The organism is Streptomyces corchorusii, assembly GCF_001514055.1.
Lineage (GTDB): Bacteria > Actinomycetota > Actinomycetes > Streptomycetales > Streptomycetaceae > Streptomyces > Streptomyces olivaceoviridis.
Genome location: NZ_KQ948361.1, coordinates 115,344 through 173,014, shown reverse-complemented (window position 1 = coordinate 173,014; position 57,671 = coordinate 115,344). Strand labels below are relative to the sequence as shown.

Here is a 57,671-nt window from a genome sequence, read left to right as displayed (position 1 = left end):
TGGTAGCTGTCCATCGGTCGCACCCGGCGCAGCACGTCGGCCCGGATCACCCCGTAGAAGTCGTCGCCGCCGGGTTCGAACAGCATGCTGCGGAAGCGCTCCGGCGCGTGCGGCGAGGCCGTGGCGAGCGTGTACTCGTAGGGGACCTTCACCCGGCCGTCGCCGTCGATGACCGCCTGGTCGGCGTGGGCGAGGATCACGTGCGGCCGCTCGTCCAGCGCCTCGACGCAGCGCCGCAGCAGGTCCCGGCCGTACAGGTCGTCGTGCGAGGCCCACTTGAACAGCTCGCCGCGGCACTCGGCGAACACGTGGTTGTGGTTCGGGGTGGCGCCGATGTTCCGGGGCAGGCGGATGTAGCGGATGCGGGAGTCCTTCGCGGCGTACGCGCGGCAGATGTCCTGGGTCCCGTCGGTCGAGGCGTTGTCGGAGACGACCAGCTCGAAGTCCTCGTAGGTCTGGCCGAGCAGGGCGTCCAGCGACTCGGCCAGGTACTCCTCGCCGTTGTACACGGGCAGGCCGATGCTCAGCCTGGGTCGGTCGGTCATGTGGTCCTCACTTCGGGAACGGAGTCGTGGTGCTGCTCGCGCAGGGCGGACCGCAGGTGCAGCCACCACACGGCCGAGCCGCTGACGGTCGCGGCGGCGACGCCCCAGGCCGAGCCGACCGTGCCCGCGACGGCCGCCCCGCCGAGCCCGCCGCCGACGTAGCAGGCGGAGGCGAACAGCTGGGAGCGCAGGCTGCGCCGGGCCGCGCCGAGCGCGCGCAGCCCGGCCGCGGCGCCGGTGCCGAGGCCGGCGCCCGCGACGCTGAGGGTGATCGGCACGATGAGCTGCGAGGCGGAGTGCCAGACGCCGCCCAGCACGAGGTCGCCGAGCCGGTCCGGCACCAGCAGCAGCGTCCCGCCCCAGAGCAGCGCGCCGGCGGCCTGCCCGCCGCCCAGCAGGAGGCAGAACGTGCCGAGGCGGTGCGGGGCCTGCCGCAGCACCCGCGCCGCCTCCGGGACGGTCACCAGGGACAGTCCCATCAGTACGGCGAGGAAGGGGCCCATCAGGAGCTCGGCCCCCCGCACCGCGCCCACCGCGCCGACGCCGACGATCGCGCCGAGCCCGTACGCCCGCAGCTGGCTCGCGCCGCTGAGGCTGACGTTCTCGACCAGGTACCGGGAGCCGAGGTCGCGGTGCTCGCGCAGCCACGCGCGTGCTCCGCCCACCTCGGGCCGGATCCCGGACTGGAGGCAGCCGTACGCCGCGGCCACCGCGGCGGAGGCTCCCCAGGCGAGCACGAACGCGGCCACGCTGCCGACGCGTGCCGCCAGGACCATGGCCGGGACGAGCGCGACGCACCACACGAGGTCGTTGACGAAGGCCTTGCGCCCGGTGCCGGCGGCGAAGAACGAGAACCGCCAGGCGTCCTGCACCAGTAGCCCCGGCAGCAGGACGCCGAGGCAGGCGAACGCGGGCCCCACCCGGCCGCCGAGACCGAGCCCGGCCGCCAGGCACACCGCGCCGATGGCGGCGCCCACGCCGAGCGCGGTACCCGACGACCGGGCCACGGCCGCGCGCCAGGACGCCTCCGGAACGCCGCTGAAGCGCACCACGAGAGGGTCGGTGGCAAGACCGCGCGAGACGTTGAGCACGACGCCGTAGGTCACCCAGGCGAGGCTGAACACGCCGAACGCGGTCACTCCCAGCGAGCGGGCCACGTAGATGCCCACCGCGAAGTTGCTGATGCTGGAGGCCGCCTGGTCGGCGAGCCCCCAGGACAGCCGGCCGGCGACGGCCCGCCGGGCGCTGCGCCGGGCGTGTGGGACCCTGGGCGGCGGTGGCGCCGTCGTCCGCGGATTCTCCCCCTCGGTGGTCATCGGCGTCATGCCTTGATCAGTCCGGCGCCGTGCAGGGCGTCGGCCGCGGCGGCGACGGTGTCGAACGGCAGCCCGGACCGCTCGGCGACGTCCAGCAGACCGTGCTCGCCGTCGGAGAGGCTGAGCACCCAGAGCATGGCCATCTGGGCCTGCTTGGTGTCGCTGCGCCCGCCGAGCGCGTCGTACAACCCCCGCCGGCCCAGCTGCGGTTCGCCGTGCGGGCTGAGGTTGACGTACCGCCGGTCGCGGTCGAGGACGGCGAACGCCTCGCGGCAGACGGCGAGCGTGTCGGCCATCGCCTCCGGGGAGACGAAGTCCAGGTCGTCCGCCGAGGTGTGATACTCGGGGTAGCCCGCGTACGGGGTCCGGGTGAGCGAGCCCACGCCGAGGTTGAACCCGGGCGAGCAGTACTGCCGCTCGTCGTAGCCGTACGGGGTGAACTCGGTGACGCGGTGCGGGCGTCCGGAGGCGGTCAGCACGTGCCGCATCACCCGGTCGATCTCCGCGTCGCCGCGCCGGCTCTGCTTGTACGTCAGCTGCCCGGGGTCGCCGGCGCAGGCCAGCACCAGGCCGTGCCTGACCCGGTCCACCCGCTCCGCGTTGCGGGCCAGCCACGTGATCGCCCCGACGGTGCCGGGCGCGAAGACGAACCGGTAGGTGTGGTACGGCGTCTGCCGGGCCAGCGCCCGGGCCAGGAACGTCGCCACCGCGATGCCGGCCAGGTTGTCGTTGGCCAGCGACGGGTGGCAGACGTGGCAGGAGACGAGCACCTCGTCGGGTACCTGTCCGGGGACCACGTGCTCGGCGTAGGTGAGGTGGCCGTCCGCGAGGGTGGAGTCGATGCGGACCTCGTAGTCGCCGTCCTCCATCGCGTCCAGGGTCTCCTGGGCCAGGCAGAACCCCCAGTCCGGCTTGTAGTAACTGGTGCGGTACGGCACCCAGGCCGGGTGCTCTGGCAGGGTGTGCAGGTGTCCGCGCAGTTCGGCCAGCGGCATGGTCGCCGACACCGGCACGCTGTAGCCGAGCACGTGCAGGCTGGACGCGGCGAAGTCGACGACCCGGTTCCCGGCGGCGTCGGCGATGTACGCGTCGCGGATGTTCCACTCCTGCGGCACGGTCCAGTCCAGCACCTGCGTGCCGGTCGGCACCTCGTGCCGCTGGAGCGGGATGTACTCCCCGACGATGTCCAAGGTGGCGCGCACACCGTCGCCGGTGATGCTCCGGCACAGCGGGTACATCCGCTCCACCAGCGCGTACATCTCCTCGCCGGCCCCGGTCACGGGCGCCACCGCAGGGTGTCGTCGACGGCGCCGGACCCGGACGCCGCGCGCAGCACGGCCAGGCGGGTGAAGCGCTGCTCGAAGTCCTCCCGGGTCAGGCCGAACGTCCGGTACGCGTCGGCGAGTTCGAGCGCGCCCCGCTTCACCGTCCACTCGCAGTCGAAGCCGGGCACCGCGGCGCGGAACCGGGAGAAGTCCACCCGGTACGACCTCGGATCGGCCCCCGTCTCCCCGGTGATCACCACCTTCGCGCCGGACACCGCCTCGGCGACCTGCGCGGCGATCTCGGCGACGGTGACGTTGTTGGTCTCGCTGCCGATGTTGAACGCCCGGTCGTGCACCGCTTCCCGGGGCGCCTCCAGCGCGGCCGTGAAGGCCCGTGCGATGTCGGCGGCGTGCACCAGCGGACGCCAGGGGGTGCCGTCGGAGAGCACCAGGACCTCACCGGACAGCAGCGCGTGCCCCACCAGGTTGTTGAGCACGATGTCGGCGCGCAGCCGGGGCGAGTAGCCGAAGGCGGTGGCGTTGCGCATGTACACCGGGGTGAAGTCGCCGTCGGCCAGGGAGTGCAGGTCGTCCTCCACCCGCACCTTGGACTCCGCGTACGGCGTCACCGGGCGCAGCGGGGCGTCCTCGGCCACCAGCTCGTCGCCGCCGGCGGCACCGTAGACGGAGCAGGTCGACGCGTACAGGAAGCGCGCCACCCCGGCGTCGCGGGCCAGCCGGGCCAGCCGTACGGACGCGTGGTGGTTGATGTCGTAGGTGAGCTCCGGCGCCAGCGAGCCCAGCGGGTCGTTGGAGAGCGCGGCCAGGTGGATCACGGCGTCCACCCCGGCCAGGTGGTCGGCCGTGACGTCGCGCAGGTCCACCCGGTGCCCCGGCGGGTCGGCGGGCGCGGGGCCCAGGACGCAGTCGGCGAACAGGCCGGCGTCGAGGCCGACGACCTCGTGTCCGGCGGCCGTGAGGACCGGGGCCATGACGGTGCCCAGGTAGCCCTGGTGCCCGGTGAGCAGTACGCGCAAGGTTCATTCCCCCAGGTCGAGCGTGAGTTTGGTGACGGTGAACGCCTCGGCGTAGCGCTCGTGGCATTCGATGCCGCGGATCCGGGCGAGGCCGAGGAAGGCCTCCCGGTCGTACCAGGGCCGGTGCCGCTGCGAGGGGTAGTGCTCCTGGAGCAGCCGCACCTTCCGTTCGGCGGTCTCCGGCGACAGCGGCTGGTAGGCGGACGGCCGGCCGAGATCGCCGTCCCACTTGACGATCTCGTAGCCGAGGACCAGGTGGTCGCGGAACGCGGTCGGCATCAGCCGCGCCAGGCCGCGGTGGTCCTGGTGCGCGTCGTCGGTGCGCGGGGCCAGGACCAGGTCCGGGTCGGTCCGCCCGCGCAGTTCCTCGACGGCGGACTTGGCCTCGTCCCAGTGCACGGGCATCCGGCCGTCCGGCAGCTTGTGCACGGTCAGCCGCAGGTCGGCGCCCGGACAGAAGGCGGCGAGCGCGGCCCGCTCCTCCTGCTCCCGCTCGCCGCCGCCACCGGAGAGCACCAGCGCGTCGACACGGACACCCGGCCGCGCGAGGCACAGCGTCAGCAGCGTGCCGCCGGCGCCGATGGCGATGTCGTCGCAGTGCGCGCCCACCGCGACGATCCTCTCCAGGCTCCCCGCCCCGAGCCGGATCACGCGGTCACCCCCGCGCCGTCCCGTTCCCACACGGCCCACGGACGGTCGCCCCGGGCGTAGGCGGCGTCGAGCGCGGCCCGCTCCTTCACGGTGTCGGTCGGCTTCCAGAAGCCGCGGTGCTGGTGCGCCACCAGCCGTCCGCTCTTGGCCAGTTGGGCGCAGCCGTCGGCGACCAGGTCCCCGTCCTCGGGGATGTGGTCGAAGACCTCCTGGCGGAGCACGAAGTAGCCCCCGTTCTCCCACAGCGGCAGTTCGCTCACCGCCGTGATGCCCCCCACCAGGCCGTCCTCGCCCAGCTCCACGCAGTGGAACGACGACTGCGGCGGCACCACCATCATCGAGGCACCGGCGTCGCGCCGGGCGAAGTTCTCGATCATCTCGGGCAGCGGGGCGTCGGTGAGCACGTCGGCGTAGTTGGCGAGGAACATCTCGTCGCCGTCCAGGTGGTGCCGCACCCGGCGCAGCCGTTCCCCGATCGGCGACTCGATGCCGGTCTGCGCGAACGTGATCGTCCAGTCCGAGATGTCGGTGGACAGCAGCTCGGTCCGTCCGCCCCGCAGCACGAAGTCGTTGGACGTCGTCTCCTCGTAGGTGAGGAAGAAGTTCTTGATGTGGTGGGCCCCGTACCCGAGGCACAGGATGAACTCCGTGTGGCCGAAGTGCGCGTAGTAGCGCATGACGTGCCAGATCAGCGGCCTCGGGCCGACCATCGCCATCGGCTTGGGCACGTCGTCCGCGGCACCGCTGCGCATCCGCATCCCGTAACCGCCGCAGAACAGAACGACCTTCATGCTGTGACCTTTCGGGACGCGGCCTCGACAACGCTCAGTTCCGGGATGGGGAAGACCAGCCGGCCGCCCCAGTCGTGCACGTAGGACAGCTGCTCGACGAGCTCGGCCCGCAGGTTCCACGGGAGGACGAGCACGTAGTCCGGCTTGTCGGCGGCGATCCGCTCGGGCGGCAGGATCGGGATGCGGGTGCCCGGGGTGAACCTGCCGTGCTTGTAGGGGTTGCGGTCGACCGTGTACGCGAGCAGGTCGGGGCGGATGCCGCAGTGGTTGAGCAGGGTGTTGCCCTTGCCCGGGGCGCCGTAGCCGACGACCGTCTCGCCGCGCTCGGCCGCCCCGATCAGGAACGTGAGGAGGTCCCGGCGCACCTTGGCCACCCGGGCGGAGAACTCGGCGTACCCGGACAGCTCCTGGAGCCCGGCGGCCTTCTCCCGGTCCAGCACGTCGGCCACCCGCCGGGCCGGCTCGCCGGCCACCTCGGCAGGCCGGGCCCACAGCCGGATGGAGCCGCCGTGCGTGGGCAGCAACTCGACGTCCACGAGCGTGAGTCCGCCGCTCGCCAGGGCCCGGATCGCGGAGGCGACCGTGTAGTACTGGAAGTGCTCGTGGTAGATCGTGTCGTACTGGTTCTCCTCGATCAGGGTCAGCAGGTGCTGCACCTCGATGGAGACCCAGCCGTCGTCGGCGACCAGGGCGCGCAGCCCCCGGGTGAACCCGACGACGTCGGGGATGTGCGCGTACACGTTGTTGGCCACGACCAGGTCCGCCGGGCCGTGCGCGTCGCGCACGGCCGCGCCGGTGTCCGGGCTCAGGAACTCCGTGAGCGTGGGCACACCCGCCTCGCGTGCCGCGGCGCCGACGTTCTCCGACGGCTCGATGCCGAGGCAGCGGATCCCCCGGTCCACCACGTGCCTGAGCAGGTATCCGTCGTTGCTCGCGACCTCGGCCACGAAGGAGTCCGGGCCGAGCCCCACCCGCCGCACGGCGCCGGCGACGAACGTGCGCGCGTGCTGCACCCAGGACGTCGAGTACGAGGAGAAGTACGCGTACTCCTTGAACGTCTCCTCCGGCGTGATCAGCGGCGGGATCTGCGCGAGCCAGCAGTCGGTGCAGACCCGCAGGTGCAGCGGGTACGCGGGCTCCGGCAGGTCCAGTTGGTCCGCGGCGAGAAAGCTCTCGCACGGCGGCGTCGCCCCCAGGTCGACGACGCTCGCCAGTGCCGCCGAGCCGCAGAGTCGGCATCGTGTCATCTAGTGCCCCCCATTGATTCCGTCCCCCCTTGACTGCGCCCGCCCCGCGATCGCGGCGCGGTACTCCTCTTCCAGGCGCTGAAGCCCGACGGCCGGGCTGAAGCCCTTCTCGTAACGGCGCCGGGCCGCCTCGCCCATCTCCCGGCCCGGCTCCGGCCGGGCCGCGATCCGGCGTATGCACTCCGCGAGCGAGGCGGACTCGCCCGGCCGGTGCAGCAGCCCGGTCACCCCGTCCTCCACGAGTTCGACGAAGGCGCCGTGACCGGCGGCGACAGCGGGCACCCCCGCCGCCATCGCCTCCGCGACCACCAGGCCGAACGTCTCCATGGCCAGCGACGGAGCCACCACGGCGACCGACCGCGCGACGGCCCGCCGGACCTGGGCCGGGTCGAGCAGACCGGCGTAGCGCACGTCGTCCCGGCCCGCCGCCCACGCGGTCACCTCCCGCTCCAGCGGCCCGGAGCCTGCGAGCACGAGCGGCACGCCCACACCGCCGTCCGCCGCGATGTCGTCCCACGCGGCCATGAGCAGCCGCACCCCCTTGGCCTCCGCGAGCCGGCCGAGGAAGAGCAACTGCTCCCCGTCGCCCACCCGGCAGGCGCCGGGGTCGGGGACGAAGTTGTGCTTCACCGTCAGCAGCCCGGCCGGCATGCCCGCGCGCAGCAGGACGTCGCGCTGCGCCTCGGAGATGCAGAAGAACCGCTCCACGCCGGACCACCACCGCCGCCGGTTGACCGCCAGGCTCACCGCGAGCGGCACCGTCGCGAGGCGGGAGCCCCGGTAGCAGCCGTGCCGGACGGCGGGCAGCGGCGCCGCCGGGCCGACGCACTCGGTGCACAGCCGGCCGTCCCTCTGCAGCGTGCCGGGCGGGCAGATCTGGGTGTAGTTGTGCAGTGTGGCGACCACGGGCACGCCCGCGTCGGCGCAGGCGGCGAGGACCGCGGGGGACAGGAGCGGGAAGACGTTGTGGACGTGCACCACATCCGGCCGCTCGGCGCGGAGCCTGGCGGTGAGCTCCCTGCGGACCGCCGGGTTCCACGGCACGAGCAGCGGCACCGCGACCTTGCCGGGCAGGGACCGGCCGGCGATGTCGTCGCTGCGCCGCTCGAACACCTCGACCCGGTGGCCGGCCGAGCGCAGCAGTTCCACCTCCTCGTCGACGACCCGGTTCTCGCCGCTCGGCTGCGCCGAGGAGTAGCGGTTGTGCACCACGACGACGTGCATGGTCAGCTCACCTCCCGGTCCCGGGCCCAGCGCGGGACACCTGGTCGGGGGAGTGGGGGCGTGGGCAGCGGTGTGGCGGCGGGGGCCGCGAGCAGCGAGGCGGCCAGGGCCAGGTGCAGCAGGTACGGCGAGGCGTCGCCGAGGCCGGCCTCGGTGTACGACGAGATCGCGACGTAGCTGATCAGGAAGATCGCACAGGCCCTCGGCAGCGACGGTGGCCGCAGCAGCGCGACGCCGCCGAGCGCGAGGAGGACGGCCGCCACGAGGGAGACGCCGATCAGACCCTGCTCGTTGTAGACGGCCAGCCAGCTGTTGTCGATCGGCAGCCCGCCGAACGACTTGTCGCCGAGGCCCACGCCGAAGAACCGCTCCCCGGTCGTCCGGGGCGCCGCCAGCAGGGCGTCCCACACCTTGGCCCGGCCGGTGAGGCTGGAGAAGTTCTCCTTGCTCTGTCCGCGCAGGAACCACGCCTGGAGCGCGGAGGCGAACCCCACGGCGGCCACCGTGGCGCACAGCACCGCCCAGGTGAAGAAGCGGCGGGCGGCGGCGCTGGTCAGCAGGAGCGAGCCGATCGCCAGCGCCAGCCCGACGAGCAGGCCGACGGTGGCCGTGCGGGTGTGGGTGAGCGCGAGGAGGACGAGTGAGGGGACGATGACCACCGCCGCGCTGGTCCTGTCGACCTGGCGGCCCAGGAGCAGCAGCACGGTCAGCCCGGTGATCACCGCCGTGTACTGCCCGATCTGCGGCGGGGTGAGCGGCCACAGCGCGCCGACGAGGCGCCCGCCGTAGAGGTCGGGCATGGCGGCGCCCGGTGAGATGGCGAGGCCCGCGGCCACCGACACGAGCACCGCGAAGTACATCCGGATGTGGTGGCGGACGAACGTCACGCTGCCGTCCCACCAGCGGCTCACCAGCCACAGTGTGCCGATGAAGAGGGCCAGCCGGGTGCAGCGGAACAGCGCGCCGAACCCGGACTCCAGGTGGACGCTGGAGATCACGCTCGGCACCAGCAGCAGGGTGAGCAGGAACACGAAGGCGCTGGGTCTGATGCGCAGCCGCACATTGAGCGCGAGCGCCAGCGCGAAGGCGACGACGAGCGAGCCCATGGTGACGAGCTGGATGAGGGAGCGGGGCAGTTGGACGATGGTCTTCGCCCCGGCGGAGCCGAGCGTGTTGAGGCCGAGCAGCAGCCAGACGATCCCGACGGCCTTCGGTGGGGTGGCGGGGGTACGGTCCATCTCAACCACCGGCCCGTTTCGTCGCGAAGGTGCTGCCCGCGTCCTGCCGGTACGGCGGGCCCTGCCACTGCCACCGGTCGAGCACCTGGCTCGGGTCCCGGACGACGAACTGCCACGGACCGCGGTAGGCGTTGTCGTGCCAGCGGTTGTGCTGCTCGAAGGTGATCGCCTCGGCCACCCGCTTGCCCTTGTACGGCGACCAGTCCGGATAGGTGCCGTAGTTGGCGAGCACCGCCATGCGGTCGCACTTCTCCGTGCACTTGACGACGGACTTGTCCAGGACGAAGCGGTTGTCGTGGATGTCCACGCGCTGCGTCTTCCACCGGCAGTCGGCGTACAGCGGTGCCTTGTCGATCGCCGGTTTCACACAGCGGTCCTTGTCCTTCACCAGCAGCGTGCAGTCACCGGAGGAGGTGTTGGCCGGGCTGTTGCAGAACCGGTCGGCGTTCTCCCAGAGGGTGATCCCGTTCCAGTTGTTCTCCAGCAGGTTCCGGTAGATGTCGATCTTGTCCGTGCGGGCCGCGACCCGTGGTTCGCCGCCGGCTTCGGACAGGTAGACGGTCGCGAACGGGAAGTCGTCGCCGCGCGTGGCGGACGCGCGGCCCTCGACCCAGTTGTTCCGCCGGATCGTGTTGTTCCGGATGACCGCGTTGTAGCTGATCTCGTAGATCAGCGCGGCGCCGTCGTTCTCTTCGACGAGGTTGTCCTCGATGCGGAAGTCGTTGTTGTCGGTGTCCGCCCACAACCCGGCGCCGCGGTTGCCGTGCACCCAGTTGCCCCGGACCTCGGCGCCGTCGACGGCCCAGAACTTGATGCCTCCGGTGCAGCCGCAGCCGGGCTTGCGCCGCTCCCAGTCGCCGGTGTTGTTGCCGACGACCTCGTTGCCCTCGACCACCAGGTCGCGGATGGTGTTGCCGGTCTTGTAGGCGTTCATTCCGTACTGGCCGTTGTCGCGCAGGCAGTTGGCGCGGACCTGCTGGCGGGCGCCGGCCATCAGCCCGGCGCCGTCGTTGTCCTGGATCGTGGCGTGCTCGATCACCCACCCGTCGGCCATGTCGTGGTTGACCACGCCCTCGTCGGTCGGTGCGACGAAGCGCTGCACGGTCAGGTAGCGGATGGTGACATCGGGGGCGGTGCCGCTGAACGCGTACGCGTTCTTCTTCCCGCCGTCGAGCACCGCGCCCGGCGCGCCGAGGTAGCGGTCCCCCCTCTTGGGCATGACCTGGGCGTAGCGCTCCGGGTCGAGCCGGTGCGTGCCCGGTCGCAGCCAGAACGTGGTGCCCGGGGGGTTGTCCTTCGTCTTCTCGGCCAGGTCACCGACCACGTCGGGGTCGACCGTCACCGCGCCCGCCGGCGCTGTCGCGGGTCCGGCCGCGGGCGTGGCGCACACCCGGGCCACGGCGGACGCGGCCCCGGACCCGGACGGCGCGGCGGCCGGTTTCCCCGGTGCGTCCGGTGAGCTCGTACAGCCGGTCGCCGCCAGCAGGGTCAGCGCCAGCGGTGCCGCCGGCAACGCCCAACGCCGGCACGTGATCCCCACGGGTCCCCTCCCCCCTAGCCGCTGAACGTCAGTACGGTGGTGAACCCCCGCACGCCGTCGGCGACACCGGTGCCGACCAGCGTGGTGGTGGGTTCCTTGCGTCCGAACCCGGCGGAGTACCAGCCCAGCGGCGGCTCGGTCTCGCCGCGATGCGCGCGCCAGGACAGCTCCCCGGGCAGGACGAGCAGCGCGGAGCGGTCCTCGCCGTCCCGGCTCCAGGTGAGCTCCGCCCGGTTGCCCACCAGGTCCGCGCTGATCGCCGGGCCGAGGTGGAACGCCAGCCGCACGGCCCGGCGCGCACCGCGCACCTCGTCGACCACCCTCAACTCCCGCTTTGGAGCGGTCAGTTCCACTCGTCTGCGGTGCGTGGAGGGCCGGTAGCCGTCGTGCTCGGCACACCAGCGGGCCGTCCCTGCGAAGGAGGCGCCGGAGGCGTCCGCGGCCAGGACGCGGCTCCTGGCATGCCGGGTCCACAGGAACGGGCCGCCGGAGACGGACTGGTCGCCGCCGTCCAGCTGCACGGTGTTGTGGCCGAGCGTCGACCGGAAGTACCGCCGCCACTCGGGCTGCCCGTGGTAGCAGTACGTCCCCGGGTCGGCGAGCACGTCGACCCCGTCGTGCCGGACCTCCACGGACAGCGCGTCCGCGTGGGCGTGCGCGGCGATGGACAGGAAGCCGTGCGGACCGCCGTCGCAGCGGCACCAGATCTCCGCCGGACCGCGCAGGATCGTCATGCCCGCGTCGGCGAAGTGGGCCGGCCGGCTCGCCGGGCGGGACACGGACGGTCCGCCGGGTTCGAGGAGCGCGGCCAGCAGCGGGGTGCGCACATCGGTGCCGGTCACCGCAGGCCACCAGGCGAGCCGGCCGAACACGGCGTCCCCGGTGGCCAGCAGCGAGGCCCAGCGGTCGGTGCCCGCGCCGTCCACGACCAGACCGTGCCCGTCGTCCGCGTCCCCCTGGCGCGGCGGTCGCAGCCGGCTGTCCACGACGGCCGCGAGCGCGTCGGTCATCCGCAGCAGCACCAGCCGGACGGACGCGGGCACCGGCACACCCGCGGCGTCCGCCTCGGCCACCGCGGCCAGGCCGAGTTCCAGCACCAGGCCGTGGTACTCAGAGGCCAGCTCGCGGTTGAGTCCGGAGGGGAAGGTGTTGGCGCGCAGGTGCCGCTCCAGCGACCGCAGCGCGTCGGCCCGCCAGCGCGCCGAGGAGGGGAACCAGCCGAACGCGCAGGCCGCGGCGAACTGCCCGGCGGCCTCCGCGATGACATGGTTGTTCGCCGAGGACCCCCGGCTGGGGAAGGCCGCCAGCCAGCGCTGGTGGTGCCAGATCTGGTTCAGCGCCACCGGGTCGCCCTCGAACAGGCCGGCCGCGCCCGGCCAGCCGTCGAGCAGCCGGCGGATCCACACCCAGGACAGCAGCCGGATGCCCAGCTCGATGCCGCTGGTCCAGTGCACCCCGCGCAGCGGCGGGTTGGCCGCCCACCACGACCGCAGGTGCCCGGCCACGCGCTCGGCGTACCGCTCGTTCCCGGTGAGCGCGTAGGCGGCGGCGAGCACGGTGAGGTACTGGTGCCGGGACAGCTCCCAGATCTGCTTGATGTCCCCGACCGTCTCCTCGTCCCGGTAGGGCACGTCGAAGGCGTAACCTCCCGGAGCGCGGCGCCCGGTCTTCGGGTCGTACCACCAGTCCGGGTCGGCCAGGTCGTCGCGGACCACCCCGAAATACTCGGCGCGCCCGTCCATCAGCCGGTCCGCCTCGGCGACGAGCCGCTTGGCGGCGTCCGGTGGCACCGCGGCGATCGTCCCCGCGGGCAGTACCGCGGTGAACCGGGCGCCGGTCACGTCCGGGCAGTCCGGCGGCGCCGCGCGCCAGCGCCGTCTGCGCACCGCGTCGCCCGCCCGGCCCGCGACCTCCCGCGGTCCCATCCGGGACAGCCGCCGCAGGTACCAGCCCGCGCTCATGGTCATCGTGCCCGCTCCAACGCCACCGGCGCGCCGCCGGCCAGGCCGGTCCGGACGGCGAGGGTGGCCGCCGTGGTGGCGACCAGGGACTCCAGCGGCACCGGCATCGGCCCGCCGGTCCGCACGGCCCTGACGAACGCGGCCAGCTCGGCGTTCTGGCCCTTGTCGCGGGCCTTGGGCAGCCGCGAACTGACCCACCGCTTGCGGTCGTACACCGTGGCGCGGACGAAGTCGTCGAGCCGCAGCGCCTTGCCGTCCGCGACCAGGTCCAGCGTCTCCTTCGGGAAGCCGGCCGGGCCGCTGGTGACGTAGCTGATGGCGGCGGTGGACCCGTCCGGGTAGCGCAGCACGACCTGGAGGTCCTCGTCGCCGGGCGAGGCGACCGCGTACACCGATACCGGGTCGGCGTCGAGCAGCCAGCTCGCCGTGTCGATGAAGTGCCCGCCCTCGCCGGCGAACCGAGAGCCCTCGGTGCCCTGCTGGAGGTACCAGCTGGTGTGGTCGAGGCGGCCCGCGTTGACCAGGTACCGCAGGTGCGCCGGACCGGTCCGGGCGCCGAACCGCGTCCTGGCCTCCCGCAGCAGCGGCGCGAACCGGCGGTTGAAGCCCACCTGCAACCGGTCGTTGCCGGACTCCTCCACCGCCGCGAGCACCCCGGCCAGTTCCTCCTCCGTGAGCGCCAACGGCTTCTCGACGAACACGGCCTTGCCGGCCAGCAGCGCCCTGCGGGTCAGTTCGGCGTGCGAGCTGTGCCGGGTGACGACGAACACCGCGTCGATGGACGTGTCGCCGAGCACGGCGTCGAGATCGGTCGTCGCCTCGGCGAAGCCGAACTTCCGCTGCGCGTTGGCCGCGGACAGCGCCGTCGTGGTGACGACGGTCGACAACTCGACGCCGTCGCGCTGCGCCAGGTGCGGCAGCAGCATCGACGTCGCGTAGTTGCCCGCGCCGACGAACGCCAGCCGCACCGACGCGTTGGCCGCCCGGGCCGGACTCCGCCGCACCTTCACCGCGGGCACGGCCACCGCCGGGGCTTCCGCCTTCGCCGCTTCCCCTTCCGGCCGGGGGTACCGGAACAGCACGGCCACGGCCTTCAGGTCGCCGTCCTTCAGGCGCCGGTACGTCTCGACGGCGTCGTCGAAGTCGGCGACGTGGGAGATCAGGGGCTCGACGTCGACGCTGCCGCGGGCGAGGAGGTCGAGGAAGCACGCCAGGTTGCGGCGCTCGGTCCAGCGCACGTAGCCGATCGGGTAGTCCCGCCCCTGAAGCTCGTACTCCGGGTCGTAGCGCCCGGGTCCGTAACTGCGGGAGAACCGGACGTCCAGCTCCTTCTCGTAGTACGCGTTCCACGGCAGGTCCAGGCGGCACTTGCCGATGTCGACGACCCGGCCGCGGTCCCGGCAGAGCCGGGCGGCCAGCTCGACGGGCTGGTTGCTGCCGCCGCCCGCGGCCAGGTACACCTGGTCCACGCCCAGGCCGCCGGTGAGTTCGGCGACGGCGGCTTCCACGGCCGCGGACGCGGGGTCCCCGCAGGCCGCGGCGCCCAGACGCCCGGCCAGCTCGCAGCGCACCGGGTCCGGGTCGACCCCGACGACGCGCACGCCCGAGGCGGCCAGGAGCTGCACCACGAGCTGCCCGATCAGCCCGAGACCGATGACCAGGGCCACTTCGCCGAGCTGGGGCCCGCCCTGACGGACGCCCTGCATGGCGATCGACCCGACGGTGCCGAAGGCCGCGTGCCTGGGCGCGAGGCCGTCCGGCACCGGGACGTAGAGGTTCTTCGGCACCCAGTTCAGCTCGGCGTGCAGCGCGTGCTCGTTGCCCGCGCAGGCCACGAGGTCGCCGACCTTCACCTCGTCGATCCCGGCGCCGACCTGCTCGACCACCCCGCACAGCGAGTAGCCCAGCGGCGTGTAGGAGTCCAGCTTGCCCATCACCTTGCGGTAGGTGGCGGGCACCCCGTTGGTGGCCACGCTCTGCATGACCTTGGCCACCTGGTCCGGCCGGGATCGGGCCTTGCCCAGCATCGACATGCCGGCCTCGGACACCTTCATCAGCTCGGTCCCGGTGGAGATCAGCGAGTAGGCGCTGCGCACCAGCACACCGCCCGGCTTGCACCCCGGCACCGGCACGTCGAGCACCGCCAGCTCGCCGCTCTTGTAGTTCTGCACAACCTGTTTCACCCGAACTCCTCTGATTCCTAAGCCGTGTGCCGAGTGCTCTGGCCGGACCCAGAGGTCGCGTCGCGGTACCAGTACTCAAGCGTCAGTACGTGCCACAGATGCTTGGAGAAGTCCCGCTGCCCGGCGGCGTCCTCGGCGACCATCCGCGTCAGCGCGTCACGGCGCAGGAACCCGGACCGGACGAGCTCCCCGTCGTTGACCACCTCACGCACCAGCGGCGCCAGATCCCGGCTCATCCAGGCACGCAGCGGGGCGCTGAACAGGCCCTTGGGCCGGTACACGATCTCCCGGGGCAGGACCGAGGTGGCCGCCTCCTTGAGGACGGCCTTGCCCTGCCGTCCGACGATCTTGCGGTCGCCGGGCACGGCGAACGCCGCCTTGACCACCTCGACGTCGACGTACGGCACCCGCACCTCGGTCGACGCGGCCATGCTGGAGCGGTCCGTGTACGCGAGGTTCAGGCCCGGCAGGAACATCCGGGCGTCACCCAGGCACATGCGGTTGACGAAGTCGTCGAGCTCGTTGTCCCGGTAGGTGTCCGCGTGCTCGGTCAGCACGTCCCCGACCGCCCCGGCCAGGTCCGGATCGACCAGGGCGAGCAGTTCGTCCCGGTCGTACATCGTGTAGCTGCGCCGGAACGCGGTCTCCTCCGGCAGGTCGGCGAAGGAGAGGAACCGCTTCGCGAAGCGCACCGAGCGGTACCCCCGGCGGCTCGTCGCGACCGGCAGCCGGTCCACGGCCGCGGACACCCCGCGCCGCAGGGGCCGCGGGACGCGCTGGTAGCGCAGCGCGAGCAGGTTGGCCAGGTGCTTGCGGTACCCGGCGAACAGCTCGTCGGCGCCCATCCCCGACAGCAGCACCTTCACCCCGGCCTCCCGGGCGGCCGAGCAGATCAGGAACGTGTTGATCGCGGCGGGGTCGCCGATCGGCTCGTCCAGGTGGTACGTCATCCGCGGCAGCAGGTCGAGCACGTCCGGGGCGATCTCGATCTCCCGCAGGTCGACACCGAACCGCTCGGCCACCCGCCGGGCGTAGCGCAGGTCGTCCGGCATCGCCTCGAACCTGGCGTCCTCGGCGCGGAACCCGATCGTGTAAGCGGGGATCCCGGGCCGGTCGCGGGCCGCCAGCGCGGTCAGGTAGCTGGAGTCCAGCCCGCCGGAGAGGAAGGTCGCCACGGGAACGTCGGAGAGCAGGTGGCGCCGGGCCGACTCCTCGACGACGGCGGCGATGTCCGGCCGCTCACCGGCCCGGGCCCGCTCCCGGCCCTCGGCGGCGACGTCCTTCAGGTTCCAGAACCGGCCGCGCCGCACCGAGCCGTCGGCCCGGCACCGCAGCCAGCTCCCCGGCGGCAGCTTCTCCGCCTCGCGGAACGCGCACCGCGAGTCCGGCACCCAGTAGTACAGCAGGGAGGCCACCAGCGCCGCACGGTCCACCTCCAGCGGCCCGCCGGTCACGGCGGCGAGCGCCTTGAGCTCGGAGGCGAACACCAGCCCCTCGCCGCGCCGGAGCAGGAACAGCGGCTTGATGCCGAGCTGGTCCCGGGCGAGCACCAGGTCACCGGTGCGCTCGTCGAAGATCCCGAACGCGAACATGCCGCGCAGCCGGGGCAGGCAGTCGGTGCCCCAGCGCCGCCAGGCCTCCAGCAGCACCTCGGTGTCGGAGGTGCCGCTGAAGCGCACCCCGGCGGCTGCCAGTTCGGCGCGCAGCTCGGGCGCGTTGTACAGCTCGCCGTTGTACGTCAGGGCGAGGCCGCCCGAGACCATCGGCTGGGCGCCGGTTTCGGACAGGTCGATGACGGCCAGCCGGCGGTGCCCGAGGTGCACCTCGCCGTCACCGGCGGGGTGGCTGTACCGGCCCGCCCCGTCCGGACCGCGGTGGGCGAGGGTGTCGGTGAGCCGGTCGGTCACGATCTTGCCGTCCGGCCAGCGGTACGTACCTGCGATGCCGCACATGTGCTACCGCGCCTCCTGGTCGTTGTCCGCGCCCCGCGCGGCCCACATCGGCTGCCGCTCCGTGCGCCGCCGGCCCGGCTGCTGGGCCGGCCGCTCGCTGCGTCCGCGGAGCGCGGTGTGCAGCCCGTCCCACAACGTGCCGTCGGTGCGGTCCCGCGGATCGGGGTCGATCAGCACCACACCGATCACCGCGATGTGCTGGTCCGCGAGCTGCCGCGCCACGGTGTGCAGCCACGCGGCGCTGCCGTGGCCGGCCCGCACGACGAGCACGGTCTGCGTGCCGAGGTACCGCAGGTCGGTCCAGGCCGTGCCCGGCGCCACCGAGCCGACGCCGAGCCGGCGCTCCTGGGGCGGCACGGCCGCGGCACGCTCGGCGCCGACCACGGCCGGGTCCCCGGGCTTCGGGCGGCGGCCCGCGAGCTGCGGGCCGGGCAGACCGTCGATGACGGTCACCGCACCCTCCGCCGCCATCGCCCTGGCGAGGTCGAGGGCGATCACGCTCGTGCCGTGCGCGCAGCCGAGTTCCAGCAGCGACACCGGTTCCGTGGAGCCGCGCACGGTGCGGGCGAGGTGCGCGGTGAGCCGTTCGCGTGCCAACCGGGTCCGCCGGCGCTGCCGGCGCCTGCCCGGCCGGCGGGGCAGCTCCGCGATGACCGAGGCGCCGAGGTTCGCCGCGATGTCCCGGCGCAGCACGGGGCGGTCCGCGACCACGACACCGACCGCGGCGAGGGCGAGCCCGAGGACGAGGCCGAGGACGAGCCCGATCGCGGCGTCGGTGGCGGCGGCCTTGGGCAGGGAGTGCTTCACCGGGCGCGGGGCGTCCACGATCTGGGTGCCGGCGACGACCTGGGGCGTGCCGACACGCGCCTCCTCGGCGCGCTGGTTGAAGTCGGCGATCCGGGTGCTGAGTTCGGCCCGGCGGGCGAAGAGCGACTCGATGCCCGCCGACTCCTGCGGGTCGGTCTCCGTCTCCGGTGACCGGCCGCCGATGTCCTTGTTGACCTGGGCGAGCTCGTCCTTCATCCGGTCGCGCTGGTCGAGCAGAGCCTTGGCCTCGGCGTTGGCGGTCGCCCGCATCCTTTGCACGTGGTCCGCGATGAACGCGTCGGCCAGCGCTCGGGCCCGGGCCACCGCTTCCGCGTCGCTGCCACCCGCCACAGTGATCTTCAGCAGGTTGTTGGTGACGCCGGCGCCCCGGTAGTCCCGCAGGAAGTCTTCGGGGTCCTCGGAGGAGTTGAGGGACCGCAGGGCCTTCTCGGCGATCCGCGTGGTTCCCAACACCTCGACGTCGGTGCGGATCAGCGTTCCGGTGTCGTTGGGCTGGTCCTCCTTGTGCGCGACCAGCACCTCGGTGACCGCGGTCGGCGGCGGTGGCATCAGCACCGCCACGGCAGCCCCGGCCAGCAGCCCGAGGAGCGCCATGGCGCACCACAGGCGACGGCGCCTGCGGACCGCGACCACCAGCGCCTGTAGGTCGAGGAGCGGGGTGGTGGCCGACGGCTCCGGTGTCGTGCTCGTCGTCACGCCGAACCTCCCGTCGCGTGGCCGTGGACCGCGAGCGCCAGCGTGGCCTCGTCCGAAGGACGGCCGTCCGTCCGCGTCGGACGGGTCCGGACCATGCCGGCGACGACGATGCCGACGACCTCGTGCATGGCGTCCGCGCACGCCTCGGCGATGCCGGCGAGCTCCTCCGCGGTCCAGCACCCCGCGCTGAGGACGACCAGGGCGCCGGACTCGGTGTCGCGGTCCGGCACGACCGGCCGGTCCACCGACACCTGCACCACCCGTAGCTGCGGGTCGCTCCTGGCCTCGGCGGCGAGCTGTTCGGCGGCCCGGCGGGCGATCTCGTCGCCGTCCGGTACGACGGCCAACAGCCGTCTCGGAGAAGGCAGTTGGCTGCGGAGTCGGGTGCACACCCGGCGGTAGCGGATCCGCCGGCCGGCCTCGTCGCCGGAGACCTGCGGGGCCGGGAGGTCCCACCGGGTGTCGATGCCGAGGAGCCGGCGGATCCGGGCCCGTGGGCCGCGGTCTTCCGGCCGGTGCCCGCCGCGCCGATCGGCGGGCACGTCGACGGTGCCGAGGAGCGCCGAGCCCAGCGCCGCGGCGATCTCCGGTTCGGTGCGCAGCCGGCGACTCGCCCGCGCGGCGACGAGATGGCCGATGACCGCGAGCAGGAAGAACAGCAGCGCCCCGGCGACGACGAGCTGCGTCCTGGTCGGCGGCGCCTCGCCGGTCGGGCGGGCCGCCGGCCCCATGACGACCATGCCGGCCACGGGGTCCGCCGGGTCGGCCTGCTCCAGCTTCGTCATGGCCTCTTCCAGCGACGTGCGCAGCTTCTCCAGCTCGGTGCGAGCCTGCACGCTCTCCACGGTCTGCCCCGGGTCCGCCGCGTCGGCCAGTTCGCTGATGCGGCGGTTGGTCTCCTCGACCTTCTTCCGCAGCGCCTCAGGCCCCGTGGCCGTCTTGGAGTCGGTGGTGCCGCCCGCGATCCGCGCCGCGAACTTCACGAACTGGTCGGCCACCTGGTCGGCGAGCCGCTGCGCGCGCTCCGGGGTGTCGGCCGTGCCCGAGATCTTGATGATGTTCCCGTCGGCGGCCTTGGCGGACACCTGGTCCCGCAGCTCGGCGCCGCTGACGCCCGGCCAGTCGAGCGCGGCGGCGGCGCGGTCGACCACCGTCGAACTGGTCGCGATGTCCACCTGGGTGAGCAGTTCGCGCTCCTCCCACTGTCCCGGCAGCAGGACCGAGGCCGACGTCGTGTACCGCGGCGGGAACAGCACGGAGGCGCCGTACCCGACGAGAGCCCCCACCACGGCGAGGACGGCGAGGAACCGCCGGCGCCGCCGGAGCATCCGCCCGATCGTGACCAGGCGTATCGTGTCGTCGCTCAACGGCGCGGCCTCTTCCTTGCCCGGCCCGGGTCGCCCGCCGACACCGGAGCGTGGTCGCGGCAGGCGGCGTCGTAGGCGGCGAGCAGTGACGCTTGTGAGTTCCGCCAGGAGAGCGGCCCGCCGATCCGCTCCTGGCCGAGCTTGCCCATCCGGGCCCGCTGCTCCGGATCGTCCAGCAGCAGCGCGATGAGCCCCGCGAACTCGGCCTCGTCGTTGGCGCGCGCGTAGACGGCGGCGTCACCGGCGGAGACCCGCGCCTCCTTCAGGTCGAAGGAGACGATCGGCCGGCCCATCACCATGTACTCCAGGACCTTGTTCATGGTGGACACGTCGTTGAGCGGATTGAGCGGGTCGGGGGAGAGGCACACGTCCGCGGTGGACAGGTAGCGCACCAGGTCGGCGTCCGGAACGCGCCCGGTGAACTCCACCCGTTCCGCGAGACCGAGCCGCCGGGACAGCTCCACCATCGCGTCGAAGGTGTCGCCGGCGCCGACGAACACCGCGTGCCAGTCGGTCCGCCCGAGCTCGTCGCGCAGCTTCGCCAGGGCCCGCAAGGCGTAGTCGACGCCGTCCTGCGGGCCCATGACGCCCAGGTAGCACAGCAGATGAGGCGCGCCGCGCTTCAGCTCCGGCTCGGGCGGTACGGGGTGGAACCGGTCGGTGTCGGGGGCGCTGCGCACCACGAAGACGTCCTCCGGCCGCCGGCCGCCGCGGCGCACCGCGACGCCCCGGTAGCTCTCGTTCGTGGCGAGCACGACGTCCGCGGCCCGGTACGTCAGCCGTTCCAGCGCGCACACGGCGCGGTAGAGCAGGTCCTTGCCGCGGTCGAACCGGGAGAGGTACAGCTCGGGTACCAGGTCGTGCTGGTCGAACACGAACCGCGCCCCGCGCCGCTTCAGCCACAGGGCCGGCAGGAACAGCAGGTCGGGCGGGTTGCAGGCGTGGACCACGTCGACCGGGCCGACCTTCCGGGCCAGCCGGAGCGTGTGCCACAGCGCCGATCCGTACTCCCGCAGGTAGCCGGCCGGACCCCCGGTGGCCGCGCGCAACGGGTAGCGGTGGATCCGCACCCCGTCGATCACCGCCTCCGGCTCCGTGTCCCGCTTGGTCCCCCGGGGACAGATGACGTGCACCTCCCAGCCGGCGTCGCGCAGGGTCGTGCACTCCTGCCACACCCGCCGGTCGAACGGCACGGACAGGTTCTCCACCAGGATCAGCGCGCGCCGGGCCGGCCCGGCGCCGCCGGTCGCGTCACCAGGCAAGGCCCACGTACCCCGGTTCGGCCCGGCGCGCCTCGGCGTCGGGGAGGCGGACGAGGTCGACGAGCACCGGGCCGTCGCCCTGGGGCAGCGCCGACAGCACGGCCGGGTCCCTGGTGCCGACCAGGCACACCTCGGCGTGCTCCAGCACCTCGGCGACGGAGTTCGCGAGCAGCTGCGCGAGGTGCGGCAGCCGGTTCTCGATGTACTCGCGGTTCGCGCCGATCAGCCGGGAGAGGTTCACGTTGGCGTCGTAGATCCGCAGGTCGTACCCCTTGCCGAAGAGCCTCTCCGCCAGTTCGACGAGCGGGCTCTCACGGAGGTCGTCGGTGCCGGGCTTGAAGGAGAGCCCGAACATGCCTATGCGTCTCCTGCCGGTGCGCTCGACCAGGTCCACCGCGCGTTGCAGATGGTCGGAGTTGGAGGGCAGCACATGGGCGAGGATGGGCACCGAGACGTCGGCCCGCTGCGCCGCGTGGACCAGGCTGCGCAGGTCCTTGGGCAGGCAGGAGCCCCCGAAGGCGAAGCCGGGCCGCAGGTAGGCGGGGCTGATGTTCAGCTTGCGGTCGGCCAGGAAGACGTCCATCACCTGGTGCGAGTCCACCCCGAGCGCCTGGCACACCGCGCCCAGCTCGTTCGCGAAGCCGATCTTGAGGCCGTGGAACGCGTTGTCCGCGTACTTGATCGCCTCGGCCGTCGGGACCGGCACCCGGAACACCTCCCCGGGCAGGCCGTCGTACAGCGCCAGCACCGCGTCGCCGCTCGCCGGGTCGAGCTCGCCGACGACGGTCTTGGGCGGGTCGAAGAAGTCCCGCACGCTCGTGCCCTCGCGCAGGAACTCCGGGTTGACCGCGACCCCGATGTCCACGCCGGCCGTGCCGCCGACGTACTTCTCCAGGATCGGTACCAGCAGGTTCAGACAGGTGCCCGGGAGCATGGTGCTGCGGAAGACGACGGTGTGCCGCCCGCCGCGCTCGGCCAGCGCCGCGCCGATCTGCTCGGTGACCCGCTCCAGGTACGTGGTGCACAGGCTGCCGTTGGGTTCCGACGGTGTGCCCACGCAGACCAGCGACACCTCGCTGTTCCCGATCGCCTCGCGGACGTCACCGGTGGCGCGCAATGCCCCGGTCCGCACGACCTCGGCGGTGAGCTCGCCGATCCGTTCCTCGACCACCGGGGCCTTGCCGTCGTTGACCAGGTCGACCTTCACCTGGTTGACGTCCACCCCGATGACCTCGTGCCCCATGCTGGCCAGGCACGCGGCCGACACGCAGCCCACGTAGCCGAGCCCGAAAACGCTGACTCTCATGACGCGTTCCTCCCCCCAGGCAGGCCTCGTGGCCTGCGGTCCGCACGTCCGGCCGCACGACGGCCCCCGCGCATCAGTAGGCGCCCTGCCCGTAGAGCACCGCACGCAGCGTCTTCCACAAGATCACTGTGTCCAGGGCGAGCGACCAGTCCTCCACGTACCGCAGGTCCAGGCGGACCGCTTCCTCCCACGACAGGTCGCTGCGTCCGCTGATCTGCCACAGGCCGGTGAGTCCGGGCTTGACCAGCAGCCGCCGCCGGATGTCCGGGTCGTACGCGGCGCACTCCTCCGGCAGCGGAGGCCGTGGACCGACGAGCGACATCGATCCGGTGAGCACGTTGAGCAGCTGCGGGAGCTCGTCGAGCGAGTACCGGCGCAGCACCGTTCCGACCCGGGTCACGCGCGGGTCCCGGCGGAGCTTGAACAGCGGGCCGGCGCCCTCGTTGCGGTGGGCCAGCTGGGCACGTGCCCCGTCGGCCCCGACGACCATGGTGCGGAACTTGTACATGGTGAACTCGTGGCCGTCCTTGCCGACCCTGCGCTGGCGGTAGAACGCCCCGCCCCGGCTGTCCGCCACCACGAGCAGCCCGACGAACACCATCACCGGCGCGAGGAGCAGCAGCAGGAGCGCCGCGCCCATCCGGTCGACGACGCCCTTGACCGCCCGGCGGCCCCCGGTGAAGGCCGGCATGCTGACCCGCAGCAGCGGGATGCCGAGCACCGCGTCGACGTGCAGCCGCGGACCGGCCACCTCCATCAGCACGGGGGCCACGACCATCTCGGCGTCGCTGCCTTCGAGGTTCCAGGCCAGCCGCTGGAGCCGGTCCGGTGACCAGTGCGGGTCCGGTGTGACCGCGACGACACGGTAGCCGTCGTGGCTGACGTGCTTGGCGACGTCCGCCAGTTGGCCGACGACCGGCACTCCGTCCAGTTCGTCCCCGTCGAGACCGAGACCGTCCGTCGTGCACACCGCGTCCACGCGCCAGCCGAGGTGCGGGAACTTGCGGGTCCGGTTGATCAGGTCGCGCACGGTGGCCACGCTCCCGGCGGCGAGCACCGGTCGCAGGCACCGCCCTTCCTTGCGCTGTTTGTGCAGCCACAGGCGCAGCAGGTACCGCGCGGTCATGGCGACGAGCGCGATCGCGGGGATCGCGACGAAGATCCAGAGCTTGATGTTGCGTGAGGTGAGGGCGATCCCGCCGAGCGCGAGTACGACGGTCGCCATGAACAGGGAGCGTCCGAGCCGCCGGAACTCCTCGGCTCCCTGGCCGAGCACGGCCGGGGCCCAGGCCCGGCTCACCGCGAGGGCCCCCAGCACCAGCACCTCGGTGCCGAAGGCGAGTATCCCCCACTTCTCATGCCAGTTGGCCGCGTCCCGGGCCCCGAAGAAGTTGCCGATCGCCGCCACCACGAAGGCGGTGGCCAGGGTGTCGCTGATGATCACGGTACGGCGGTACCGCTGCTCCCAGTCGATCGTGGGCCGGCTGATTGCCCCGTCCGCCAGACGCTCGCGCGCCGACGGGAACGGGCTGACAAGTCCCCCTTGCCGCACAGAACCCCCCCAGGTCCCAGTGGTTCGACGTGTTCGCCCAACACTGTTCCTCCCCCTCGGGAGGCCCCCGCCTCCCGCACTGTTCCTCCCCCCGGGAGGCCCCCGCCCCCCGCGCATGCCGTCCCGGCGCACGCCGTTCCGGCTGTTTCGGAACCCCCGGTGCCCCCCGCACCCAAGGCCCCGTATCGGGCTCCCGGAATTGATCATGAATACGTCTGGAACCGGGGAAGCGACTGCCGGCTTTCCATGGCGCCGGGCTCGAAGATCGTTATGGGTCGCCTCATGTCCGAACAGCTGAAGCACGGTCAATCTAGACCATCGGCGCCGATCTGAAGAGAGGATGTGTGGAATTTGTGCTCAAGCTTTTGAGGCTTGGTCCACCGACCGGTGGCCGCCCGTGGGCGCCTTTGCGCCACCGCGCGCCCCGGCTGCTCATACGGCCCCGGGTGCGGCTTCCGCACGACGTGATCGTGTGCGCAGAACTCCCCTGACCTGCGGTTTCCATCAGTTGCCGGGGAGGGAGGGGGTGCGCCGGCCGCCGCGACGGCGGCCAGGGGTGCCGCCGGCCGCCCCCGTGACGGGCGACCGGCGTGAGCGAAACCCGCGTGCTGTGACATGGCCGGTCTTCACTGGTTCCCGGCAGTCCCATACACAACTTCAACAACTGACGTTCACATCTTCGCGCGTTTGTTCGCGTGGTGCCCTTCCCTTGATTCGCCGGATCGGGCAAGGCGAGTTCATTCCGCGGAAGAGTTTCCCGGCGTTGTACGGCCCTCGAAAGCAGCCAGGATGCGTTCCGCCGCCAGGGTGGCCGTCAAACGGCCCTCCCTGACCTGCTGTTCGAGGTCCGGCGCCGTCGCGCGGACCGCCGGGTCGGCGTGCAGCCGGCCGAGGAGTTCGTCGCGGACCATCGCCCAGGTCCAGCCGACCTGCTGGTCCCGGCGCTTGGCGGCCAGCCGGCCGGTGGAGTCGAGCAGGGTGCGGTGCTGTTCCAGACGCTCCCAGACCGTGTCGAGGCCGGTCGACTCGCGGGCGCTGCAATGCAGCACCGGCGGGGTCCAGAAGGCGTCCTTGCCGTGCATCAGGCGCAGCGCGCCCGCCAACTCCCGTGCCGCCGCCCGCGCGTCGCGCTCGTGCGGGCCGTCCGCCTTGTTGACAGCGATCACGTCGGCCAGCTCCAGGACGCCCTTCTTGATGCCCTGCAACTGGTCGCCGGTGCGGGCCAGCGTCAGCAGCAGGAAGGAGTCGACCATCTCGGCGACCGTCGTCTCGGACTGGCCGACGCCGACGGTCTCGACCAGGATCACGTCGTAGCCCGCCGCCTCCATCACCACCATCGACTCCCGGGTGGCCTTCGCGACCCCGCCCAGCGTGCCCGCGCTGGGGGAGGGGCGGACGAAGGCCGCGGGATCGACCGCCAGGCGCTCCATCCTGGTCTTGTCGCCCAGGATGGAGCCGCCCGTGCGGGTGGAGGACGGGTCGACGGCGAGGACCGCCACCCGGTGGCCCAGCGAGGTCAGCATCGTGCCGAACGCGTCGATGAACGTCGACTTGCCGACACCCGGCACCCCGCTGATGCCGATGCGCCGCGCCCGGCCGCTGTGCGGCAGCAGCTCGGTGAGCAACTGCTGAGCCAGCGCCCGGTGTTGCGGCCGGGTGGACTCGACGAGCGTGATGGCGCGGGCCACCAGGGCCCGCTTCCCGTCGAGCACACCCTTCACATAGGTGTCCAGATCGATCGCGGCCATCGCGGCCCTACAGCTCGTGGCCGAGGTCGGCCGACAGGCGCTTCACCAGGTCGTGGGCGGCGTCCGGGATCACGGTCCCCGGCAGGAACACCTCCGCCGCGCCCATCTCCCGCAGGGTCGGCACGTCCTGCGGCGGGATCACCCCGCCGACCACGATCATGATGTCCTCGCGGCCCTCCGCGGCGAGCTTCTCGCGCAGCGCCGGGACGAGCGTGAGGTGACCGGCGGCCAGCGAGGAGACCCCGACCACGTGCACGTCCGCCTCGACGGCCTGCCGGGCGACCTCGTCCGGCGTCTGGAACAGCGGGCCGACGTCGACGTCGAACCCGAGGTCGGCGAAGGCGGTCGCGATCACCTTCTGGCCGCGGTCGTGGCCGTCCTGGCCCATCTTGGCGACCAGGATGCGCGGCCGGCGCCCCTCGGCCTCCTCGAACGCGTCCACCAGCGCCCGGGTGCGGTCCACGGACGGGGACTGGCCTGCTTCGTTGCGGTACACGCCGGAGATCGTACGGATCTGGCTCGCGTGTCGCCCGTACACCTTCTCCAGGGCGTCGGAGATCTCGCCGACCGTCGCCTTGGCGCGGGCCGCGCGCACGGCCAGCTCCAGCAGGTTCTCCGTGCCGTCGGCCGCCCGGGTGAGCGCGTCCAGCGCGTCCTGGCAGGCCTGCTCGTCCCGCTCCGCCCGCAGCCGGCGCAGCTTCTCGATCTGCTGGGCGCGCACCGAGGAGTTGTCGACCTTGAGGACCTCGATCTGCTCGTCGCTGTCGACGCGGTACTTGTTGACGCCGATCACCGGCTGCCGACCGGAGTCGATGCGGGCCTGGGTGCGGGCCGCCGCCTCCTCCACGCGCAGCTTGGGGATGCCCGCGTCGATGGCCTGCGCCATGCCGCCCGCCTGCTCGACCTCCTGGATGTGCGCCCACGCCTTGCGGGCGAGGTCGTACGTCAGCCGCTCCACGTAGGCGCTGCCGCCCCACGGGTCGATGACCCGGGTGGTGCCCGACTCCTGCTGGATGAGCAGCTGGGTGTTGCGGGCGATGCGCGCCGAGAAGTCGGTCGGCAGCGCCAGGGCCTCGTCGAGGGCGTTGGTGTGCAGCGACTGGGTGTGGCCCTGGGTCGCCGCCATCGCCTCCACGGCCGTACGCGTGACGTTGTTGAACACGTCCTGCGCGGTCAGCGACCAGCCCGAGGTCTGCGAATGGGTGCGCAGGGAGAGGGACTTGGTGTTCTTCGGGTCGAACTGCCGCACCAGCTTCGCCCACAGCAGCCGGGCCGCGCGCAGCTTGGCGATCTCCATGAAGAAGTTCATGCCGATCGCCCAGAAGAACGACAGCCGGGGCGCGAACGCGTCGACGTCCAGGCCCGCTTCCCGGCCCGCGCGGATGTACTCGACTCCGTCCGCGAGCGTGTACGCCAGCTCCAGGTCGGCCGTCGCGCCCGCCTCCTGGATGTGGTAGCCGGAGATGGAGATGGAGTTGTAGCGGGGCATCCGCTGCGAGGTGTACGCGAAGATGTCGGAGATGATCCGCATCGACGGCTTCGGCGGATAGATGTAGGTGTTGCGGACCATGAACTCCTTCAGGATGTCGTTCTGAATGGTCCCGGCCAGCTTCTCGGGCGGTACGCCCTGTTCCTCCGCCGCCACGATGTACAGCGCCAGCACCGGCAGCACCGCGCCGTTCATCGTCATCGACACCGTCATCCTGTCCAGCGGGATGCCGTCGAAGAGCTGACGCATGTCGTAGATCGAGTCGATGGCCACGCCCGCCATCCCGACGTCACCGGTCACGCGCGGGTGGTCGCTGTCGTAGCCCCGGTGCGTGGGCAGGTCGAAGGCGACCGACAGGCCCTTCTGGCCGGCCGCCAGATTGCGCCGGTAGAAGGCGTTGGACTCCTCGGCGGTGGAGAAGCCCGCGTACTGGCGGATCGTCCAGGGCTGGTTGACGTACATCGTCGGGTACGGGCCGCGCAGGTACGGCGCGATGCCCGGGTAGGTGCCCAGGAAGTCCAGGCCCTCCAGGTCACGGCCGGTGTACAGCGGCTTGACCCCGATGCCCTCCGGGGTCTCCCACAGCGGCTCGGCGCTCCCGGTGGCCCGCTTCAGGGCTTCGCGCCACTCGTCCTCGGTGGCGTCGGCGGCCGGGGTCCCCAGCTCGATGCCGGAGAAGTCGGGGATTCCCATCAGGACACTCCCATGCGGTCGAGGGTCGCGGACAGGACGTCCACGGCGTCACAGCCCGCGAAGACGTACGAGTCGATGCCGGCGTGGTCGCCCCGGCCCGCCAGGAACACGTGCCGGGCGCCGGCCGCGCGCAGCGCCTTCGCGGTCTCCTCGGCCTGTTCGGCGTAGAGCGCGTCGCTGGAGCACAGCACGGCCTCGGTGGCGCCGCTGTCCTCGAAGCGGCCCCCGGTGACCGGCTCGATGCCGCCGGCCTGGAAGAGGTTGGCGGCGAAGGACGAGCGGGCGGTGTACTCGGCGGCGGAGCCGATCGTGGCGAGGAAGATCCGCGGCCGGGCGCCGGTCGCCGCCAGATGGGCGTCGGAGCGGGCGCGCAGCTCCTCGTACGCCTCGTCGCGGCGCACGCGCGGCAGTCCGCCGGACGGCGGCTCGGGCGCGGGCGCGCGCTCCACCGGCTTCTCGGCCAGCAGCGGGAACTCGCTGACGCCGGTGATGGGTTCGCGCCGCTTGGCGAGCCGCTTGGAGCGCTCGGCCCAGGTCGTCGCCAGGTCGGTGCGCAGCCGGCCGGAGCGCAGGACGGCCGCCTGGCCGCCGTCGCGCTCGATCGACCGGAAGAACTGCCAGGCGGCTTCGGCGAGTTCGGCCGTCAGCCGCTCGACGTACCAGGAGCCGCCCGCCGGGTCGACGACCCGGGCCAGGTGGGACTCCTCGATCAGGATGGAGGAGGTGTTGCGGGCGATGCGGCGCGCGAACGCGTCCGGGAGGCCGAGCGCGTGGTCGAACGGCAGCACGGTCACGGAGTCCGCGCCGCCCACCCCCGCGGCGAGCGTCGCGACCGTCGTGCGCAGCATGTTCACCCAGGGGTCGCGGCGGGTCATCATCACCGGCGACGTCACCACGTGCTGCACCTGCGCGCCCGCGGCCGGCGCCCCGCACACCTCGGCGACCCGCGCCCACAGCCGGCGGGCCGCGCGCAGCTTGGCGATGGTCAGGAACTGGTCGGCGGTGGCCGCGTAGCGGAACTCCAGCTGGGCGGCGGCCCGGTCGACGCCGAGCCCGGCCTCGGTCAGCTCCCGCAGATAGGCCACGCCGGTGGCCAGCGAGGCGCCCAGCTCCTGCGCGGCCGAGCCGCCCGCCTCGTGGTAGGGCAGCGCGTCCACGGTCAGCGCGCGCAGGCCCGGGTACCGCTCGGCGCAGCGGAGCGCCAGGGCGGCGAAGGGGGCGAAGTCCAGGGCGGTGCCCGTGCGGGCCTCGTACCCGAGCGGGTCGCCGCCCAGGGTGCCGCGGGCGGCCTCCGGGTCGACGCCCTTGTCGTCGTACAGCCGCAGCAGTGCCTCGGCGGCGGCCTCGGTGTCGCGGCCCGCGTCCAGGGCGACCGGCGCCAGGTCGAGGTAGACGCCGTCGAGGGCGCGGCCCAGCTCGGAGACCGGGATGCCGCCCTCGCCCAGCACCAGCCACAGGGAGGTGCCGCCGTTCTCCAGGTCGGCGAGCACGGCGTCGGCCGTCCCGCCGGCGAGTGCCGTGTGCCGCTGCCGTACGTCCCAGCCGCTCGTGCTGGTGCCCTCCGGGCGGCTGCCCCGCACGAAGGGGGCGAAGCCCGGCAGGCCGGGGTCGGGCGCGCTGTCGCGCGCGGTGTACAGGGGCCGGGTGCGCAGCCCGTCCTCCAGCGTCGTGGACAGGGCGTCCTCGGCTGCCGCGCCGGTCAGTTCCTTGCCCGACTTGCGCAGGACGCCCTCGACCAGGCGTTGCCACTGCTCATGTGTCGCGTCAGGGAACTCGGCGGCCAGTGAGAGCCCGTCGTCAGGCAGGACCGTCATGGCTCGGATGCTAGGGCAGGGCGTCGGAGCCAGGGCGGAGCACGGGCTGTGAGGTTTCTCTTCTTGCGGTGGTGACCTGTGTCTCTCCGGGCCCGGTGGCTCAGCGGGTCTCGGTCTCCAGGTCCGGGACGAGGGAGCACATGGCCGCTCGCTGCTCGGGGCCCATGGAGTCGGCGAGGGCCTGGCGGACGGTTCCGGCGAGCAGGGCGGAGGTCTCGCGCAGCAGGTCGCGGGCCTTGTCGGTGAGGGCGACCTGCACGCCCCGCTTGTCGCCGCACACGGACCTGCGGCTGACGAGACCGGCCCGCTGGAGACAGCCGATCTGGTAGGTGAGGCGGGTCTTGGGGCGGCCGAGGAGATCGGCGACCCGGGTCATCCGCAGCCCGGTGCGCGGCTGTTCGGCCAGCAGGCACAGGATCAGGAACTCGTCGTGGGAGACGTCGAGGGTCTCCTTCACGACCGAGCGCAGCCGCTGCTCCACGGCGCCGGTCGCGGCCAGCAGGACCATCCAGGCGCGCAGCTCGTCCGGGAGCAGCCCGTCGCCGTGCGCGAGGGGACAGGAGGGCTGGTCGGCGGTGTGCGCGTCGGAGGCGGACATGTGTCGAGTCTACCTGTTGTCCAAATTTGTACGAGTGCGGCCAGAGCATGTTGTTCAAATTTGGATGAGGCGTTAGCGTGAGGCCATCCAGTCATCCAAATTTGAATCACCTGGAGTACGACCATGACCGTCGCCGTGGAAACAGGCCGCTGGCAGCTCGACCCGACCGCGTCCACCGTGGGCCTGCGGCACAAGACCATGTGGGGCCTGGTCACCGTGAAGGGCACCTTCACCCGCGTCGGCGGCACCGGCGAGGTCCGGCCCGACGGCTCGGCCACCGGCACCGTGACCCTGGACGCGGCCTCCCTCGACACGAAGAACGCCAAGCGGGACGTACACCTGCGCTCGGCCGACTTCTTCGACGCCGAGCGCCACCCGGAGATCACCTTCACCGTGCGCGGCGCGGACCGGCTCGACGGCGACACGGTCCGGGTCGCCGGACAGCTGACCGTCCGGGGCGTCAGCCGGCCCCTGTCCCTCACCGCCCGCCTCACCGGCGTGAGCGCCGGCGCGCTGACCCTGGAGACGGAGTTCGGCGTCGACCGCGAGCAGTTCGACATGGGCTGGAACCAGCTCGGCATGATCCGCGGCCTGACCACGATCACGGCCGCGCTCCGCTTCACCCGCGCGGCGGACTGAGGCCCAGCTCCGCCCGGCGCACGTCCCGGGTGGACAGCGTCTGCGGGTCCGCCGTGAAGGCGCGCAGCCGGAGCCGGGTACCGGACTTCGCCGGCACCTGGAAACCGCCGGACGGCGCCCAGAGTTCGACGCTCACCGTGCGGTGCGCGGGAATCGTCGCCGGGCCGCGCGTCAGCGACCAGTACCGGCTCATGCCCTGGCCGGCGCTGAGCATGTAGTGCGGGGTGAGCGCGGTGCCGCCCGTGTTGGTGACCCGCAGGGTCAGCCGGGACAGGGACCGCGCCGAGGTGTGCCGGGCCGCCGTGACATCCATCCGCAGCGGCGGGGCCCCCGTCGCCGCCAGGGCCGCGCTCACCAGCGCGGGCGTGATCAGCGCGACCGCGGCCACGGCCAGTGCCGCCCGGCGGCGCGGGCCGGTGAACGGGCGGGGCCGCGGCTGCCAGGCCTGGGCGAACTCCGGCAGGGGCGCGGTGACCGCCGCCGCCAGCCACAGCGGGGTCATCATCAGGTAGTAGCCGTCCTGGGAGCGGGTCGCCAGGTAGAACGCGCACCAGGGCAGCACCGTCGCGGCCGGCCCGAGCCGCCGGACGAACAGCACGAACACCGCCAGCAGGGCGGCGGCGAGCAGCACGCTCGCCCGGCCGTACCAGTCGAGGCGGTCGCTGCCGTGGGTGAAGTACAGCGAGACGCCCACCAGTCCCTGGCCGTGCAGCACCGCGCCCTGGGTCAGCGGCAGGGCGATGCCCCGCAGCCACCGGCCGGGCTCGCTCACGACGAAGTACACGTTGATCAGCAGCCAGGTGAGCACCGCGGTCCCCGCGATCCGCAGCACCACCCGCGCCGCCGCCCGGCCGCCCAGCTCCCCGCGCCGCACGGCGTAGATCCCGGCCAGCAGGAACGGCGTGACGAACCACGGCAGTTGCTGGGCGGCGCACGCAGCGCCGAGACACGCCGCCCGTGCGACCCCGGCCGCGCCCAGCCGGCCGCGCGCGCCGAGCCGGGGCCAGCGCACCACCACCGGCAGCAGCAGGACCAGGCCGATGATCGCCGGATAGCCCTGGCGGGCGTACGTCGGCAGGAAGCCGAAGCCGAGGCAGACCATCGTCGCCGCCGAGCGCCAGGGCACCGGGAGCAGCCGCCACAGCACCACCGCGCCCACGACCAGCGCGACCGTCGCCGCCGCCGTCGCCGGCGCGCCGCCGTGCCCCAGCCACAGCAGGGGCGCGGTGAGCAGCGGGGCCAGTGGGGGATAGCCGTAGGTGAAGTCGTATCCGCCGTCCATCGTCGGTGTCAGCGCGACGCCCTCGGCGTGGAACAGCCAGGGCCAGGGCTGCTCGTACACCGGGTTCCCGGCGACGAGTTCCCGCGCGGCCTGGGTGGTGAGGGCCGCCTCGTCGCCGCCGCCGTGGTTCAGCGCCCAGGCGCACAGGGCGAGGGTGACCGCGGTCGCCAGCACCACCAGGTCCAGGCGGGCCAGCGCGCGCGTCCGGCGGACGGTGAGGGCGAGCACGCCGGTCACCAGGATCGAGGCGTAGCAGACCGAGATGACCCCCGCGAGGACCAGCCGGTGCGTGGCCGCCTGGGTCCACACCGAGCGCGTGCCGATGAACAGGCTCACGTCGGCGAGGAGCGTCAGTACGCGGTGCCACTGCGCGGGGCCGTCCGGCAGCGCCGCGCGGGCCCCCGGATCGGCGGACACCACCGACGATGTCCGCCGACCGGGTGTCACCTGCTGTGTCTCTGCCAAGTGCACGGCAGGCGACGCTAGCGGGGAGGGGTGAGCGGGGCGCGCAGGCGGATGAAGAGTCGGGTATGAGCCCGGTAAGAAGCGGATGTATCAGTGCATTTGGCGCGGGATGTGACGCGCGAGATACGGCCGGTGCGGTCGCGCACCGTGTCATTGTTGGGCCGAACGGGTGACTTGGCGTAAGAATTGGCTGGTGCAGGGATTGAGTGCGAGTCAGATCAGGGGGAGCCGGTGAGCCGTTACGACGTCACCGATGAACAGTGGGAAGGGCTCGCCCAGGTCGTGCCGCTGCGGGGCCGGGACGCCTGGCCGTCCGCGGTGAACCACCGCTCGCTGCCCGACGCCGAGACCGAGACCCGGCGCCGGTTCGTGGTCCTGCGTGTCAACGTCTTCGCGGACGCCCGGGAAGTCGCCGAGACCCTGATGGCCGGGGCGCCGGTGCTGCTCGACCTGTCCGGTGCGGAGGGCGACGTCGCCAAGCGCGTCCTCGACTTCAGCACGGGCGTCGTCTTCGGCCTGGGCAGCGGCATGCACCGCGTGGACCGCAACGTCTTCCTCCTCACCCCGCCCGGGACGGAGGTCAGCGGACTCATGGAGGGCGCGGCGATCTCGGGCGGCTGACCACCGGCAGGCCCCGCCCCCGACCCACGGTGCCCGCCCCGGGGCCGACTGGGCGGCGGGGGAGCCGGTGGCGTTGCGGTAGCGGCGGACGGGTTGCTGGAGCGCCGGACGTTGCCGCTGGGCCCCGACTGCGACGCCTGGGCCCCGGACGCGCCTCCGGAACCCCGGCCGTGACGCTGAAGCCCGTTGCGTGCGCGGCGCGGTCCCGGTGGTGCGTGATGCGGTCACGCGCGCGGTGCGGCCCCGGCGTTGTGGTGCGGCCGTTCGGATCCGGGGTCCCGCGGGGTCCGCCGGACCCGCGGCCTTCCGGGAGCGGGCGCTTGGCGCCGGGGCCGGTGGGACGCGCGTTCTCAGTGCCGTACGGCGCCCGCCGCGGGGTTCGGGGTGCGGGCGGTGAACACCCACACGCCGTGCGACTGCGTCGCGCCCATGACGCGGCCCTTGCTCAGCAGCCAGGGGCTGTCCTTCTGGAACGGGGCGAAATTGTCGTTGGAGACGATGATGCCGCCCACCTCCTCGGCGATGCTGATGACCAGCGCGTCACCCCGGCCCTCCGTGCCGGCCGGCGGCTGGACCACGTGGTGCTCCGCGACCGCCTGCTCCACCAGCGGCCGTTCCTCCGCGCTGACCTGGTGCCGCAGGGAGGCGTCCACGACCACGTGGATGTCGCGCTGCGGATGCTTGAACCGGAGCGCGGTCACCGCCGCCTGGAGCGCCGCGAAGCTCGGCCGGCCGCCCTGCGTACGCGGCGGCCTGCCGTTCCAGGCGAGGTTGGAGCCGTCCACGACCAGCGGCTCGGTGGACTCGCCGGCCTGCCGCGGCCTGCCCGCCGGGGTCTGCGGATGCGTGGGCCTCGGCACCGGCCGCGAAGCCGGGGACAGGGCCAGTAGTCGTTCGAGCTCCTTGGTCACCTCCGGCTCCACCGCGCCGTCGCCGAACACCTTGACCTCACCGTTGAGCACGACCTCGCCGGTCCGCTGGAGGGTCGCCTTCACCGACAGCAGCCCCTCCTTGCTGTAGGTGAACTCCAGGTCGAAGACGCCCTCGCTGCGGTCGCGGCAGGGCTCCGGGTACGTCAGCCGGAGCTCGGTCAGCTTGACGTTGTCCGGGTGCTCGACCGGCCGGTCCGGCGCCCCTTCCCAGACCTCGACCGTCAGCTTGGTGACGTGGTCCTTGTTGGGCTCGTACGACTTCACGCGCTGCTGGGGCAGCCGCAGGTTGCGCGGGATCAGGGTGCTGAACCGCCTGTTGCCGTCGCTCCCGGTCGTGACCGTGCCGAGCGCGTGCGTGTTGACCACCCGGATGATGCTGTTCAGCTCCCCGGCCATGGCGGCGGCGCAGATGGCCGCGCCCTCGGCCACCGCCGTCATGGGGTCGAACGCCTCGACGGACACCGGATCGCGGTCGAGCGCCTCGGCGACCGCGGCGCGTACCGCCGGGATCTGGCTGCTGCCGCCGATCATCAGCACGGCGGTCAGGTCGTCCGGGTCGAGCTGTGCCTGGGCGAGGCACTCCTCGACCGGCTCCAGCGCCCGGGTGATCAGGTCCTGGATCTCGTAGGAGAACTCGTCCTGGCCGATCTCCACCGACGCGCCGTCCGGGGTCAGCACGCTGACCGACTCCTGCTGGGACAGCAGGATCTTGCTGCGTTCGATGTCGAGCCGGAACTGCCGCTTCTCCGACTCCGTCCACGCCCGCCGCGCGGGGGACCGCTCCAGGACCATGCGGCGCAGCCGTTCGTCGATCTCCAGACCGCCGAGCCGGTTGACCCCACGGCTGGCCTTCTCGTCGAAGAAGCCGTCGTCGTGGAGCAGGAGGGTGGCGTCCATGGTGCCGCCGCCCCAGTCGAAGACCAGGAACTCGCCCTCCTCCTCCAGGTAGTGGGCGTAGGCGATGGCCGCGGCGGTCGGCTCGTTCAGCAGGGCGCGCACCGTGATGCCCGCCGCACGGGCCGCCTCCCGGGTACGGAACCGGGCCGCGCCGGTGGCGTTGGCCGGTACGGTGATGACCGCCTCGTCGATGTCCGTGGCCGCCTCGTCCTGTGCGGCGACGACCATCGACCGGAACACCGCGGCCGCGGCGGTGGTCGCGGCGAACCGTTCGCCCCCGATGGTGACGAGCGGTTCCTCGCGCAGCATCCGCTTGCACGCCTCCACGGCGCGCTCGGAACGCAGCTTGGCCTCCCAGCCGAACAGGGTGCCGGCGCGCAGCGAACTGGTGCCGACCACGGACGGGTACAGGCGCTCGAAGCCCGGACGGCGCCAGGTGGCGTCCAGTCCGTGGCCGCCGATCTCCAGCACCTCGGCGAACTCGCCACCGGTCCACTGCGCGGCCACCGAGTTCGTGGTGCCGAAGTCGATACCGGTGGCCGTCATGCGTCTTCTCCCGTGGTGTGCTGTGCGGCGTCCGGCGCGATCCGCCGGAGCTGACCGGCGAGGATGACCTTGCCCGTCAGTTCGTCGACGTAGGCGGGGCGCAGCAGTTCGAAGGCCTCGCCCGTCCCCTCCGTCACGACGAACGCTTCCGCCTGGTCCGGTGTGTCCAGCCGCCGGATCCCGAGGGCCTTCAGATGGTCCGCCATCGAGGCGCGGACGGCCGGGCCGCCGTGGTCCGGCTGCGTCCACAGCAGGGCGTCCATCTCGGCCACGCGGCCGGTGAAGGCCGCGCGGGTGCGGAACTCGTCCAGGACCGCCTTGCGCACGGCCGCGGTGAGCGCGCTCGGCGGAGGCGCGTCGCCTGCCGCGGCCTCCGAGAGGGCGGCGGGGACGCGTTCGACGATGCCCTTGATCAGCGTGGGCGCGTCCACCGGCACCCGGGCGGGCGCCGGCGCCGGGGCCTCGGCGGGCGCGGGTGCCGGGGCCTCGGCGGGCGCGGGCGGTGCGGTGGGCTCGACGGGTGCTGCGGCGGAGTCCGCTCGTTTGGCGGTCGCGGCCGGCGCCGGCCGGGCGGTGGCCGCTCGGCCGGCCTGGCGTATGCGCAGACCGGTGGGCTTGGAGCTCTTGGCGCGCCCCTCCGCCCCGGGCTGCACACCGCCGCACGCCGGGCAGATGCGCCCGGGGCGGTCGGCCTTGTCGACCCTCTTCCTGGCGGCGGCCTTCTTCGGCGCGGCCTTCTGGTCGGCTGACCGGCCCCGGGAACCGGTCGAACGAGAGGGGTTCTTGCTGGAGGACATTGCGGACGATTACCTCGCAGAGAGGGTGTGGAGAACGGCCGGGCGCTGATCAGGCCCGTCGGTCGTGGCGGTCGAGACGTGGGGGCGTGCTGCGCAGGTCGTCGAGGAGTTCCACGGCCGCGCGCGCCCGGATCCGCTCCAGCTCCGCGCCGCTCACCACGGGCGTGCGCCGGGGCAGCGGCGCCACCGGCGGTACGAGCGTGACGGGAACCGAGTCCGGCATCAGATAGCGGTCGGGCTCCAGCGGGATCCGGAAGAAGACCGACAGGCCGGCGTCGGTGCCCTGCGCGGCGCGGATGCGCTCCTCCGCGTCGTTGATCCGGGCCTGCTCGCCGTGGTCGCCCTCGGCCTCGCGGAACAGCTCCCGGCAGTGCTTCTCCCACCGGAACGAGCCGTGGTCCAGGCCGAGTTCGATGAAGGGGTTGGTGACCCGGTCGCGGCTGTTCTTCGGCGTGGCCCGCCAGCGGCGCACCAGCGCCAGGTTGGCCCCCGCCTGCTCACCCAGTCCGGCGGCGGCCTCCGCGAGCGCCTCGGCCTCCGCGAGGTCGCCCTCCACCGCGGCGACGTACGCCCCGATGGTGAGCGCCTCCTGGCGCAGTCCGGCACCGGCCTTCCTGCCGGTGCCGCCCTTCTCGAACCGTGCCGCCTGCTGCCCGGCCTCCTCCAGCCGGCCCGCCTTCAGCAGGTCGTACGCGCGGTTCAGGGCCACCAGCGCGTGGAACGGGCTCAGTTGCGGACTGACGCTCTCCTGCGGCTGCCACAGGTTGGCCATCAGCAGCCACAGCCCCGTGTCGGCGACCGTCTCGCGCGGCCATTCCCCGTTGATCGCCCCGGACCTGAGGTCCCGGAGCTGGATCTGCTGGGTGCGGGGCAGCAGGGCGTCGAGCTCGTCGATCCGCGTGATGTCCCCGTCGGCGACGACGTCGTACAACAGGTCCCACAGGTCCGCGGGGTCGAGCCGCTCCAGGCGCGCACCGCTCAGGAACGCCTCGCGCCGCAGGTGGTCGGTCCACTCCAGGGCGGCCGCGTCCTGCGGAGCGACCTTGTCCGGCACGAGGCGCGCGCGCAGGTAGAGCGCCTCGTCCGGGTCCCGGTCCGCCCACGGCCGGTCCTCGGGCAGCAGACCGCCGTGGTCCACCAGGTCGTCCAGGACGGGCAGCGGCGCCCAGGGCAGGATGGCGGGCAGATGGCGCGTGGGCACGGGGACGGCACCGCGGGTGGCGGCAGCGGCGAAGAGGGAGAAGGCCGGACCGCCGGAGACGGCGCGCGCCCGGCCGCTGACGAGCAGCAGGCTCGGCGCGCTGGAGCAGATCACCCGGCAGCGCTCCGCTCCCGCGTCGGTCAGCCAGGGAACGTCCGCTTCCCACAGCGCCCGTATGTGCGCCAGCACCTCTTCGGGAGCCGCGTGTTCCAGCGCCCGGCGCACCGCCGGGAGGAGAGCCTCGCGGTCCGGCGCGCCGGTGGCCGCGGCCCGCAGCACGGCACGCGGTTCCTCGGGCAGGCCCGGTACGGCCGAGAGTTCGTCCAGCAGGCCGTGCACGGCCGTGACGGCATCCCCGGTCACGCCCAGCCAGGCCCACTTCCGGCGAAGGAAGCCGCTGACCGCCGTGCGGTCGCGGGATTCGCGCCGCTCACGGTCGCGGGCCAGCCGGTCCTTCTCCGCGGCGATGGCCGCACGCCTGCGCGCCGCGGGATCGCCGCTCTCGAACTCCTCGTACACCCCGGCAGAGTAACGGTGAGCACCGACAACGACCACAAGACCGTCATCTTCCGCGACATTCCTGGTCTGCGCGGGATGTCGGCCGCCGTCAGGTCCCCCGATCGTAGGAACGTCCCGGCAGTGAAACGGTTCGGCGTACGGGCGGAGCCCTACGGTCCGCATATGGCCGTGCCCTCCGTGCCCTCCGTGTCCGCTGAGCCGCCGGCGGCCGACGCGTCCGCCGCCACCGTCCCCGCGCACCCCCGCCCGCCCCTCGACCGCCCGCCCCTCGACATCCGCTCCCGGATCACCGAACTGCGGCTGTCGGCCTTCGCCGGGCACCGGCGGGCCGGGTTCCCGCTCGGCGCGGTCACCGTGTTCGCGGGGCCCAGCGGGGCCGGCAAGACCACCGCGCTCGCCGCGTACGAGGCGCTGGCACGGCTCGGCGGCGGCGCCCCGCTCGGTGAGGCGTTCCCGGACCCGGCCGCCTGCGTGCCGGAGCGGGCCCGCCCCGACGCCGAGGGGCGGCGGGGGTTCCGGATCGGCTGTACGGCCGACGGCGCCGAGGGCCCGGTCCGGCTCGACCTCGCCGTCCAGGCCGAACCGTACCCGCGGATCGTGGGGGAGCGGCTGACCGCGAGCGGAGTCGTCCTGCTTCAGACCGCCCTGCGCGACCCCGGGCGCCGGACCGTCCAGGCCGCCTGGCACACCGCCGGCTCCGCCCCGGTCACCCGCGCCCCGCTCCCCGACGACCTCCTGGGCACCGCCCTGCTGCCCTTGCGCGTGGCCGGCAAGACGGACGGTCAGCGCCATGTGCTCGCGGCGGCCGAGCAGATGGTCGTCGCCCTGCGCTCCGTCTTCCCCTGCGATCCGCGCCCCGAGCACATGCGCGCCCCCATCCCCACCGGCTCGGGCCGGCTGCTGCGCGGTTGCGACAACCTCGCCGACGTGCTGTGGCGCACGCGCGCGGAGTGCGGCCGGCGGCACGGCCTGCTGGTCGAGACGCTGCGCTCGGGCTGCGCCGGGCGGGTGGCCGACCTGGTCGCCGAGCCGCTGGCCGACGGCACGGTACGGGCGCTGCTCGACCGGGGCGACGGCTTCCGCAGCGAACTCGCCCGGCTGGGCGACGGCGAACTGCGCTACCTCGCGCTCGCCCTGGTGCTGCTGACCGGGCCGGGCGTGCTCGACGTGGACACCCCCGGCGAGGTGCCCGACGCGCTGCGGACCCTCACCGTCCTCGCCGACGGCTTCGACCGCGGTCTGGACCCGTGCCAGCGCCGGGAGTTGCTGCGGACGGCCGCGCGGATGGGCGAGCGGGGGCACATCCGCTGTGTGGCCGCGGTGAGCGACGCCTCATGGGCCGCCAGGACCCCCGGTGTCACGGTGGTACACCTGAACCCGTGACCGAACACCCCGATCCCGGCCTGGCCCGACTCCAGCGCAGACTCGCCGAGTTCGCCGCCGCGCGGAACTGGCAGCCCTACCACACGCCCAAGAACCTCGTCGCCGCCCTCTCGGTGGAGGCCTCCGAACTGGTCGAGATCTTCCAGTGGCTGACGCCCGAGGAGTCCGCCCGGGTGATGGACGACCCCGGGACCGCCCACCGCGTGACGGACGAGGTCGCCGACGTGCTGGCCTATCTGCTCCAGCTCTGCGAGGTCCTCGGCGTCGATCCGCTCGCCGCGCTGGCCGCGAAGATCGACCGCAACGAACGCCGGTTCCCGCTGCCTGGTGCGGAGGACCAGCAATCGGAGCACTGAGCTCCGTTATTACTCTCCGGAGTCAAATCGGCGGCCGAATCCGAATTGTTGTCCACAGATTTCGGTCTTCCTCTGGCTTTTCGCCCCAGGGTCCCTCACGCTGGGTAGTGAACAAGGGAGTTCGGGCAGCCGTGCGAGGTGACGCGGCGGAGGGACGGGGGCACCTTATGGATGCGGTACGGCTCATTCTCACGAGCAGGCGGGCCCTGGCGGGTGGCGCCGACACGGCGGAGATGATGGCGGAGGTCTGGCAGGCGCAGGCCCTGGCGCAGGCGATCGGGAGCCGTCTCGCGGTCTCGGGCCCGCCGGAACTGCGCGGCGAGGCGCTGGGACTGACGGAGCTGGCGGGCCGGGGCTGCGGAGTCCTGGACCCGCCCGAACTCGACCCCGGCGACCTGCGCGCCGCCCAGCTCACGAAGCTGGACGACGCCCGCGAGACGCTGCTCTGCCTCGGCGGGCTGCTCGGCGAGGTCGGCATAGCCCTGGTCGGCATGGCCAGCGCCGCGGCCGACGAGACGACGTACTGGCAGTGCATGGAGGCGATCGACGCCGCCGACGAGTCCCGCGACCGCGTCCTGGAGATGCTGCGCAAGCTGGCGGCCCGGGAGGAGGTACTGCCGGGCGACATCCAGGACAGCCCGTCGGGCGTGTGAGCGGGGTTCCCTCGCGGGGCGGCACGGCAGGGATGGTGGGAGCGGGTGGACGCGTTCGGTTCGGCCCGCGTCCGGGTTACGGCCGTGCGCGAGCGGCGGGTGGTGTGGTGCGCGTGGGCGGCCGTTCGGTGCGGGATGCGGCGGGGCGCCGTCGACTGGGCCCGGCTCAGGACGGGGCTGCCCGGCTGGGATCGGTCCGGTCCGCTCGTCGGCCCCGGCTGTGCGCGTGGTTCAGTGCTCGTGGCGGTCGGCGCGCCGAGTCGGCACCCCGCGTGCCGCCCCAGCCGGCCGCCTCATTCCGTCTCGTCGGCCGCGCCCGGCGCCGGCCCCCCGGCCTGGAGGTCCGCCAGGGCCGACAGGTCCGCGTTCAGGGCCGCCATCAGCTCCTCCATCTGCTCCAGCAACCCCTTCGGCCGGCCGGCGGGGCCGCCCTGCTGGGGAACGGACTCTTCGGACATGACAGCCTCCTCGGCCCCCGGCCCGCCGGGGCCGGCGCGGGCGCCGGACGGTCCGGCTCCGACGGCCCAACGATCATCACCGGGGCCGGTCACTGGCCCGGAGCGAGGCCCGCGCGCGGGGTGGAGGAATTTCACCCGACCGGGGACAGCCGTACCGGACGGTCCCGGCGCGGTTGACGCGGGCGGCGCCGTGCAGGATAGATGTATGGACCTTCGAATCTTCACCGAGCCCCAGCAGGGGGCCACCTACGACACCCTGCTCGCCGTGGCCAAGGCCACCGAGGACCTGGGCTTCGACGCCTTCTTCCGTTCCGACCACTACCTGCGCATGGGCAGCGTGGACGGACTTCCCGGCCCGACGGACGCCTGGATCACCCTGGCCGGCCTCGCCCGCGAGACCAAGCGCATCCGCCTCGGCACGCTGATGACCGCCGGCACCTTCCGCCTGCCCGGGGTGCTCGCCATCCAGGTCGCCCAGGTCGACCAGATGTCCGGCGGCCGGGTCGAACTCGGCCTGGGCGCGGGCTGGTTCGAGGAGGAGCACAAGGCGTACGGCATCCCCTTCCCGAAGGAGAAGTTCGCGCGGCTGGAGGAGCAGCTCGCGATCGTCACCGGGCTGTGGGCGACCGAGGCCGGCAAGACCTTCGACTTCCACGGCACGTTCTACGACCTCACCGAATCGCCGGCGCTGCCCAAGCCCGCCCAGAAGAAGGTCCCGGTGCTGATCGGCGGCCACGGGGCGACCCGGACCCCGCGGCTCGCCGCCCGGTACGCCGACGAGTTCAACATCCCGTTCGCCTCGATCGAGGACAGTGAGCGGCAGTTCGGCCGGGTGCGGGCCGCCGCGGTGGAGGCGGGCCGCGACGCGGACGACCTGACGTACTCCAACGCGCTCGTCGTCTGCGTCGGCAAGGACGACCAGGAGGTGGCCCGGCGCGCCGCCGCGATCGGCCGTGAGGTGGACGAGCTGAAGGCCAACGGGCTGGCCGGTTCCCCGGCGGAGGTCGTCGACAAGATCGGCCGGTACGCCGAGATCGGTTCCCAGCGGATCTACCTCCAGGTGCTGGACCTCGGCGACCTGGACCACCTGGAGCTGATCTCCAGCCAGGTCCAGTCCCAGCTGTCGTAACCACCCGGCGGGCCAACCCTGGTCCCGGGGTCCACGCCTACGGGCCCCGGGACCTCGCCTGGGGCCGCCTCCGGGGCCCCGGCCGCGTGCTCTCGGCGCCCAGCCCGCCGCCCCTGGCCCACGGGTTCGGTCCATCGGCCACCCGCCCCGGGCCCCGGGTCCCGGCCAGCGGTCCGCCCCCGCGGGGTGCTCGGCTCACGGGTCCAGCCCGTCGGTCCACCCGTCCCGGGTTCCGGCGAGCGGTCCGCCCGTCCGGGGGCAGGCCATTGGTCCCCGCTCATCGGTCCCCCCTTCCCGGGCACCCGCCCTACCCGCCCCGGGTTCCGGCCTCGTTGCCAGCCCCCACCCCCCTGTGACGAGGCTGTGACCGGAGCTGTGGCTTCCGTCATGGTCCGGGGGGAGCGGTCCTGCTGGGATCAGCCGATGGACGACGACTCACCGCTCGGCATCCTCTTCGGCTTCCTGCTCTTCCCGGCCGTTCTCGCGATCCCCGCCTGGGTGATCGCCGTCATCGTCAAGCTCCTGTCCGTGGCGATGCCCGGCAGGCGCCCGCACTGGCGGCTGGACCTCGTGCGCTGGTCGGCGTGGATGGCGGGCTGGGCCGCGGTGGTCCTCTACTTCCTGGGCGCGGGATCGGTCGCGCTCTCCGTGCACGAGTCCTCCTCCGGCGCGGACTCCACACCGGCGCACGAGTGCCGCGACGACTTCCCGCCCGGTGTGCTCGTCGGCCAGCAGGCCTCCTGGGTGCCGCTCCGCTTCGACTGCGTCCTGGCCGACGGCAGCACCCGGCCCAGCAGCCCCGGCTACTTCTGGCTCAACACCGCTGTCGTCGGTCTCGGCCTCGCCGCCGTGACCCTCGGCGTCCTCGCCGGAGCGATGTCCGAGCGCCGGCCGGAGCCGGACGGGCCGGTCACAGATCCCGGGTCACAAGACGCTCGCCGTCCGGTGTGAGGAGGAGCAGATTCCAGGCGACGCCGGTCTCCCCGTCGTCGCCGTCCCACCACTCGGCGAACGCGTCGGCCAGGTCCGCCGCGCCCGCCGCGCGGTCGCCGGCGTCGTAGGCACCGGTCAGTTCGACGTCGTAGTCGCGGTCGCCGAGGTGGACCAGGACGACCCGGGTCGCCCTCGACGCGGAGTCCTTCGCGCCGTGCCGCGCGGCCCAGGAGCGGAAGTCGGCCAGGAGGCCGGGATCCGGCTCGCGGCGGGTCAGGGGACGGGCGGGACGCCGGTGCGGTGCGCCCGCGACCCCGTGGCGGCAGCCGAGCACCCAGGCACCGCGGTCGCGGTCCACGACCTCCCGTGGCCGGGCCGTGAGCGAGCGCCGCACACAGCCGCCCCAGACCACTTCGCGGACCGCCGCGCCCTTGCCGCCGGAGTCGAGGATTTCCCTGCCGGTCCGCCAGCCGGCGTCGTAGGCGGCGACCCGGGCCGGTGCGGTCGGGCGCGCGGCGGACGCCGGCCGCCGCGCGCCGGTGTCGCAGGACACCGTCAGCAGCGCGAGCAGTCCCAGCGCGGCCGGCGCCCACGCCCGCCGTCCGCCCCTCCATTCGGTCACGCGCACGGTGCGTCCCCCCTTCACGGCCCCTGCCCGGACTGTCCCTGCCCGGTCTGTCCGCCCGGTGAGAGGGCTCTCGTGCCGGAAGGGTTGCCCGCGCGGCCCGGTCGGACCTGACCCGGCCGGGGTGCCGGGGGGACCCGTGGATCCCCCCGGGCCGGCTCAGCCGCGCTGGGCGAAGCCGTGGTCCAGGATCTTCGCCGCGTCCTTGAAGCGCTGGTCCGCCGACGTGTCCGCGAGAATCGAGCCCACGACCGTCCTCGAACCACGGGTGGCCGCGAACACCAGGCAGAACTTCGCCTCCGGACCGGAGCCGGTCTTCACGCCGAACGCGCCCCGGTAGGAGGCGAGGAGCTTGTTCGAGTTGCTCCACGGCTTCATGGCGTGCGTTCCGCCGCCGGGCCGGTACGACTGCATGTCGTCGTAGACCTTCGTGCCGACGACCTTCTTGAACGTCTTGTTCTTCAGCGCGACCCCGGCCAGCTTGGCCAGGTCGCGCGGCGAGGAGTAGTTCTTCCCGTTGGACACCCCGTCGAAGGAGTCGAAGTGGGTGTTCTTCAGGCCGAGTTCGCGCGCCTTGGCGTTCATCTTGCCGATGAACGACTTGGTCCGCTGGGCCGTCGTCGAGCCCGTGCCGTAGGTGTCCGCGAGCGCGTAGGCCGCGTCGCAGCCCGACGGCAGCAGCAGGCCGTACAGCAGGTCGCCCGTCTTCATCGAGTCGCCGAGGATCAGATTGGCGCTCGAATAGCGCTGGACGTGCGTCACCGGGTCGATGACGTAGTCGGTGTACTCCCTCTTGATCTTCACCTTCTTCCCGAGGTCCACGTTCCGCTGCGACAGCACCACGAGCGCGGTCATGATCTTCGTCGTGGAGCCGGTCCGCAGCCGTCCGTCCGGCGCCTTGCCGAAGAGCTGCTTGCCGGTCGCCGGGTTCATGGCGTACGCGCCCTGCGCCGACACCTGCGGCGCCGCGGCGGCGGCGCGCTGGGCGGAGGCCGCGGCCGGCGCCGTGGCCGCCTGGGCGGGAGCGGTCGCGAGGACGCCCGCACCGAGGACGGCACCGGCCGCCACGGCGACGGCGGCTCTGCTGCGTACCCGGGTTCCCTGGCCGTTGGTCATGGTTCCCCCTTCTGTCAGTGGTCAGTTGACGAGGGCTCACTCCATCAGACGGGGGGCCGGGGCGGCCGTAATGGATGTCACATGGGTCTCCTGTGAACACCGTGTGCCGGAACTGTGGCTTCCATCACAGCGCACATGATCCGTGCCTGGTCGTATGGCCGCGTGCGCAGAATCCTCCCCCTTGCTCTCACCGGCCTGCTCGCCCTGTCGGCGTGCCAGTTCATCGGTGACGACGACCCCGGCGACGAGGCCCGCCGCCTCAACACCATGAAGGCGTTCCCGCTGAACGCCTACATACCGGACGCGACGTCCCGTGACGGCAAGGCCGTCGGCACGGCACAGTGGATCCTCGCCAAGCGGTGCATGGTCCGGCTCGGGTTCACCGGTTTCACGTCGCTCGACATCAGGACCGTCGAGTCGACCTACCCGGTGCGGCAGGGCACCCTCGCGGGCGGCAGCAAGGTCGGGGACGACAGCCCGTACGGCGTGGACGACCCCGACCTGGCGGCCGAGCACGGCTACCACAACGCGGTGCGGGACGAGTCCGACGACCAGCCCATGGAGTGGCCCGCCGACCAGTACGCGGCCCTCACCGGCACGTTCGAGTCCGGCGACAGCCACCGGTCGCACGGCCACCCCATTCCCGCGAAGGGGTGCATGGGCGAGGCGGTCCGGAAGATCTACGGCCCCGAGCCCAAGCCGACGAAGATCGGCGGCGTGCGGCTCAGCGGCTACTACTCGCTCCCCGCGCAGTACTGGTACCAGGCGCACAAGCAAGCGCGGAAGGACCCCGCGTGGAAGAAGGCCGAGCGCGCGTGGTCGGACTGCATGAAGGACAAGGGCTTCCGCTACTCCGACCCGGACCAGGCGTCCACCGACTCCGACTGGTTCCGCGGTGACGAGCCGTCGGAGAAGGAGAAGAAGACCGCCGCCGCGGACGCCCGGTGCAAGCTCGACACCGGCTTCATCCAGGCCGTGCACGCCGTCGAGAGCCGCGCGCAGAAGAGCGCCATCAGCAAGAACAAGAAGGCGCTGGACGCACGACGCGCCGACGACCGGCGGGCCATGGCGAAGGCGCGGAAGATCGTCGACGCCGAGTCCTGAGCGGGCGGGCCCGGCCGCAGCCACGCGGAAAACCTGTGGTCGGCGGGGTTCCGGCCAGGGAGACTCGACAGCATGTTCGTGACGATCTCCACCACCGGCACGGCCGGGAACCCGGCCACCGACCTGGGGTACCTGCTGCACAAGCACCCCGACAAGGCGCAGGCGTTCTCCACGTCGTACGGCACCGCGCACGTCTTCTACCCCGAGGCGGACGCCGAACGCTGCACGGCCGCCCTGCTGCTGGAGACCGACACGCTCGCGCTGGTCCGCCGGGGCAAGGGCAAGGGCCGCGGCGGCGCCCCCGACGCGGCCCTCGCGCAGTACGTCAACGACCGCCCCTACGCGGCCTCCTCCCTCCTCGCGGTCGCGCTGAGCACCGTCTTCTCCAGCGCCCTGCGCGGGGTGTGCAACGCCCGCCCGGAGCGGGCGGCGGCCCCGCTGCCGCTGCGCGTCGAGGTCCCGGCGCTGCCCGCCCGCGGCGGAGCCGGCCTCGTACGCCGGCTGTTCGCACCGCTCGGCTGGACGGTCACCGCCGACCCCGTCCCGCTCGACACCGCGTTCCCGGAATGGGGCGACTCGCGGTACGTCCGGCTCGTGCTGGAGTCGGACCGGCTGACCCTCGCCGAGGCGCTGCGCCACCTGTACGTCCTGCTGCCGGTGCTGGACGACGCCAAGCACTACTGGGTCTCCGCCGACGAGGTCGACAAACTGCTGCGCGCCGGTGAGGGCTGGCTGGCCGGCCACCCGGAGCAGCAGCTGATCACCAGCCGCTATCTGTCCCGGCGCTGGTCGCTGACCCGGCAGGCGCGCGAGCGGCTGGAGCTGGTGCGGCTGGCCGAGGCCGACGACAGCGAGGTCGAGGACATCGACAACGCCGTCGCGCAGGAGACCGAGGCGGAGGAGAAGCCGACCCCGCTCGCCGAGCAGCGCCGGGCGGCGATCCTCACCGCGCTGCACGCGTCCGGTGCCGCGCGCGTCCTCGACCTCGGCTGCGGTCAGGGCCAGTTGGTGCGGGCGCTGCTCAAGGACACCCGGTTCACCGAGATCGTCGGCGTCGACGTGTCCGTACGGGCCCTGGCCATCGCGGCGCGGCGGATCGGGCTCGACCGGATGGGGGAGCGGCAGGCGGCCCGTGTCAGGCTCGTCCAGGGCTCCCTCGCCTACACCGACAACCGGCTCAAGGGGTACGACGCCGCCGTGCTCAGCGAGGTGATCGAACACCTCGACCTGCCCCGGCTGCCCGCCCTGGAGTACGCCGTGTTCGGGCACGCGCGCCCGCGCACGGTCGTCGTGACCACCCCGAACGTCGAGTACAACGTCCGCTGGGAGAGCCTGCCCGCCGGACACGCCCGGCACGGCGACCACCGCTTCGAGTGGACCCGCGAGGAATTCCGCGCCTGGGCGGCGACCGTGGCCGGACACCACGGCTACGACGTCGGGTTCGTCCCCGTCGGCCCGGACGACCCCGAGGTCGGCCCACCCACCCAGATGGCCGTGTTCCACCGCGCCGACACCGAGAAGGAGGCGAAGGCCGCATGACCGGGACCCGCGAGCCCGGACGGGAACTCCCCGTCACCGACCTGTCCCTCGTCGTCCTCGTCGGCGCCTCCGGCTCCGGCAAGTCCACCTTCGCCCGGCGGCACTTCAAGCCCACCGAGGTGATCTCCTCCGACTTCTGCCGCGGTCTGGTCGCCGACGACGAGAACGACCAGAGCGCCAGCCGGGACGCCTTCGACGTCCTGCACTACATAGCCGGCAAGCGGCTGGCCGCCGGCCGCCGCACCGTCGTCGACGCCACCAGCGTGCAGCAGGACGGCCGGCGTCAGCTGATCGACCTGGCCAAGCGGTACGACGTGCTGCCCATCGCCATCGTGCTGGACGTGCCGGAAGAGGTGTGCGCCGAGCGCAACGCGGCCCGCACCGACCGCGCCGACATGCCCCGCCGGGTGATCCAGCGGCACATCCGCGAACTGCGCCGCTCGCTGCGCCACCTGGAGCGCGAGGGCTTCCGCAAGGTGCACGTCCTGCGCGGGGTGCGGGAGGTGGAGAACGCCACCGTCGTCACCGAGAAGCGCTACAACGACCTGACCCACCTCACCGGCCCGTTCGACATCGTCGGCGACATCCACGGCTGCTCCGCCGAACTGGAGGCGCTGCTCGCCGAGCTGGGCTACGTGGACGGGGTGCACCCGCAGGGCCGTACCGCCGTGTTCGTCGGCGACCTGGTCGACCGCGGCCCGGACAGCCCCGGCGTGCTGCGCCGGGTGATGTCCATGGTGAAGTCCGGCAACGCCCTCTGCGTCCCCGGCAACCACGAGAACAAGTACGGCCGCCACCTCAAGGGCCGCAGGGTCCAGCCCACCCACGGGCTCGCCGAGACCATCGCGCAGATGGAGGGCGAGAGCGAGGAGTTCCGGGCCGAGGTGCGGGAGTTCATCGACGGACTGGTCAGCCACTACGTCCTGGACGGCGGCCGGCTCGTGGTCTGCCACGCCGGCCTGCCGGAGAAGTACCACGGCCGCACCTCCGGCCGGGTCCGCTCGCACGCCCTGTACGGGGAGACCACCGGCGAGACCGACGAGTTCGGGCTGCCGGTGCGCTACCCGTGGGCGGAGGACTACCGGGGCCGGGCCGCGGTGGTCTACGGCCACACACCCGTGCCCGAGGCCACCTGGCTCAACAACACCATCTGCCTGGACACCGGTGCCGTCTTCGGCGGCAAGCTGACCGCGCTGCGCTGGCCGGAGCGCGAGCTGGTCGACGTACCGGCCGAGCGGGTCTGGTACGAGCCGGCGAAGCCGCTGCGCACCGAGGCGCCCGGCGGCCACGACGGCCGGCCGCTGGACCTGGCGGACGTGTACGGCCGCCGGGCCGTGGAGACCCGGCACGCGGGCAGGGTGGCCGTCCGCGAGGAGAACGCGGCGGCGGCCCTTGAGGTCATGAGCCGCTTCGCGACCGACCCGCGCCTGCTGCCGTACCTGCCGCCGACCATGGCGCCGACGGCCACTTCACGGATCGAGGCCCGCGGCGGAGCCGCTGATGGACACTACCTGGAGCACCCCGAGGAGGCGTTCGCGCAGTACGCGCGGGACGGCGTCGCGCGGGTGGTGTGCGAGGAGAAGCACATGGGCTCGCGGGCGGTGGCCCTGGTCTGCCGGGACGCGGAGACGGCACGCAAGCGGTTCGGTGCGGAAGGCCCCACGGGTTCGCTCTACACCCGCACCGGGCGGCCGTTCTTCGACGACGCGGAGGCGACCGAGGAGATCCTCGGCCGGCTGCGCTCGGCGATCGGCGACGCTGGTCTGTGGGACGAACTCGACACGGACTGGCTGCTGCTGGACGCCGAGCTGATGCCGTGGTCGCTGAAGGCCACGGGGCTGCTGCGCGGCCAGTACGCGGCCGTCGGCGCCGCGTCCGGCGCGGTGTTCCCGGGCGCGCTCGCCGCCCTGGAGGCCGCGGCGGCGCGCGGTGCCGACGTGGGCGGCCTGCTCACCCGGCAGCGCGAACGCGCCGCGGACGCCCAGGCGTTCACCGCCGCCTACCGCCGCTACTGCTGGACCACCGACGGACTGGACGGGGTCCGGCTGGCCCCCTTCCAGCTCCTGGCCGTCCAGGGCCGCAGCCTCGCCGCGCTCCCGCACGACGAGCAACTGGCCCTGATCGACCGGCTGGTGGAGCACGACGGCACCGGACTGCTCCAGACCACCCGGCGGCTGTACGTCGACACCGGCGACCCGGAGTCGGTCCGCGCGGGCGTCGACTGGTGGCTGGAGATGACCGGCCGGGGCGGCGAGGGCATGGTCGTCAAGCCGGTCGGCGCACTGGTCCGCACCTCCGAGGGGCGGCTGGTGCAGCCCGGCATCAAGTGCCGGGGCCGCGAGTACCTGCGGATCATCTACGGTCCCGAGTACACCCGGCCGGACAACCTGGCCCGGCTGCGGCGGCGCTTCCTGAACCACAAGCGGTCCCTGGCGCTGCGCGAGTACGCCCTCGGCCTGGAGGCCCTGGACCGGCTGGCTGGCGGGGAGCCGCTGTGGCGGGTGCACGAGGCGGTGTTCGGCGTGCTGGCACTGGAGTCGGAGCCGGTGGACCCGCGGCTGTAGGCGCCGCCGGGCACGCCTGCCTCGCCGGCGCCGGCGCACGTCTTCCCGGCGCGCCGGTCGCACGACGCCCTTGTGCCGCGCACACACCTGTCCATATGGTGGACAGCCGTGCGGCGCAAGGGCGTTGGCGTGCCATGAGGGGAGTGGCGAGCATGGAGATCAAGAAGACCGTGGTCCGCGAGGACCAGGGGAGCACCACCCGCCGGCCGGCGATCCTGGAGAAGCGGCCGACCCGCTGAGCATGCGCGTCCACCTGGTCACGATGCCGTGGCACCCGCTCGACCTGCCCTCGCTGCAACTGGGCCTGCTCCAGGAGATCGTGCGGCGGGCCCGCCCCGGCGACGAGGTGAGCGAGTTCCACGGCTCGCTGCGCTGGGCGGAGTTCCTGCTGGAGCGCTCCGGCGGCCGGCTCACCCCGGGCGACTACGTCGCGGTCGGCAGCGACGCCATCTTCCACGGCCTCGGCGACTGGGTCTTCTCCGGCGTCCTGTACGACGATCCCGGCTGGGGCGAGGCCCGGCTGAAGGAGTACGCGGCCGACCGGGACGTCCCCCTCGACACGGCCCTCGCGATGCGCCCGCACGCGGCCGGCTTCATCGACGCCTGCGCCGCCGAGATCCTGGCGGCCGGACCGGACGTGGTCGGGTTCACCAGCACCTTCATGCAGAACGTGCCGTCCCTCGCGCTCGCCCGCGCACTCAAGCGGAGGCGCCCCGAGGTGACGGTCGTCCTCGGCGGCAGCAACTGCGACGGCCCGATGGGGCACGCCCTGCACCGCAACCACCCCTTCGTCGACCACGTGGTCCGCGGCGAGGCCGAGTACGCCTTCCCCGCGCTCCTGCGCCACCTGGACGCCCGGACCGCCCCGGCGGACGTCCCCGGACTGTGCTGGTGGGACGGCACGGTGTCGCGGGCCAACACGGAATCCCGGCGGACCGTGGCCCCGGCCGACATACCCTCGCCCGACTACGACCAGTGGCAGGCCGCCCTGGACGCCTCCCCGGTCCAGGAGCACATCCATCCGAAGCTCGTCGTCGAGGGAGCCCGGGGCTGCTGGTGGGGCGAGAAGCACCACTGTGCCTTCTGCGGGCTGAACGGCACGGCCATGGCCTTCCGCGCCAAGCCGGGGAAGCGGCTGTGGACGGAGATCGACCGGCTGGTGCGCCGCCACCGCGTCCTCGACGTGGTCACCGTCGACAACATCATCGACATGGCCTACTTCCGCGACTTCCTGCCCCGCGTGACCGAGAGCGGCTGGGACCTGCGGCTGCACTACGAGGTCAAGTCGAACCTCACCCGCGACCAGCTCGCACTCCTTAGCGCCTCCGGCACCGTGCACATCCAGCCCGGCATCGAGAGCCTGGGCAGCCGCGTCCTGGACCTCATGGACAAGGGCGTCACCGGCGCCCGTAACGTCCGCACCCTGCGCGAGTGCGAGAACCACGCCCTGACCTGCTCCTGGAACCTGCTGTACGGCTTCCCCGGCGAGACCGCGGACGACTACGCGCCCGTCATCGACCAGTTGCCCGCGCTGGTCCACCTCCAGCCGCCGAGCGGCGCCCACCGCATCCAGCTCGAACGGTTCAGCCCGCACTTCACCGACCCCGGCCTCGGCTTCGGCGAGCGCCGCCCGGCCGCGATGTACCAGCACGTCTACGACCTGCCCGAGGGCGAACTCGCCGATCTGGTCTACCTGTTCGACACCGAGCCCGCGGGCATCGGCGGCCCGGTGGAGCGGCGGCTGAAGGAGGCGGTGGCCGCCTGGCGGGCCGGGCACGCGGACTCCCGGCTGCTGTTCGAGGAGGACGGCGCCGAGCTGCTGGTGCACGACCGCCGGTACGGCCGCCCGCCCGCCACCCACCGCTTCACCGGCTGGCGGGCCGCGGCCCTGCGCCGGCTGGAGGACGGCCGGACCGTTCCCGCGCTGCGCCGCCTGCTGGCCACCGACGGCCACGCGGTGCCGGCGCGGGCCCTGGAGGCATGGGTCGACCACGCGTTCTCGCTGGGCCTGCTGTTCCGCGACGGCGCCACGTACGTCTCCCTGCCGACCTGGGGCGCGCCGGTCCGGCTGCCCGAGGGGGCCGGATGAGCGGGCCGGGCGGGCTGCCCGGCACCGTTGCGCACCGGCGCACCGGGCGCCGGGTCGAAGCCGCCGGGCCCCTGGACCTGAGCGGCACCGGCCGTGCGACGGCGGAGGCGGTGCGGTTCCTGCGCGAGTGCCAGGGCCTGGGCCTCGGCGTGAGCTGGCGGGCGACGGGCACACCGCCGTACGACCCCCGCCTGCTGCACCACCTCCCGCCGCCCGTCGAACTGCCTGGCGAACCGGGCGTGTTGGCGTCCTGGCGGGCCGGTCACGCCCACGGCACCCTCTACCACCGGCGCGGCCCGGACTTCGTCACCGTCCTGGACCGCAGGGAGCGGGGCACGGCCGTCCGCCTGACCCTGGACCACCCCGCGCTGCACGCCACGTTCCTCCGGCTGCTGGAGCCCACGCCCGTCGCCGAGCTGGACGCGACCGGGCGGGAGGCGCTGGGACTGCTCACGGCCGAGCGGCTGGTGCTCGCCGGCGGGGGCTGGGCCGTGGCCCTGCCCCCGCGCATCCGGCAGTGGCCGGTGCCCTGCACCGCGATCTGAACACCTGTCCGGCCCATTCGCCCGCGTGTCGGGATCGGAAGCGCATCGGAAGCGCGAAACCGGCGCCCGCCCGACGGATGTCGGGCAGAGTGACTGTCGTCATACCGACGGAACGAGCGAGGTCCCGGCCGTCTGCCGGGAGTTGCGAGGACCCATGAACCACACCTACGAGCCGCCGACCCTCTTACCCGCCGGCGGTAGGGAGCGGACGTACGCACTGCTCATCGGTGGTGTCCCCTTTCTGCTGATCCTGCTCATGGGCATCGTGCCCCACCTGGGCTCGGAGGACGACGGCTACTCCGGCGGCTCCTCCGGCAGCTACTCGGACGGCTACTCCGGCGGTTACGACCCGTCGTCCCCGGACACACCGGCGCCGGGCGTCGCCACGGCGTACGGGACGCCGACCCAGCCGTCCACCGGCAGCGCCGCCCCCGCGGACACCGCTTCCAGCCCGGCCGGCACCGAGACCCCCGAGGCGGCCGACAGCCCCTCGGGCACGGTGACGCGTTTCTTCGAGGCCATCAACGAACACGACTTCCAGACCGCCTGGGACCTGGGCGGCAAGAACCTCGACGCGTCCTACAGCTCCTTCGTGTCGGGCTTCGCCACCACCGAGCAGGACTACGTCACCATCCGGTCCGTCCAGGACGAGACGGTCTGGGTGGATCTCCTCGCCCGGCAGACCGACGGCACGCAGAAGTCGTACAGCGGCCGGTACACCGTGGTCGACGGTGTCATCACCGACGCCTCCATGAACCCCACCGGCTGAGCAGAGCGGAGCGAGAAGACAATGGCGAGTGACTTCCTCACCGTGCCCGCTCCGTCGCCGGAACCGGACCGGCCGGCCGTGGGCCGTCCCGTCGCGGACGCGACGAGCAACGCCACCCGGCTGCTGTGCGCGGGCACCTACCTCGACCCGGTCTACCGCGCCGGTGTCATCCGCGAGTTGCTGACCCACCGGTACCGGGTGGTGGCCCCGTCGTACGGGTACGACGCGGTGCCCGTGCTCGCGCACGCCCTGGCGGCCCGCCGGCTCCAGCGCATCCGGCTGGCCGTGTTCGCCGCGGGCGCCGCCCTCACGTTCGTCCTCATGGTCACCGGCGCGCTGAGCGGGTTCACCGCGCTGCTGGCCGTGCTGTGGCTGCTGTGGGTCACCGCCTTCCTGCGGCGGGTCGTCACCCTCCAGACGCTGACGCGCCGGCTCGCCCCGCAGGCCGGCCAGGGGTTCGACGGCGCGTACCCCGAGCACCCGGAGCTGACCCCGCAACTGGTCGACAAGATCAGGCGGGAGCAGACCTCGGACGGCACGGTGGTCCGCTACGGCGGCTACAAGCCGTTCGTCGGCGCGGGCACGCCGGTGCGCCGCTGGTCCAACGCGGAACTGCTCATCGGCGCACCGCTCGGGGTGTTCGACGGCCGGCCCGGCGCGGGCCCCGCCGCGGCACCCGGCGCCACCGGCCAGGAACCCAAGCGCAAGGAGGTCGTCCCCTTCACCGTCGAGGAGCTGACCGCCTACGTCGCCGACCGGATGACCGCCCGGCTGCGCGCCCAGGCCCGCCCGGCGCAGCGGATCGAGGGCCTCGCCGTCGAGCGCAGCACCTTCACCACGGCCGTCACGACGCTCCGGGGGGTGGCGGAGCCGACCCCCGAGCAGCTCGACGGCGACTGGCGGGACGTCCACGACACCGGACGCAACTACCTGTGCATCCGGGTGGGGTCCTGGGACCAGGAGCTGGTCACCACGGCGTTCGTGGGCTTCGACCTCAAGGGGAACACCCTGCACACCGAGTTCTACTCGTACGTGCTGGCGCCGATCCGGGCGAGCTTCCAGCTGGTGGACCGGCTCCCCGCCGCCCTGGACGAGCGGCTGCTGCTCAAGCTGGCCTGGCACACCCTGCGCGGCACGCCCCACTCCACGGTCCGGTCGGCCGCCGCCAAGGCGGCGGGTGCCCAGGTGCTCCCGCGGCTGCCGTGGACCAAGGAGCGGATCCGGGTGCCGCAGCCGGCCGACACCAGCGAGTTCGGCCTCGGCCGCTACGCGGACGCCCTGCTCAACCGCGGGGCGGTCACCAGCGTCCGGGAGATGGCGACCAGCCCCCACTTCCACGTCTTCTTCCAGGAGACCGACACCATCAAGTACACGCAGATCGTGGAGCGCCAGTTCCTCCACGTCGTCCGTGACTTCCTGTACGAGCACAACGTGGACCTCACGGAGCACGAGGCCCGCCAGACGAACATCCTCAACAACTACGGGCACAACAACAGCTTCGTGCACGGCGACAACAACACCACCAACTCGGGCACGCAGAACTTCGGCGGCCCGGGCGGCGGTCAGGGGGCGGGATCCGCATGACGCACACCTCCACGGGCGGCAACAGCAGCGACTACGGGAGCCGGAACGACTTCGGGCGCCACAACAGCTTCGTCACCGGGAACAACAACACCACCAACTCGGGCACGCAGAACTACTACGGCGCCCCGCCCGCCGCCGCCCGCGACACCGGGCCGGACCAGGAAGGCCCCGCGCCGGACCGCCGCCGCAACGTCTTCGTCGTCCACGGGCGGGACGAGGAGGTGCGGCTGCGGATGTTCGACCTGCTGCGCCTGCTCGATCTGCGTCCGCTGGAGTGGGAGGCCCTGGTCAACGCCACCGGCAAGACGGCGCCGTTCCTCGGCGAGGTCGTCGCCGGGGCCCCCGAGCTGGCGCAGGCGGCCCTCGTGCTGCTCACCCCGGACGACGTCGCCCAGCTCCACCCCGACCTGCGCGGCCGCAACGAACCGCCGTACGAGACCGAGCCCACCGGCCAGCCCCGGCCCAACGTGCTCATCGAGCTGGGCATGGTGCTGATGGCCTACCCGGAGCGCACCCTGATGGTGGAGGTCGGAGAGCTGCGCCCGATCGCCGACATCGCCGGCCGCAACGTCATCCGGTTCGACGGCACGGAGACCGCCCTGCGCAAGATCGCCGAGCGGCTGAAGCTGGCGGGCTGCGCGGTCGACGACACCCGCTCCGACTGGCTCCAGACCTGGCCGTACCGCCATCTGACGGCGTACGGCCGCACCGGGCGGGCGGCACCGCCGGCCCGCTGAGCCGCGGTACGGGCCCGGTGGTCGTCCACGATCGGGGGACGGGCCCGTACCGCCCCGGCGCCCGGCGTCAGACATGGCGCCGGGCGCCCGCCGCCAGGCCGGCCAGGAAGGCGCCGGTCTCCGGCAGGTCGATCCGCCCCAGCTCACCGGGGCGGACCACCACGTGCAGTTCGCGGCAGACCGGCCGCTCCCAGGAGTGCACGACGAAGGACAGCAGGATCAGCCGCAGCAGGCTGTCCTCGTCCAGGTCGTGCAGCCGGGCCAGGCCCGCGCCGGTCAACGGCATGGTGAGGCGTTCGAGCTGGCCGTGCCGGTGCACGGCGTCCCACAGCCGGTCCAGGCCGAGCCACAGGTCCTGGACCTTGGAGGAGGCGACGCAGTCGTTGCCCATCCGGCTGTAGGCGACGGCGAAGACCAGGTCGGGCCGGGTGCCGAGGACGGCGACCGTGCCCACCGGGTACCGGGCGCGCTTGCCCCGCGGCTTGTCCCGCGCGCTCTCCCACGCCACCGGGGTCACCCCCGCCAGCGCGGCGGCCAGTTCCGCGTCCAGCCGCCGGGCGTCCCCGGCGTAGCGGCGGGCGAGCAACTGCCCCTGCACGCTGGCGTCGTTGATGACGACACCGTCGTCCACGACGGTGTCGAACGTGTCGGTGAACCCCACCACGAGCTGGCCGGGCTGGTCGAAGAGGTCGCCCTCCTCGACCACCACCGTCATCCCGGGACGGGTGAACTCCTGCCGTACGGCGGCCTGCGGACGCGCCCGGACGAGCCCCCAGGCCAGGCACAGGGCGACCGAGCCGGCCAGCACCAGTCCGGGCCGGGACACGGCGCCCGGGAAGAGCTGGCCGGCGAACTGCACGACGGCCGACACCCCGCCGAAGGCCGCCAGCACGCTGCCGGTGAACACCCGCCGTTCGCGCCACGACCGCAGCAGCCGCGGCCACCCGGGCCGGGGCGAAGGGCGGGGACCGGTCAACCGCATGCTTCCCTCCAGGGCACCTTGGTACGCTGACGGCACTGTTGACGGGACGTCACGCGGCGGAGGGGGCGAGGCGCGTGCAGACCCGTGCACCGTGCATACGGGTGAGCGTTCTGGGCCCCGTCCGGCTGGACGTGAACGGCGCCGCCGTGCGCCTCACCCCGCTCACCGCCCGGCTGCTGCTCCGGCTGGTCGCCGCCGACGGCGAGGCCGTCACCGCGCGCCGGCTGTACGAGGACGTCTGGCAGCCGGCCGTGGAGCTGCCGCACCAGGACCTGCGCAACCGCAACGAGGTGCAGAAACGGATCCTGGAGCTGCGGCGCGCGTTCGACCGGGCCGGCCCCGGACACGGCGCCCGGATCGTGCGCACCGGCCGGCTGCCGACCGCGCGCGGCGCCGAGAGCACCTACCGGCTCGACCTCGCCGACGACGAGCTGGACAGCGCCGCGTTCACCCGCCTGGTGGGCGACGCGCTGCGCGCGGCACCGGCCTCCGCCGTCCGGCTGCTCACCGACGCCCTGCGACTGTGGCGCGGCCGGCCGCTGACCGAGGTGCGGGACGAGGAGTTCGCGCGCGCCCCGGTCCGGCGGCTGACCCAGCTCAGGGAGACCGCGCTGCGGGAGCTGATCGCCGGCCACACCGCGCTGGGCCGCTACGACCTCGCCCTGCCGGTGGCCGAGCAGACCGCCCGGGAACGCCCGGACGACCCGGAGGCCGCCGCCGCCCTCGCCCGTCTGAACGCCCGGCTGCGTGAGCGGCACGGCGACGAACTGCTGCGCCACACCCTGCGCGGGCTGCGGGTCGACGTCGTCGTGGTGCGCGGCGACCTGTTCGACCAGGAGGACGCCAACCTGGTCGTGGGGTTCTCCGACACCTTCGACACCTCCACCGACGACATCGTCATCA

General features: G+C 73.2%; 46 protein-coding genes (2 of these 46 cut by a window edge). 16 read left to right on the top strand and 30 right to left on the bottom strand.

Features of this window, described 5'->3' with window-relative positions; translation table 11 throughout:
• The 22 genes from AQJ11_RS27995 to AQJ11_RS27890 form a co-directional block, all read right to left on the bottom strand.
• Positions 1–545, bottom strand: the 5' portion of a protein-coding gene (locus tag AQJ11_RS27995; RefSeq protein ID WP_058082316.1) for a glycosyltransferase family 2 protein. The gene continues 403 nt to the left of window position 1, outside the view; only the first 545 of its 948 coding nucleotides appear in the window; its start codon is at positions 543–545; its stop codon lies off the left edge, out of view.
• Complete coding sequence (locus AQJ11_RS27990; RefSeq protein WP_059264941.1) at positions 542–1,870, bottom strand: MATE family efflux transporter; 1,329 nt, start codon at positions 1,868–1,870, stop codon at positions 542–544. Before AQJ11_RS27990 ends, AQJ11_RS27995 begins: the two co-directional genes overlap by 4 nt.
• Positions 1,867–3,150, bottom strand: a complete 1,284-nt coding sequence (locus tag AQJ11_RS27985; protein WP_059264939.1) for a DUF4910 domain-containing protein — start codon at positions 3,148–3,150, stop codon at positions 1,867–1,869. The genes AQJ11_RS27990 and AQJ11_RS27985 overlap by 4 nt, the downstream gene beginning before the upstream one ends.
• On the bottom strand, positions 3,138–4,163 hold the full coding sequence (locus AQJ11_RS27980; protein WP_014675545.1) for an NAD-dependent epimerase/dehydratase family protein: 1,026 nt from the start codon (positions 4,161–4,163) through the stop codon (positions 3,138–3,140). Before AQJ11_RS27980 ends, AQJ11_RS27985 begins: the two co-directional genes overlap by 13 nt.
• Positions 4,164–4,166: 3 nt before the next feature.
• The gene (locus AQJ11_RS27975; protein WP_059264937.1) at positions 4,167–4,814 is read right to left on the bottom strand and encodes a PIG-L deacetylase family protein; all 648 of its coding nucleotides are present in this window, start codon (positions 4,812–4,814) and stop codon (positions 4,167–4,169) included.
• Positions 4,811–5,605: a glycosyltransferase family protein gene (locus tag AQJ11_RS27970; RefSeq protein ID WP_014675547.1), complete on the bottom strand. Its 795-nt coding sequence runs from the start codon at positions 5,603–5,605 to the stop codon at positions 4,811–4,813. The genes AQJ11_RS27975 and AQJ11_RS27970 overlap by 4 nt, the downstream gene beginning before the upstream one ends.
• Positions 5,602–6,852 carry a class I SAM-dependent methyltransferase gene (locus tag AQJ11_RS27965; protein ID WP_059264935.1) on the bottom strand — a complete coding sequence of 417 codons (1,251 nt, stop codon included), beginning with the start codon at positions 6,850–6,852 and terminating at the stop codon, positions 5,602–5,604. The genes AQJ11_RS27970 and AQJ11_RS27965 overlap by 4 nt, the downstream gene beginning before the upstream one ends.
• On the bottom strand, positions 6,853–8,076 hold the full coding sequence (locus AQJ11_RS27960; protein WP_059264933.1) for a glycosyltransferase: 1,224 nt from the start codon (positions 8,074–8,076) through the stop codon (positions 6,853–6,855).
• A gap of 2 nt (positions 8,077–8,078) precedes the next feature.
• On the bottom strand, positions 8,079–9,314 hold the full coding sequence (locus AQJ11_RS27955) for a hypothetical protein (protein WP_059264931.1): 1,236 nt from the start codon (positions 9,312–9,314) through the stop codon (positions 8,079–8,081).
• Between the two features lies 1 nt (position 9,315).
• Positions 9,316–10,854: a right-handed parallel beta-helix repeat-containing protein gene (locus AQJ11_RS27950; protein ID WP_059264929.1), complete on the bottom strand. Its 1,539-nt coding sequence runs from the start codon at positions 10,852–10,854 to the stop codon at positions 9,316–9,318.
• A gap of 14 nt (positions 10,855–10,868) precedes the next feature.
• Complete coding sequence (locus AQJ11_RS27945) at positions 10,869–12,821, bottom strand: heparinase II/III family protein (RefSeq protein WP_059264927.1); 1,953 nt, start codon at positions 12,819–12,821, stop codon at positions 10,869–10,871.
• Positions 12,818–14,998, bottom strand: coding sequence for a bi-domain-containing oxidoreductase (locus tag AQJ11_RS27940; protein WP_059264925.1), 2,181 nt, complete (start codon positions 14,996–14,998; stop codon positions 12,818–12,820). The genes AQJ11_RS27945 and AQJ11_RS27940 overlap by 4 nt, the downstream gene beginning before the upstream one ends.
• A gap of 17 nt (positions 14,999–15,015) precedes the next feature.
• Positions 15,016–16,950, bottom strand: a complete 1,935-nt coding sequence (asnB, locus tag AQJ11_RS27935; RefSeq protein ID WP_059264923.1) for an asparagine synthase (glutamine-hydrolyzing) — start codon at positions 16,948–16,950, stop codon at positions 15,016–15,018.
• Positions 16,951–16,953: 3 nt separating this feature from the next.
• Positions 16,954–18,474 carry a Wzz/FepE/Etk N-terminal domain-containing protein gene (locus tag AQJ11_RS27930; protein ID WP_059264920.1) on the bottom strand — a complete coding sequence of 507 codons (1,521 nt, stop codon included), beginning with the start codon at positions 18,472–18,474 and terminating at the stop codon, positions 16,954–16,956.
• Positions 18,471–19,841 (bottom strand): Wzz/FepE/Etk N-terminal domain-containing protein, encoded by a 1,371-nt coding sequence (locus AQJ11_RS27925; protein WP_059264919.1) that lies wholly within the window; start codon positions 19,839–19,841, stop codon positions 18,471–18,473. The genes AQJ11_RS27930 and AQJ11_RS27925 overlap by 4 nt, the downstream gene beginning before the upstream one ends.
• Positions 19,838–21,103 (bottom strand): glycosyltransferase family 4 protein, encoded by a 1,266-nt coding sequence (locus AQJ11_RS27920; RefSeq protein ID WP_014675557.1) that lies wholly within the window; start codon positions 21,101–21,103, stop codon positions 19,838–19,840. Before AQJ11_RS27920 ends, AQJ11_RS27925 begins: the two co-directional genes overlap by 4 nt.
• Entirely contained in the window at positions 21,093–22,409 is a 1,317-nt protein-coding gene (locus tag AQJ11_RS27915; RefSeq protein WP_014675558.1) for a nucleotide sugar dehydrogenase, read from the bottom strand. The genes AQJ11_RS27920 and AQJ11_RS27915 overlap by 11 nt, the downstream gene beginning before the upstream one ends.
• A gap of 73 nt (positions 22,410–22,482) precedes the next feature.
• Entirely contained in the window at positions 22,483–23,961 is a 1,479-nt protein-coding gene (locus AQJ11_RS27910; RefSeq protein WP_059264917.1) for a sugar transferase, read from the bottom strand.
• Positions 23,962–24,698: 737 nt separating this feature from the next.
• Positions 24,699–25,709 (bottom strand): methylmalonyl Co-A mutase-associated GTPase MeaB, encoded by a 1,011-nt coding sequence (gene meaB, locus AQJ11_RS27905; RefSeq protein ID WP_059264915.1) that lies wholly within the window; start codon positions 25,707–25,709, stop codon positions 24,699–24,701.
• 7 nt (positions 25,710–25,716) lie between these two features.
• On the bottom strand, positions 25,717–27,891 hold the full coding sequence (scpA, locus tag AQJ11_RS27900) for a methylmalonyl-CoA mutase (protein ID WP_059264914.1): 2,175 nt from the start codon (positions 27,889–27,891) through the stop codon (positions 25,717–25,719).
• A complete protein-coding gene (locus AQJ11_RS27895; protein WP_014675562.1) occupies positions 27,891–29,705 on the bottom strand; it encodes a methylmalonyl-CoA mutase family protein in 1,815 nt (604 codons plus the stop codon). The genes scpA and AQJ11_RS27895 overlap by 1 nt, the downstream gene beginning before the upstream one ends.
• 100 nt (positions 29,706–29,805) lie before the next feature.
• Positions 29,806–30,303 carry a MarR family winged helix-turn-helix transcriptional regulator gene (locus AQJ11_RS27890; protein WP_059264912.1) on the bottom strand — a complete coding sequence of 166 codons (498 nt, stop codon included), beginning with the start codon at positions 30,301–30,303 and terminating at the stop codon, positions 29,806–29,808.
• Between the two features lie 123 nt (positions 30,304–30,426).
• Between AQJ11_RS27890 and AQJ11_RS27885 the strand changes: the two genes are divergently transcribed.
• Complete coding sequence (locus tag AQJ11_RS27885; RefSeq protein ID WP_059264910.1) at positions 30,427–30,942, top strand: YceI family protein; 516 nt, start codon at positions 30,427–30,429, stop codon at positions 30,940–30,942.
• Here AQJ11_RS27885 and AQJ11_RS27880 read toward each other — a convergent pair.
• Positions 30,923–32,644, bottom strand: a complete 1,722-nt coding sequence (locus AQJ11_RS27880; protein ID WP_059264908.1) for a hypothetical protein — start codon at positions 32,642–32,644, stop codon at positions 30,923–30,925. The two genes, AQJ11_RS27885 and AQJ11_RS27880, sit on opposite strands and share 20 nt — an antisense overlap.
• 276 nt (positions 32,645–32,920) lie before the next feature.
• On the opposite strand from AQJ11_RS27880, the gene AQJ11_RS27875 reads away from it, so the two are divergent.
• Positions 32,921–33,310, top strand: coding sequence for a cell division protein SepF (locus tag AQJ11_RS27875; RefSeq protein ID WP_014675566.1), 390 nt, complete (start codon positions 32,921–32,923; stop codon positions 33,308–33,310).
• A 350-nt stretch (positions 33,311–33,660) separates the two neighbouring features.
• Here AQJ11_RS27875 and AQJ11_RS27870 read toward each other — a convergent pair whose 3' ends face one another.
• Genes AQJ11_RS27870 through AQJ11_RS27860 form a run of 3 tightly spaced genes read right to left on the bottom strand, consistent with a single transcriptional unit; the run spans position 33,661 to position 38,202 of the window.
• Positions 33,661–35,685, bottom strand: coding sequence for an Hsp70 family protein (locus tag AQJ11_RS27870; RefSeq protein WP_014675567.1), 2,025 nt, complete (start codon positions 35,683–35,685; stop codon positions 33,661–33,663).
• Complete coding sequence (locus AQJ11_RS27865; RefSeq protein ID WP_059264906.1) at positions 35,682–36,482, bottom strand: hypothetical protein; 801 nt, start codon at positions 36,480–36,482, stop codon at positions 35,682–35,684. The genes AQJ11_RS27870 and AQJ11_RS27865 overlap by 4 nt, the downstream gene beginning before the upstream one ends.
• A 49-nt stretch (positions 36,483–36,531) precedes the next feature.
• The gene (locus tag AQJ11_RS27860; protein ID WP_059264904.1) at positions 36,532–38,202 is read right to left on the bottom strand and encodes a hypothetical protein; all 1,671 of its coding nucleotides are present in this window, start codon (positions 38,200–38,202) and stop codon (positions 36,532–36,534) included.
• Positions 38,203–38,364: 162 nt separating this feature from the next.
• Between AQJ11_RS27860 and AQJ11_RS27855 the strand changes: the two genes are divergently transcribed.
• The 3 genes from AQJ11_RS27855 to AQJ11_RS27845 all read left to right on the top strand — a co-directional run bounded on the left by AQJ11_RS27855 (position 38,365) and on the right by AQJ11_RS27845 (position 40,594).
• Positions 38,365–39,585, top strand: coding sequence for an AAA family ATPase (locus tag AQJ11_RS27855; RefSeq protein WP_059264902.1), 1,221 nt, complete (start codon positions 38,365–38,367; stop codon positions 39,583–39,585).
• Positions 39,582–39,941: a nucleotide pyrophosphohydrolase gene (locus AQJ11_RS27850; RefSeq protein WP_015493375.1), complete on the top strand. Its 360-nt coding sequence runs from the start codon at positions 39,582–39,584 to the stop codon at positions 39,939–39,941. Before AQJ11_RS27855 ends, AQJ11_RS27850 begins: the two co-directional genes overlap by 4 nt.
• A gap of 167 nt (positions 39,942–40,108) precedes the next feature.
• Positions 40,109–40,594: a DUF6099 family protein gene (locus tag AQJ11_RS27845; protein ID WP_175252292.1), complete on the top strand. Its 486-nt coding sequence runs from the start codon at positions 40,109–40,111 to the stop codon at positions 40,592–40,594.
• Positions 40,595–40,887: 293 nt separating this feature from the next.
• Here the strand turns inward: AQJ11_RS27845 and AQJ11_RS49955 are convergent, their stop codons facing one another.
• A complete protein-coding gene (locus AQJ11_RS49955; protein WP_014675573.1) occupies positions 40,888–41,052 on the bottom strand; it encodes a hypothetical protein in 165 nt (54 codons plus the stop codon).
• A 205-nt stretch (positions 41,053–41,257) separates the two neighbouring features.
• Between AQJ11_RS49955 and AQJ11_RS27840 the strand changes: the two genes are divergently transcribed.
• Together AQJ11_RS27840 and AQJ11_RS27835 are read left to right on the top strand one after the other, a co-directional pair.
• Positions 41,258–42,181: an LLM class F420-dependent oxidoreductase gene (locus tag AQJ11_RS27840; RefSeq protein ID WP_059264900.1), complete on the top strand. Its 924-nt coding sequence runs from the start codon at positions 41,258–41,260 to the stop codon at positions 42,179–42,181.
• A 423-nt stretch (positions 42,182–42,604) separates the two neighbouring features.
• Positions 42,605–43,132 carry a hypothetical protein gene (locus AQJ11_RS27835; protein WP_059264898.1) on the top strand — a complete coding sequence of 176 codons (528 nt, stop codon included), beginning with the start codon at positions 42,605–42,607 and terminating at the stop codon, positions 43,130–43,132.
• Here the strand turns inward: AQJ11_RS27835 and AQJ11_RS27830 are convergent.
• Positions 43,092–43,736 (bottom strand): hypothetical protein, encoded by a 645-nt coding sequence (locus tag AQJ11_RS27830; RefSeq protein WP_244218369.1) that lies wholly within the window; start codon positions 43,734–43,736, stop codon positions 43,092–43,094. The two genes, AQJ11_RS27835 and AQJ11_RS27830, sit on opposite strands and share 41 nt — an antisense overlap.
• Positions 43,737–43,898: 162 nt before the next feature.
• Positions 43,899–44,855 (bottom strand): D-alanyl-D-alanine carboxypeptidase family protein, encoded by a 957-nt coding sequence (locus AQJ11_RS27825; protein ID WP_059264896.1) that lies wholly within the window; start codon positions 44,853–44,855, stop codon positions 43,899–43,901.
• A 162-nt stretch (positions 44,856–45,017) separates the two neighbouring features.
• Between AQJ11_RS27825 and AQJ11_RS27820 the strand changes: the two genes are divergently transcribed.
• The 8 genes from AQJ11_RS27820 (at position 45,018) to AQJ11_RS27785 (ending at position 55,786) form a co-directional block, all read left to right on the top strand.
• Positions 45,018–45,959, top strand: a complete 942-nt coding sequence (locus AQJ11_RS27820; RefSeq protein ID WP_059265088.1) for a hypothetical protein — start codon at positions 45,018–45,020, stop codon at positions 45,957–45,959.
• 72 nt (positions 45,960–46,031) lie between these two features.
• Positions 46,032–47,498 carry a 3' terminal RNA ribose 2'-O-methyltransferase Hen1 gene (locus AQJ11_RS27815; protein WP_059264894.1) on the top strand — a complete coding sequence of 489 codons (1,467 nt, stop codon included), beginning with the start codon at positions 46,032–46,034 and terminating at the stop codon, positions 47,496–47,498.
• Positions 47,495–50,062 (top strand): polynucleotide kinase-phosphatase, encoded by a 2,568-nt coding sequence (locus AQJ11_RS27810; protein WP_059264892.1) that lies wholly within the window; start codon positions 47,495–47,497, stop codon positions 50,060–50,062. Before AQJ11_RS27815 ends, AQJ11_RS27810 begins: the two co-directional genes overlap by 4 nt.
• Positions 50,063–50,303: 241 nt before the next feature.
• Complete coding sequence (locus AQJ11_RS27805) at positions 50,304–52,151, top strand: RiPP maturation radical SAM C-methyltransferase (protein ID WP_059264890.1); 1,848 nt, start codon at positions 50,304–50,306, stop codon at positions 52,149–52,151.
• Positions 52,148–52,696, top strand: coding sequence for a DUF5825 family protein (locus tag AQJ11_RS27800; RefSeq protein WP_059264887.1), 549 nt, complete (start codon positions 52,148–52,150; stop codon positions 52,694–52,696). The genes AQJ11_RS27805 and AQJ11_RS27800 overlap by 4 nt, the downstream gene beginning before the upstream one ends.
• 154 nt (positions 52,697–52,850) lie before the next feature.
• A complete protein-coding gene (locus AQJ11_RS27795; RefSeq protein ID WP_059264885.1) occupies positions 52,851–53,465 on the top strand; it encodes a hypothetical protein in 615 nt (204 codons plus the stop codon).
• Positions 53,466–53,486: 21 nt separating this feature from the next.
• A complete protein-coding gene (locus tag AQJ11_RS27790) occupies positions 53,487–55,049 on the top strand; it encodes a hypothetical protein (RefSeq protein WP_059264883.1) in 1,563 nt (520 codons plus the stop codon).
• A complete protein-coding gene (locus AQJ11_RS27785; RefSeq protein ID WP_014675586.1) occupies positions 55,046–55,786 on the top strand; it encodes a TIR domain-containing protein in 741 nt (246 codons plus the stop codon). Before AQJ11_RS27790 ends, AQJ11_RS27785 begins: the two co-directional genes overlap by 4 nt.
• A gap of 67 nt (positions 55,787–55,853) precedes the next feature.
• On the opposite strand, the gene AQJ11_RS27780 is transcribed toward AQJ11_RS27785, so the two are convergent.
• Positions 55,854–56,768: a macro domain-containing protein gene (locus AQJ11_RS27780; RefSeq protein WP_237280972.1), complete on the bottom strand. Its 915-nt coding sequence runs from the start codon at positions 56,766–56,768 to the stop codon at positions 55,854–55,856.
• Positions 56,769–56,869: 101 nt separating this feature from the next.
• Here AQJ11_RS27780 and AQJ11_RS27775 point away from each other — a divergent pair, with 101 nt between their 5' ends.
• Positions 56,870–57,671: the 5' portion of an AfsR/SARP family transcriptional regulator gene (locus AQJ11_RS27775; protein ID WP_244218368.1), read on the top strand. It continues 560 nt past the right edge of the window; the window shows 802 of its 1,362 coding nt (coding positions 1–802); it begins with the start codon at positions 56,870–56,872; the stop codon falls past the right edge of the window.

What these genes read in the sequence shown, in the direction of transcription:
- AQJ11_RS27840 (WP_059264900.1), top strand. Translation starts at nt 41,258, where the DNA reads ATGGACCTTCGAATCTTCACCGAGCCCCAGCAGGGGGCCACCTACGAC.
- asnB (WP_059264923.1), bottom strand. Translation starts at nt 16,950, where the DNA reads ATGTGCGGCATCGCAGGTACGTACCGCTGGCCGGACGGCAAGATCGTG.
- AQJ11_RS27915 (WP_014675558.1), bottom strand. Translation starts at nt 22,409, where the DNA reads ATGAGAGTCAGCGTTTTCGGGCTCGGCTACGTGGGCTGCGTGTCGGCC.
- AQJ11_RS27890 (WP_059264912.1), bottom strand. Translation starts at nt 30,303, where the DNA reads ATGTCCGCCTCCGACGCGCACACCGCCGACCAGCCCTCCTGTCCCCTC.
- AQJ11_RS27785 (WP_014675586.1), top strand. Translation starts at nt 55,046, where the DNA reads ATGACGCACACCTCCACGGGCGGCAACAGCAGCGACTACGGGAGCCGG.
- AQJ11_RS27800 (WP_059264887.1), top strand. Translation starts at nt 52,148, where the DNA reads ATGAGCGGGCCGGGCGGGCTGCCCGGCACCGTTGCGCACCGGCGCACC.
- AQJ11_RS27895 (WP_014675562.1), bottom strand. Translation starts at nt 29,705, where the DNA reads ATGACGGTCCTGCCTGACGACGGGCTCTCACTGGCCGCCGAGTTCCCT.
- AQJ11_RS27795 (WP_059264885.1), top strand. Translation starts at nt 52,851, where the DNA reads ATGAACCACACCTACGAGCCGCCGACCCTCTTACCCGCCGGCGGTAGG.
- AQJ11_RS27970 (WP_014675547.1), bottom strand. Translation starts at nt 5,605, where the DNA reads ATGAAGGTCGTTCTGTTCTGCGGCGGTTACGGGATGCGGATGCGCAGC.
- AQJ11_RS27855 (WP_059264902.1), top strand. Translation starts at nt 38,365, where the DNA reads ATGGCCGTGCCCTCCGTGCCCTCCGTGTCCGCTGAGCCGCCGGCGGCC.
- AQJ11_RS27870 (WP_014675567.1), bottom strand. Translation starts at nt 35,685, where the DNA reads ATGACGGCCACCGGTATCGACTTCGGCACCACGAACTCGGTGGCCGCG.
- AQJ11_RS27955 (WP_059264931.1), bottom strand. Translation starts at nt 9,314, where the DNA reads ATGGACCGTACCCCCGCCACCCCACCGAAGGCCGTCGGGATCGTCTGG.
- AQJ11_RS27945 (WP_059264927.1), bottom strand. Translation starts at nt 12,821, where the DNA reads ATGACCATGAGCGCGGGCTGGTACCTGCGGCGGCTGTCCCGGATGGGA.
- AQJ11_RS27825 (WP_059264896.1), bottom strand. Translation starts at nt 44,855, where the DNA reads ATGACCAACGGCCAGGGAACCCGGGTACGCAGCAGAGCCGCCGTCGCC.
- AQJ11_RS27810 (WP_059264892.1), top strand. Translation starts at nt 47,495, where the DNA reads ATGACCGGGACCCGCGAGCCCGGACGGGAACTCCCCGTCACCGACCTG.
- AQJ11_RS27815 (WP_059264894.1), top strand. Translation starts at nt 46,032, where the DNA reads ATGTTCGTGACGATCTCCACCACCGGCACGGCCGGGAACCCGGCCACC.
- AQJ11_RS49955 (WP_014675573.1), bottom strand. Translation starts at nt 41,052, where the DNA reads ATGTCCGAAGAGTCCGTTCCCCAGCAGGGCGGCCCCGCCGGCCGGCCG.
- AQJ11_RS27885 (WP_059264910.1), top strand. Translation starts at nt 30,427, where the DNA reads ATGACCGTCGCCGTGGAAACAGGCCGCTGGCAGCTCGACCCGACCGCG.
- AQJ11_RS27780 (WP_237280972.1), bottom strand. Translation starts at nt 56,768, where the DNA reads ATGCGGTTGACCGGTCCCCGCCCTTCGCCCCGGCCCGGGTGGCCGCGG.
- AQJ11_RS27805 (WP_059264890.1), top strand. Translation starts at nt 50,304, where the DNA reads ATGCGCGTCCACCTGGTCACGATGCCGTGGCACCCGCTCGACCTGCCC.
- AQJ11_RS27865 (WP_059264906.1), bottom strand. Translation starts at nt 36,482, where the DNA reads ATGTCCTCCAGCAAGAACCCCTCTCGTTCGACCGGTTCCCGGGGCCGG.
- AQJ11_RS27790 (WP_059264883.1), top strand. Translation starts at nt 53,487, where the DNA reads ATGGCGAGTGACTTCCTCACCGTGCCCGCTCCGTCGCCGGAACCGGAC.
- AQJ11_RS27990 (WP_059264941.1), bottom strand. Translation starts at nt 1,870, where the DNA reads ATGACGCCGATGACCACCGAGGGGGAGAATCCGCGGACGACGGCGCCA.
- AQJ11_RS27845 (WP_175252292.1), top strand. Translation starts at nt 40,109, where the DNA reads ATGGATGCGGTACGGCTCATTCTCACGAGCAGGCGGGCCCTGGCGGGT.
- AQJ11_RS27960 (WP_059264933.1), bottom strand. Translation starts at nt 8,076, where the DNA reads ATGCACGTCGTCGTGGTGCACAACCGCTACTCCTCGGCGCAGCCGAGC.
- meaB (WP_059264915.1), bottom strand. Translation starts at nt 25,709, where the DNA reads ATGGCCGCGATCGATCTGGACACCTATGTGAAGGGTGTGCTCGACGGG.
- AQJ11_RS27835 (WP_059264898.1), top strand. Translation starts at nt 42,605, where the DNA reads ATGGACGACGACTCACCGCTCGGCATCCTCTTCGGCTTCCTGCTCTTC.
- AQJ11_RS27965 (WP_059264935.1), bottom strand. Translation starts at nt 6,852, where the DNA reads ATGACACGATGCCGACTCTGCGGCTCGGCGGCACTGGCGAGCGTCGTC.
- scpA (WP_059264914.1), bottom strand. Translation starts at nt 27,891, where the DNA reads ATGGGAATCCCCGACTTCTCCGGCATCGAGCTGGGGACCCCGGCCGCC.